Source organism: Flagellimonas taeanensis (assembly GCF_003584105.1).
Taxonomy (GTDB): Bacteria; Bacteroidota; Bacteroidia; order Flavobacteriales; family Flavobacteriaceae; genus Flagellimonas; species Flagellimonas taeanensis.
This window is the reverse complement of record NZ_QXFO01000011.1, coordinates 57,672-115,342: the sequence shown is the minus strand read 5'-3', so window position 1 is coordinate 115,342 and position 57,671 is coordinate 57,672. Positions and strand designations below refer to the sequence as shown.

Sequence of the window (57,671 nt, the reverse complement as noted above, 5' to 3'; positions counted from 1 at the left end):
GAATGCCGAAGGGATGTACATTATGCCTGGATTTGTGGATACCCATGCCCATATTGGTGGCACATCACAGGGAACCCCAGCCGAATATGTGTTCAAACTCTGGATGGGACATGGGGTAACAACCATTGCGGATCCAGCTTCCGGCAATGGGATAGATTGGACCTTGGAACATAAAAGAAAAAGTACAAAAAATGAAATAACGGCCCCAAGGATCATGGCCTATACCGCTTTTGGCAGCAAGCTTAACGGTGGTACAGGAAGGGAAGACATATCCTCACCGGAGCAGGCCGTGGAATGGGTACGCCTAAACGCAAAAAAAGGGGCAGATGGTATTAAATTTTTCGGTGCTGAGCCAGAAGTCATGGCCGCGGCCCTCAAAGAGAACAAAAATTTAGGTCTGCGCTCCAAAATGCACCATGCCCAGGTCTATGTGGGCAGATGGAACGTGCTCCACAGTGCCAGGGCCGGGCTTACTGCCATGGAGCACTGGTATGGTCTTCCCGAAGCTTTGTTCGATGACAGGACCGTCCAAGATTATTCCTTGGACTATAACTATCAAAACGAGCAAGATCGTTTTGGCGAGGCCGGACAATTATGGACACAGGCCGCCAAACCGTATTCCGACAAATGGAATGCCGTGATGAATGAACTGCTCGAATTGGACTTCACACTTTCGCCCACCATGGTCATCTATGAAGCCAACAGGGACCTCTCCCGCGCCAGACGCGCCGAATGGCACGAGGAATACACCTTACCAAGTCTTTGGGAATTTTACTCGCCAAGCCGCCAATCCCACGGATCGTACTGGCATTACTGGGGTACTGAGAGGGAAATTGATTGGAAAAAGAACTATGAGCTATGGATGACCTTCATCAACGAATACAAAAATCGTGGCGGGAGGGTTACAGTGGGTACAGATGCCGGGTTTATCTATGAACTCTATGGTTTTTCATACCCTCGTGAAATGGAACTCTTGAGAGAGGCCGGGTTCCATCCTTTGGAAATCATCAAGGCTGCCACGTTGAATGGTGCCGAGTCTTTGGGAATGGATGACAAAATCGGAACAATTGCCGTTGGTAAATTGGCTGATTTTGTGATTACGGAAGAAAATCCGTTGGTCAACCTTAAGACACTTTATGGAACAGGGGCCATCAAGCTGATGGAGGACAATACCATCCAAAGGGTAGGCGGCGTCAAATACACCATTAAGGATGGTATTATTTATGATGCCAAACAGCTTTTGGAAGATGTGAAAGAGATTGTGAGAAAAGAAAAGGAAAAGACCAATTACAAAATCTTACAACCAGGAATAAAGGGCTAAAATAGATTGTTGAAACATGAATTGTTTTTATAGTAAAATAGGTTAGTGTGCCCTTTTATGTATCGTGGCGAACCATACCATCGCCACGATACTTTCTTCATTTAGGATTGCCCAAACCAAGGCAAGTCAACTTAAAAATTTTAGGAATCTGTAGCACCCATTTTGGGTTTTGTCCTCCATGCTCGTGCGATAGGGCCAAATCCAAAGTCAATGGGATGTATGTAAATGCGCAATCATCATGTCGGACACTATAAATTTCAATAATACCGAAACCGCCTTTGGGACAAGGACAAAAAAAGAACTGTTGCGGGCAAAATTCCTTTTTGGGATGCTGGAATATGGCTGGCTTACCCGGATGGCAAAACCTCTGCTCAACATTGCTTTTAAAAGTAGGCTTCCTATAGACCCCATCATCAAAAAAACCATCTTTTCCCAATTCTGTGGTGGGGAAAGCCTAATGGAGTGCAAAACAAAGATAGATGCACTTTACAATGGCGGAGAGATCATGTCGATCTTGGACTATTCCGTGGAAGGCGCCGAAAATGAAGCAAGTTTTGACCAAACGCTGGAAACCTTGCTGAAAATCTGTGAGTTTTCAGAATTTCAGAAGCAGGTTCCCTTTTTGGTGTTCAAACCCTCTGGTTTAGGAAGCCTCGAACTTTTCGAAAAGGTATCGAACGGATCTCCATTGGATGATATTGAAATGGAAAAATGGAACAAAGTCAGGAACCGCTTTGAGATGATCTGTGAATCCGTAGCGAAGACAGAAAATCTCAAAATCATGGTCGATGCTGAGGAATCTTGGTGCCATACGGCCATTGACGGGCTTACCGAAGAAATGATGGTAAAGTACAATACCCAACGAACGGTCGTATTCACCACCGTACAACTCTATTTGAGTAAAAAAATCGATTATCTGAGAAAGTTGAAGGCCCTTGGGGAACAGCACCGCATTAAGATCGGTGTGAAATTGGTACGCGGTGCCTATATGGAAAAAGAACGGGACAGGGCCCTTGAGCATGGCTATGAAAGTCCGGTCTGCGAGGACAAATCCAGCACTGATCAAAATTTCAACAATGGGGGCAATTATGTCCTGGAAAACCTCGATGTGTTCGACCTCTTCCTGGGAACCCACAATGAGCTAAGCTGTCTTCAATTGGTGAAAAAACTCAAGGAAAGAAACATTTCCAATTCCGATGAACGCATTTGGTTCGGACAGCTCTATGGCATGAGCGACAATATCAGCTACAATCTGGCCGAGAGGGGTTATAATGTGGCAAAGTATGTTCCCTTTGGCCCTGTACGGGATGTGATGCCCTATCTGATCAGGCGTGCGGAGGAAAACTCCTCTGTTGGCTCCCAATCGTCAAGGGAAATGGAACTGATCAAAAAAGAGTTGCTCAGAAGAAAGAATTCACAATGATCCACACTTCCCCCCTAAAAAATAAGATGCCCAAAAAGCACTAAAATTTTGAATTTGTCAGGTTGATCGCAGTCGAAACCCATTGATCATCAACATAGTTTAGGTTCTCGACTGCGCTCGAACTGACAGATAATGAGCTTTTTGGACATTCTTGTTTTTATCATATATGATGGATCTTGTCAGAATACCTTTTCAAGGGCATTGCTCACCTTGGCCCATCCGGTTTCATTGGCACGCAGTTTGGACCTTTCCTGCTCTATGTGCACAAACCTTCCCGTGGTATTGGTGGCCGAAACACTGCAAGGATTGGGCGAACCATTGATATAACGCCCTTGGGTATTGTCAAATGCCGCATAGCGGGTCCAATTCACATCGATATGGGGTATTTTGAAAGTCAAACTGTTGTCTTCCTGTAATAGCGCATCCCTTAGCATGGCCACATAGTCTATTTGCGGGGTCTTGTTCGTCCCATTGCTCATGATCAAGGAAGGATCGGACGCTTCCTTGTCAAACCCATGCAATTGTACAAAAACGCTATTGGGCAGTGCATCGAACATCATTTCCGTGGTCTTTTGGAACATGGAATTCACATTGTGAGGTACATCCGACACTCGATATGCCTGATAATTGGTACTGCAGGCGCTTGTTGTCCCGGAGCAGGGTGCAGGTTCTTCCCTGTTACAACGGTGCGCTCCACTGATAAAAAGTGCTTTGGGCACATTCTGCCTAAAGACATAGGCCGCTTGGTAGCCTGTGTTCTGGTCATGGAGCACGTGTGGGGCCGCCAGTACAAGGTTCTCCCTTTTTGGGGTCTTGCTGAACACGAAGGTGCCCCAATAATTGGTCCTTATGGAAAATTCCTTCAGGACATAAAAGACTTGATTAGGACTGGAAAACGTATCCGTGAACTCCACTACCTGATAGTTGAGATAGACTGCCTGCTCAACGGCTTCCTGTATGTTGTCGTCCAAAAGCGCATCGATGATCAGTTCCCATTGTTTCAGGTCGTTTTCGGTCGGTACTTTGTAATTGTTGCCCGAAAAACCCGGTACATTATCCACAAAACCTCTCAAATAGGTCTCAATGTTCCCGGAATCGTATTGGAGCTCCGCTTCAAGTTTATCCATAGTGGATACATTCAAAGGCTCGCTCAACTCTGAGGAGTTACCGGCCGCATCATTGGCCTGGACCTGAAATGCGTACATTTTTCCGGGTTCCAAACCGGACAGCGCATAGGAAGTTTTGCCCGAACCCACCAAAAACTCGTTGTTCAGGTACAGGGAATAGTTCTTCACCTTGACATTGTCGGTGGCAGGTTCCCAATACAGGTATAGGGAATTCTGGGTCACCTCCTGGGCCACCAATCCTATGGGCTTGGATGGTGCTTGCACATCGGGTGCCGGTGTTTCCTCACCCTCGCTCCCTGACGAACAGGCTATAGCGGCGACCAACACAACGAGGGCCGCTGTTTTTTGTAGGTAGTTGTTGTAAGATTTGATTTTCATATTATTCCTTTTTTATTGTTCTTCCATTCAATTGTCCGTTATATGTTCCTTTTTCTACCGATATTTTTCCATTGATGATGCTATACTGCAAACCTTCGGAAAGTTGAAATGGGTCTTGGTAATCTGCTTTGTCGCCAAAGGTCTCGGGGTCAAAAATGATGACATCGGCATGGTACCCTTCCTGGATTGTCCCTCTTTGGGGGATTCCGAGGATGTCGGCGGTCCGTGAGGTACTTCCGTTGATGTAATCCGCCAAATTGATCACTCCGCTTTTTACATATTCCTTGTATTTGCGAGGAAACGTGCCATATTTTCTTGGGTGTCCCGTGTTGCCATCCGAACTGGTCACCACCCAATCCTGCTTCATGAAATTTTTGATGTCATAAGGTGCCATACTGAAAGAAGCGACCCGTGCATAGCCTTTGTCAAGGATTTCAAAAACAGCTTCGTTGGCATCCAATCCCATTTCTTGAGCTATCTCCTGAAGCGTCTTTCCTTCAAACTCCTTATGGTCTGCATTGACAATCAACAGATTTTCAGGGCCTCCCCGTTGTTCAATGTTCGCTTTTACCTCCTCCAAGATGTGGGGCTTCAACTTTACGTCCCCATATCGGGTGAACAGGGAATCCTTCCCCCCACTTTCTGCCCAGCGTGGCACAACGGCCGCTTTTAGGCCTGTGGCCGATGCTTCGTAGGGGTATTGATTGGCTGTTACCCTAACTCCTTTTTTCTGGGCTTCTTCAATAATTGTGATCAATGAATCACTCTGCTTCCAAACTTGTTTTCCCAGACATTTGATATGCGATATGTGTACGGGTAAATCCGCTTTTACACCTATCTCAATGGCTTCTTTCACGGCAGCCACCAAGCCAATGGAATAGGCTCCTTCGTCCCTTAGGTGGGTGTCATAGATCCCATGGTTCTGTCTCACAACCTTTGCCAAGGCAATCACTTCTTCTGTACTCGCATAACTTCCTGGCGCATAGAACAATCCCGTGGACATGCCTAGGGCCCCGGCATCCATTTCCTGCTGCACCAGTTCCATCATTTTCAGGATCTCTACATCGGTGGCTTCCCTATCACTCTGGCCCATCACTTTTTCCCTGATGGTACCCTGTCCCACCAAAAAAGCCACATTGGTGCCCACTCCGTTGCTTTTGTACATCTGTTCATATTCCGCCAAGGGATAATCACTACTACCATCATTGCCCACGACCACTGTGGTGACACCTTGGAACAAAAAAGGTTTGTTGTGGGATTCCTTAGGATCCTTCAGTTCCCTGTCGGCATGGGTATGGGGGTCAATAAATCCCGGTGATACGATCATCCCTTCTGCGTCAATGATCCTGTTCGCAGAAAAATCCATGTGTTTTCCGGTACCGACATATGCAATCTTGTCCCCAACCAACCCTAGGGTCAGCGCACTGGGAATGGAATCAACCCCATTGTACACTGTTCCGTTCTTGATGAGGATATCCACTTCCATCCTGTCCTTTTTACAGGAACCCAGACCTAAGAATAGGATCAAAAGAATGATAATCTTGTGTTTCATGGCTTTTGTAAATTTTTGATACCCATAAATCTACTCCATTTATGGGCCGCCCTTGGACTTTCTAATCTTCTTCGGGTTCGTAAACGATGATGTTGTCCAGGTCAAAGAATTCCGGCGTGGCCCCAGACTGTATCTGGATGACCAATTGATAGGACCGTATCCCCTTGATGAACCCACTATTGACCTCTTGCCACCTTCCTGCCAAAGTTTCCACATCATTATTGTATACGCTGATCAACTCCAACACATCATTGCCCTCATCAGTAGTAATATTGGCATAGGCATGGATCCCATCCAGTTCTTCCCAACTGGTATCCCCAAAGAAGACCTGAAAAGAAATGCCTGAATTGTTCTGGCCCTCGGGAACCTCAACAGTATCAAAGGTGATCCTGATGGCCCCATCCGCATCTTCGGAATGAAATCCCTGGACACCATCCGGATAGGATTCAAAGCTTTCCAATAAAGCAGTGACCCCTATTCGTTCTTCTGAAAATCCCAGACTGCTCTCACTGATATTGGTAATGGCGATGTACTCGGAATCGAACCCAAGTTCGTCATCCGCACCAGTGCCCTTGGCCACATAATCTACATATGGCGGGTTATCCCCATTGATGAGGTCCAACGTTTCGTCATTGGCACCATTCCTGACATAAACGGCATCATCGGGACCAACAGGTACTTCCTCAAAAGAGGTACCCCTTATTTTTCTGCCCGGCGGCTGGTAAAAGCTCATGGAAAACTCCATCGCATTGTGCTGCCCGGGATACTTCAACCGGTCGGTGGTGTCCCCACCTTGGTTGATGTTATTGAAATCAAAATCGGGGGAACGTCCATCAAAAACATCATCCGGGGTTGTAACCTTCGCAACAAAACTGATCCTATCCGAAAGACCGATATCATCCGCTGTCAAATTGAAAGCTTCCAGAATTTCTGCAATACTGAACTCCAAAGTAGCGGGAAAACTGCTCGTCTGGAACACATTCTCCACCACAACATTACCATACTTCATGGTCAGAGTGTACCCTATGGCATTCCCATTGGGGTCGGACAAGGTGGCACTAAAGACCTCAGTATCCAATTTCAAAATATTGAAGCTGAGGTCCGGTTCTTCCGTAAAAACAATATATCCCCCTCGGTCGGTGATGTTCTGAAATGTATTGAATTCGTTGGCACAGCCAAAAATCAATAGCAAAACGGTCAAAAACTTTATGCTTCTTCTCATGACAATCTCTTTTGTTATTTAATGAATCCCTCAGGATTGGTGTCCCAGAATACCCGTTCGGAATTCTGTTTCTGTTTGATGAATCGGTTAATTTGCACAGCATTGGAAGAATATGGAAAACTTCTGGGGAAGCTTGTGTCCCCATTGATGGGCTCCTGCATATTGGATGGGTACCCTGTCCTTCGGTAGGCATTATAGGCTTCAACGGAATTTCCATAAGCTGCCAAATAGTATTCGGTAATGATAATGTCCAACTTTTCCTCATCACTGGCAGCATTGCCATAATTGGTCATGACCTCTGCCACATAGGCATCCACATCGGCTTCCGTGGCCTCAAAATCAGAGCTGACATTACCAAATCCAAGCACCTTTTGCATGGAGTCCCTGATGGCTTCTTCCAGCAAAATTGCTGGGTCACCATTGGTCTCAAGGGTAAGGGCCGCCTCGGCCATCAGAAACTTTACAAAAGATGATGTGAGCAAAGGCAATATCCCTGCTCCTTCCAAATGGGTAGAGGTAGTGGATGCCCTAAGAAACTGGTCCTCATCAAAAGTACCGCCACCTGGATAGATACCATAGACGGCCCTTTTACTATTGTCCCCATATCCTGTTCGGCTCTCTCCATGGTCCAACCCCCTATAATAATCCCCCACGTAGCAGTAATCCACATTCGATTCGTTTTGGCAGGTGGAGTATGGTGGAATACTATAAGGGTCTTCATCGGCCTGACGGTACAGGTAGTAGCGAAGTCGGGGATCTGCCATGCTTTTGGAGTCCTTGAGCATATACATAAAGTAATTGCCCATATACTGGCCAATATCACTTACATAAGCCCTTTGAAAATAACGGTGCCTGCTTTCCGGTTCAATCACAGTCGAATAGATATATTGAAAATCTTCCGTTGGGGTATCGATCAAATCTCCTTCCATAAGCTTGTTGATCTCTGCTGCTACATTGGCGATGCCCAATTGTGAGCTGGCCAACTTCGTCTGCACCAATATTCGCAACTTAAGGGTGTTGGCAAACGCTTTCCATTTATCCTTGTCGCTATTGTAAAAAAGATCTGTTGAAAAATTGAAATTGGAAGCTTCAATATCCAATAGGGCCTGATCAATGTCCGCCAATACACTCCTATAGATATCATCCCCATCATCCAACCTTGGATTGGGATATTCGGATGGGTTGACGGCCTCCGTGTAGGGCATCTTGCCCACATAGTCCACCATGGTAACGCTGAGATAGCCCATGAGCAACTTGTTTATGGCGTTGTGAAACAGTAAACTTTCATCTTCCGCCGCAAGTTTCTCAATGGTCCGTGAATTGTTCAGGGCTTCAAAATAGCTTTCCCATTCCGCATCAAGAACATCCACGGACACCACATCCCTGTAATTATCGGTCAAGGCCTCGTAGCGCATTACATCATCGGTGTTCAGGATCATCAAGCCCATAAAATACTGGAACTGGTACTGAATCTCATTCAACAAATATTCGGGGTCGGCACTTTCGGGGGTAAGGAAATTTGGGTTTTCCTGCAAGTCAAAGTTTGAAATTTCACAGCCCAAAAAGAGCATGAAGGCCGATACCATAACTCCAACGCGTTTTATTGTTCTTTGCATTTTGATACTTTTTGATTCGTTAAAATGTTACCGATACTCCAAAAGCAAACCTCTTCGTGGAGGGCACCGTACTGTCCCCTTCCAGACCATCACTCTCTGGGTCATAGTTCACATATTTGGGAAAATTTGGGGCACGGTACCACAGGTTCCTGCCCGAAAGGGTAAAATCAATTCTTTGAAATGGAAGCCGTTCTCCCTTTTTTGGGCTAAGGGTATACCCCAGTGCAACTTCCCTCAAACGGAATATGGAGGTGTCCCACATGGCCAGATCGTTGGCGTTGTAATAATTGGAAAAACCGACCCTTCCGCTATTGAGTTGAATGGTGTTGGGAATCTGGTCGCCATTGGCATCCAGCAATAGCTCGCCCGTTTCATCATCGGCCAAATAACCAGGAATGATGAAGGAGCCTTCCCTATCCTCAGTCTCTTTGGCCACACCGCGTTGCAACATATTTGCCACACTACTGGAATAGATCTCCCCGCCATGAGTGTATTCCAACTGGGCAGATATTGAAAACTTCTTGATTCCTATAGTGTTGATGGTCGTCAACCGCCAATCGGGATTGGGATCTCCGATGACCTTGGTCTCCAGACCTATATCGCTGCTCGTGATCACTTCCCCCACCCGGGTTGACGAACCATTGCCACTGATCAGCAGGTTGCCATTTTCGTCCCGAAGGGCATAATCCCCTTTGATGACCCCAAAGGGTTGACCTTCCACTGCGAAGCGATCTTCTGTAATATTGATATCTGCCCGAGTGGGCGTGGTCTCCACCACAAGCGATTCATCCGCCGTAAAAATATTCCGGAGGTTCCAACGAAAATTTTTCCCTCTGAACATATCGATTCCCAAATCAACTTCCACCCCTTCGTTGTCTATCCTCCCCAAATTGATGTATTGATCGTCATAACCTGTAGAGGGGGCCAAGGGAGACTCCACGATCTGGTCCTTGGAGACCCGTATATAGGCAGACGCTTCCAAACTGACCCTGTTATGGAACAGCTTGGCCTCCATTCCCACCTCCACTTCCTTGTGAAGCTCTGGTTTGAGGTTCAAGTTGGCATATCGGGTGCTGTACCTGTTGGTGATCGGGTATGTTCCATCAGCCGCAGCAAAACGCAACGGATCTATGATCAAGGTACTCCTGGTCCTGTAGGGTGCCGGATAACCCGATGATGTAGCATAAGCATATCTGAATTTCAAATAATTGATTGTATTTCCCCCAAAGTTGAGGGCGGAAGTAGGAATGAATGAAAAGGATGCACCGGGGTAGAACAAAGAACGATTGTCCAGTTCCACCGTGCTACCCCAATCGTTCCTTCCTGAAAATGTGGCATACAGGTAATTCTTGTAGGCAAATTGAAGTTGGGCAAAGGCTCCGGCCAAATTCTCTTCTGTGTGGGTGTAGCTGGCCTCGGTTGTGGTAAAATTGCTCGGCCTCAAGAAGCCGTACACAATCTGTCCGTCAGAACTGGTGGAATTCCCGGTGTAGCGTGTCAACTGGGAGTTCATACCCAATTGGGCCTCTAGGTTGAAGTTTTTGAACAGGTCCTTATTATAGCCAAGCAAAGCTGTTTGGTTGATGATGACCTCCTTGCTGTCTCCAAGATTCAAATAGCCATTCCTAAAGCTATCGTCACTATATCCTCCCTTATTGGAGTAATCAAAACCCATGTAGGTCTCGCTGTCAAAACCCACACGATAGGTCAAGTTAAGGCTCTCTGCAATCTGATAGTCTGCGGCAACATTGCCAAAAACCCTTACCTTATCATCATAATTGCCCGAGTTATGCAGTATCCAAAGGGGGTTGGTATCATTCCTGTAGTATACGGATTCGCCCGTCAACGGATTCTGGTAGGGCAGTTCGGTTAGGTCGATCCACCGGGGAAGGTGATAGACCACACTAAAAATGCTTTCGTCATTGACGAGGTTCACCTTTCGGGTGGAATAGCCGATATTGGCCGACACATTAAGTTTATCGGTGAGTTGGGCCTTTCCTCCAACGCTCAAATTGAACCGCTTGAGGTCGTTATGGTCTATGATTCCTTGTTCATCCGCATAACCTGCGGAAAGGTTGAAACCTACCTTTTCTTTCGATGCCGCAAAAGTGAAGGAATGGGTGGTTCCGATACCCATCCTGAAAATGTTCCGCACATTGTCTGGTTTGGCCGCCATCTGTACGGTGGCCCCTTCAAATTCTGGGAAGATGCTTCCCAAAGCCGCATACGGATGGGCCACTTCCCCCAAAGTGGAGAAAGCAGGGCCAAAATTGGATACGATTGTGGGATCAAACTGGACCCCTTCCAATCCATTGGAATAGGTGTTCTGAAATTCAGGGAGTTGGGATACCGTATTGGAATAAACCGTTGTGGAATAGGAGGCGGTTGTCCGTACCTCCCCTGTTCGGGCCGATCCACTCTTGGTCTGTATCAGGATGACCCCGTTCCGCCCCTCGCTTCCATAGAGCACTGATGCATTGAAACCTTTTAAGATACTGATGCTTTCGATATCATTGGGGTCGATATCGCGTAGCAATCCGTTGAAGGGTACATTGTTCACCACAATGAGTGGGGCATTGGACCCTGTCAACGAGACATTTCCCCGTATCCTGATTTCCGAAGAGGAACCCGTTTGCCCATCCGCCGGAGTAATGCTCACCCCTGCAACCTTTCCTTGCAGGGCCCTGGCCATATCGGCTTCTGGCCGTTTTTCGACTTCATCCGGCCGTACATTGGCAATGGCATACCCCAAGGCCTTTTTCGACTTCTTTATCCCCTGTGCGGTGACCACCACTTCTTGGAGTACTTCGGCATTTTCTTCCAATGTGACGTTTACGACGGTCTGTTTCCCCACTTGGATTTCTTTGGTGAGATAGCCCACATAGCTGAACTGTAGCACATCCTGTCCATCCCGTAGTGTTATGGTATAGTTGCCATCAAAGTCCGTGGTAGTGCCCACCGTGGTCCCTTTCAGGATCACACTGGCCCCTGGGAGTGGCCCATTGGCATCTGTGACGGTACCGGTTATCTGCTTTTGTGCATATACCATTCCTCCAAAAAACAGCAGGATGCATAAACATATCATCTGGGTTTTGGCCATAATCAAGCTAGTTTAAGTTAGTATTAGAGCATAAGATTTTCATCATTTCCTGGGCGGATACCCTGCCTATGGTACTTATCCGGTTCCTTGGAGTGTTGTCCCCTATTTCGTAGGTGATTCCAACGGCCCCATGCCGTTTTAAAAACCAGCCTTTTGAAACTGGTTTGGTACTGTTTCCCGAAGATTCATTGACCTTGTAATGGGGTATGTTTTCCTCCAAAGCGGAGAACCAATCCTTTTCAAAATGGGGAAGTGTGCTGCCTTCTTGGGAGGTGTTGGTATAAAAAACATCTTTATGGGTGGAATGGAAATCCAACCCCAAAAGCAGTCTTGCTCCATCTTTTTTCAATTGCTCCTCTATAAATTCCACGGTTTGGTGGATTTCCGGTTGGCGGTACTTGGACCAATCCCTATTGGTATCCACCCCTCCTGCATTGTGGCGCCAATGGCCGAGGTCCACCCCGTCTGGGTTGAGGATGGGAAAGGCCAGCACTCGATGGGTATCCAAGAACGTATTGGACAATTCTGAATCGTCCAATACGGTTTCCAAAAAGGCCTTGAATGCAAAAAATCCGGTTACCTCCGGGGGATGTTGTCGCGTCAGCAAGACAATGATAGGCTTGCTCGTCTTCCCTCCCCTATATATATCCAAAACAGGAAGTTCCCTACCCATTTTAGAGGTTCCGTAAATGTATGGCCTCACATATCCCTTACCCGATGACAGGTCATGATACCAATCCTTCACCTGTTCCGAGGTTTGCAGTTCTTGGGCCGCGATGAGGGTCGGTTGCTCATCCAAGGATAGTTCAAGTGTGACCAAGGAATCCATAATGAAGATCTTTGTGGAATCCAATATTTCCCAATCTTTGGTCGGCTTCTTGACTTTAGGGGCATATCGGTGTGCATGGCCCTGTGGATATTCCAGGGATACATACATTTTTTTTGGGGTATTTGATGCTATTTTAAAAGCGTAGTAAGGACTGCTGTTAATGGGTTCATTCTCTGGCCTGATAATGGCCTTGAGGGTACTGTCGTTCAATTTTTCGACTCCGTTCAACCGGGCACCATCAAACGTATTGTCCACAAAAAGACCATGGTCTTCCTGGAAATAAACTTGCCTTTCCTGAAATGTGATCTGCTTGTCGGAGGTATCGACCGGGGTTTCAAAATCAACTGTCCGGACACCTGAGCAACTGATTATAAGTCCTACACAAAAAATGGAAATCGGCAAAGTTCTACTGATAGGATTTGGGACTTTCATTGTGAACTTTCTGTTAAAAACCAAAAAATTAAAGGATAAACTTCTACCTTCCGCCTACCAATTCTTATCAGATAGGGCATACCAATTATGCATTTCAATATTAAAGGCATTTTAATACGAAATGGCTTATGCTTGAATGTCAACCCTCAACCTCAAATTTATATAAGTCTATACGACGCGCTCAAGAAAGCCATCCTCACGAGGTCCTTGGAACCGGGTTCCAAGCTTCCTCCTTCTAGGATTTTGGCAAAAGATCTTGCCATTTCCCGCAGTACGGTACTGAAGGCCATCGATCTATTGCTCGTGGAACGTTACATCGAATCTGTCAAAGGTTCCGGTTACTACATACTGTCTCCCAAAGACAAAAAGTTGAGGCTCAATTTTACCTTAAAGGACAAAAAGGGGAGTTATCCGTCGCTTTCGGATAAAGGAAAAGCATTCTCACAGAACATGGATTGGTCCGGGGAAAGTGCTGAAAAAGGGGTTGCCTTTAGGCCTGGTCTCCCTCCTTTGGACATATTTCCAGTACAGTTGTGGAAAAAATTGATCGGGGATTACTGGAGGCATGTAACCCCATCGGAGCTCTCCTACTCCAATACGATCGGACTTCAGTGCCTACGGGAAAATCTGGCCAACTATCTGAGAGTGTACCGGGACATCGATTGTGACCCCGATCAGATCATTGTTACCTCGGGGTCGCTGCATTCCCTGTACCTTGTGTCCAATGTGCTGTTGGAAACCCATGACGAGGTGGTGGTGGAAAACCCGACCTATCCCATGGCGCATGCCCTTTTTAAAAGTCTGGGGGCCAAAATATGTGCCAGCGATGTGGACGACCAAGGCCTAAGCATCCAGAACATCTCGTGCCAATCACCCAAATTTGTCTATACCACTCCTTCCAGCCAGTACCCCACCGGCATAAAGATGAGCATGGAGCGGAGAAAGGAACTTTTGAAATGGGCCTCGGAAAAAGAAACCTTCATTGTGGAGGATGACTATAACCATGAATTCAGCAATTGGGAAAGACCCATTGGTTCCCTATTCGGGATGGACCAGCAGGAACGGGTGATATACCTTGGCACGTTCAACAAACTGATACACCCTTCCATGCGGCTCGGGTACATGATCGTTCCCCACTACTTGTTTGACGCGGTGGTCGCACTCTATCAACAATCGAGCAGGTTTGTGTCCAGACAGAACCAAAAGGCGATGAGCACCTTCATTGAAAAAGACCATCTGAACAAACACCTCAGGAACGTTATAGACATCTCCAACGAAAGAAAGGAGGTATTCATGCACCATTTCAGAAAGGTTTTGGGACGTTACTTTCATCTGGATACCTCAAATCCAGGGCTACACCTAATAGCTCATATCACCAAAGAAGGCCTGATCGATGTCCAGTTGGAAAAGATGCTTTTGGACCACAACATTCTGGTGCATGCCCTGAGCAAATATTATGTGCACCACAATGGGGAAAACGGATTGGTCATGGGTTTTTGCTGCGTCAACCCAAAACAGATCAAGGAAAGTATCAACAAAATGGAACGGGTCATTTCCCATCTTTTAGGTTGATGGACCAACTAATAAAAACAGCACTACCTGCTCAGGGAGTCCAATACCGACAATGCCTGTTTCAGCTCCGACTGAAGACGTACATTTTCTTGCAAATACTGTTCCTGTAGTAGTTCCATTTTTCGTTTAAATTCGTCCGCGGGTACATATTCGGGCTCTAGAAAGGTTTCCTTGAAAATGCTGATCACGGTGAAGAGAAAGCTCATGGCTATGGCAGAGATAAGGACCATGAGCAGTGTCTTTTCCTTTTTCAAGCTGGGTGCCTTGAACAGTTTGTTCTGCGTGTTGGACGGCTTTCGTGTGCTGGACAGCTGATCTAGGAACACATCCCACTTTTCCTCTTCCTTTACATACATGTCCATGAACCCGCCATCTTCCAAAAAATCTTCCGTGGAGGAAGTGGAGGCGAGCATAAAAATGTCCATGCCGTTGCCGCTCATCACATCCAATAGACTGGGGTCGTATTCCAGTATTTCCCGCACCAATCTTTCCACATACTGCAAACTGTAATTTGGACGGAGAAATTCATCGTAGAGCGTCTGTATCTCAAAATAATCACTACGGTCCAAGGCATATTCCAAAAAACGGTCTTTCAGTTCTGCCTTAAAAAATTCGCTCATGCTTCAGGAAAGAGGGTTAACGGTTCTTACTTTTTGGTTGTTGGTAAATTTACAATATGCAAACTCTTCCCATCTTTGATTTTTGTGATGGATCCATACTTTTTTTGACATTTCATCTTCTGCCATCAAAAGGGTCGTTTGCAACCATCATGCGACACAAAAAGGTAGGTTCAAAAAGGGATTGGGGGGAGGCTGGGAAGGACTACACGATCTCTGCGCTCAGCCCTGCTTCCAAAAGTTGGGTGCATTTGGGTTTCAGATAAGAATACTCCCCGGTCTTTACCGTGCATTTTCCGTTGTAGTGCACAATCAGGGAACACTGCTCGGCTTGTTCGGGCGTATGTTCGCACACGTTGATCAAGGTCTCTATGACATGGTCAAAGGTGTTGACATTGTCATTGAAAAGTACAATCTCGTTCTGGTTTACCGTCTCTTCCTCTAGAAGGACATCCTCAAGCTGTTTTTCCCTTGTGCCCATGTTCTGTGGAGTTTATGCTTTTCTAATTTACATATTTTGCTGAAATCCAGTTGTCCTTCTCCAATTTTTTTTCAAATTCCAAACCATGCGCCTTACATTTTGAAGAAATGGCATCCAAATCCTCCAAATAGAAGCCACTCAAAAAAAGATTGCCTCCTTTTCGGAGACATTGCGCATAGATCGGGATGTCTTCCAACAGAATGTTCCTGTTGATGTTGGCCAGGATGACATCGTATTTCCTTCCGTCCAACAGGGTACTGTCACCTTGAAAAACGGCAATATCTGCACAATCGTTCCTTTCCACATTCTCCTTGCTGTTCAAAAAGCACCATTCATCAATATCGATGGCATCCACGGGGCCTGCACCACGTTTCTTGGCAAGAATGGCCAATACCCCGGTGCCACAGCCCATGTCCAGAACAGATTTTCCTTCAAAATCGGCATCCAGGATATGTTGCAACATCATGTAGGTGGTTTGATGGTGTCCAGTACCAAAACTCATTTTAGGTTCGATGACAATATCGTATTCCACGGCCTCGGCCTCATGGAAAGGGGCCCGGACCATGCACCTATCCCCCACTTTGATGGGATGGAAATTCTTTTCCCATTCGGCGTTCCAATTTTTCTGTTCAATTTCCGTATGGGTCCATGAAATTTCGAAATCGGGATGCTGCAATATGAAAAAATCGTCCAAAAGACCTTCTTTCCATTCCGATTTGAGGATATAGGCCAACAATCCAGTCTCGTTTTCCACAAAACTCTCAAAACCCACTTCACCCAACTCGGCAATCAGGATATCGGTTGCCGGTTGAGCTGGGTTTACCTTAAAATCGTATTCAATATAAATCAACGCCATGCAGAAAAATTAGATGGCCTCGATGATGGCCACAAAGTCCGATGCCACCAATGATGCTCCTCCGATCAGTCCGCCATCCACATCGGGCTTGGAGAAAATCTCAGCGGCATTGCTTGGTTTCACACTGCCTCCATAAAGGATGGAGACCCCATCGGCCACGGCCGAACCAAAGGCATCCGAAATGGTCTTTCTGATGAAGGCATGCATTTCCTGTGCCTGTTCCGGGCTTGCCGTCTCCCCTGTTCCTATCGCCCAAACGGGTTCATAGGCCAGAATGATATTCTTCCATGCACTGGCATCCAAATTGAACAGGGCATTTTTCAATTGGCTTTCCACCAAAGCAAAATGCTTGTCCGCTTTTCTGTCCTCCAATTCTTCACCGAAACAGAAAATGACCTTCAATCCTTTATCCACGGCCGTCTTCACTTTCTTGGCCAAAAGCGCATCGTCTTCACCAAAATAGGCACGTCTTTCCGAATGGCCCAGAATAACGATATCCACATCGATGCCCAAGAGCATATCTGCAGAAATCTCCCCAGTGTAGGCACCGCTCTCCGCAAAATGCATGTTCTGCGCAGCCACTTTTATGGTAGATGATTGAAGTGCAGCATTTGCCGCTGCTAAGTTCACAAATGTAGGGGCCACGATCACTTCGGCTTTGGTATCCGGCAATTTGGCCGAAAGCTCGGTAAGCAAAGCTTCGGTCTCTTTGAGGTTATTGTTCATTTTCCAGTTGCCTGCCACAATTTTTGTTCTCATGTGTTGTATTATTATGTTACTCTGTTATTATGTTCAATGTTTATGGTTTCAAGTTTTTGGTTTTTGGTGCTTGATGTTCGGTATTTCCCTGATACGAATTGCCCCTCGATTTCAATAAACCCTAAAACTCAAGTTGATCAATATCGTTGTAATGCGCCTTTTGTTGGATAGTCCCTTTCTTGAGCACCAATAGGGCCGGGTTGGAACGCACAATGGTCTTCAAGGTCGTTTCATCGGTAAAGTAAAAATCGAATTCCAGACCGTATTGGCTCTTTATCCTGTTCGCCAAATCTGCACTGGAGGCCGACATCCCAATTACCCTGTATCCGCTTTCCTGGGCCTTTTTTGTCGCTTTTGCCACTTCCGCAAAGGCATCATAGTTGCTTTTGGCCAAGTCGTACGCAATCACCATGACCAGTTTTTCCTCGTTCAAAAGTTCGGCCGCAAAATCCTCCCCATCCTTTTCAATCGTAAAATCATGGACAGGCGGTTCATAGCCTTTTTGGATCATGGTCGTTTCCACATCGACGAATTCCCCATCCACCGAAGGGTAATCCCCATTGGTCACCACGATTTTATCCTCTCCTCCTATCTTGAAACGCCATGCGTATTCATAAATGGGTTCCGGAGCTCCTTCGGGAACCGTCATACCTTCCTCTATGTTCGCCCCTATCTTGTAGGGCCGAAAATCCACGGAAGGCAAGTGGTTCAGCACATGGTTGGCAAAGAGGATGCAGGCCACTAGGGCCACTCCCCCCACAATCCAATTGGTCTTGGTATTGAAAAGGGGGGTGATGTATTTTCTTCCGAAGAACAACACCAAGATCAACACCAACAGGATCACATCTTTGGTGAAGGATTCCCAGGGGGTCAACTTTACGGCATCGCCAAAACACCCGCAATCGGTCACCTTGTTGAAATAGGCAGAGTAAAAGGTGAGGAAGGTGAAGAACACGATCATCAACAAAAGGCTCCAAACCGTAAACTTGGGTTTAAAACCGATCAGCAACAACACACCCAAAATCACTTCCACGATGACCACAAAAATGGAAATGCCCAAGGCCATCGGCATCAGGAAAGGCAAGTTCAATACCCCGGTACTAAAATATTCTTCCAATTTGAACGAAAATCCCATAGGATCGTTCAGCTTGATCAAACCACTGATAATAAAGAGTATCCCAACGATGACCCTTGAAATCCAAACTAAATATTTCATATTATCTTATCATAAATTTCCAAAGTTCCATGTTGGTCTGACACGCCTGTCTGCCGCAGGCAGGAATTTCACTAATTTTCACCAATGCATCCTCAGCTATGGATAAAGTATGCGCTTGGCAATAACCCATCTTACTTTGTTCTTGTATCTTTTCTCTTAAATCCAAATACCTTCATCATGCTTTGTGATTTGGAATTTGTGATTTGAAATTTGTATCCCCATTAAGATGAATCAATGCAAACACAGCATAGTTGACCATATCCTGATAGTTGGCATCCACTCCCTCGCTCACCAAAGTGCTGCCTTTATTGTCCTCAATTTGCTTCACCCGGAGCACTTTCTGTAAAATCAAATCCGTCAATGAACTCACGCGCATGTCCCGCCATGCCTCACCATAATCGTGGTTTTTGTCTTCCATCAGTTTCTTGGTAATGGCCACCTCCTCATCATACAGTTCAATGGCCTCCTTTGCTGAAAGGTCGGGTTGCTCCACCACTCCCTTTTTGATCTGGATAAGCGCCATGAGGGAGTAATTGATGATCCCGATAAATTCGGACCGTTCATCCTCATCCACCTTCCGCACCGCGTTCTGCTGCAGGCTTCGGATGCGCTGTGCCTTTATAAAGATCTGATCGGTAAGGGATGGGAGCCGCAAAATCCGCCAAGCGGTACCATAATCTTGGGCCTTTTTCAGGAACAATTCTCTACAGGTATGTATCACTGCATCGTATTGTTGGGATGTCTGCTGCATGTATTGTTGCTAATTTGCGTAAATTTCGTCCAATTGTAATGCGGATGCCCAAAAAGTCGGTTTTCGTCAACCTGAACTTGATTCAGGTTCTCACAATATATTGTTTATCAACATGATGGGATTCTGAAATAAATTCAGAATGACGACTTTCAATATTTTTTGGGCAACCTCCTTGCCAAAGATAATGAAACCCAACAAAGCAGGTATTTTTTATGACCATAAACTGTAAAGGTGAGCTGATAGATTTGACCGTTCCCAAAGTGATGGGCATCCTTAACCTTACTCCTGATTCTTTTTTTGATGGGGGGAAATACAAAGATGGCCCTTCCATCCTGAAAAGGGTTGAGGAAATGCTTCGTGAGGGCGCCAATTTTATCGATATCGGGGCCTACAGTTCCAGGCCGGGTGCCGAACATGTTCCCGAAGATGAGGAACTGAAACGGATCATCCCCATTGTGGACCTGATCTTGGAACATTTCCCCAAAACGTTGATTTCCATTGACACGTTTAGGAGCAAGGTTGCCTCGGTAAGCATCGATCATGGTGCTGCCATGATCAACGACATTGCAGCGGGCAATCTGGACCCGGAAATGCTCCCAACGGTGGCCAAACATCAGGTGCCCTACATTATGATGCATATGAAGGGTACTCCCCAGTCCATGCAAAAAGAAGCTTCCTACAATGACCTCGTCAAAGACCTCCGAATGTATTTCTCCCAAAAAGTACAGCAGGCCACATCCTTGAAAATCAACGACATTATCATAGACCCAGGTTTTGGTTTTGCCAAGACCACGGGGCAGAACTACACCCTTCTGAGCCATCTGGACCAGTTCCAGACCTTTGGGCTGCCCATTCTGATCGGTCTGAGCCGAAAATCCATGATCTACAAGGTTTTGGAAAGCACGCCCCAAGAGGCACTGAACGGCACCACGGCCCTGCATACCATTGCCTTGCTGAAAGGGGCCAATATTATCAGGGCGCACGATGTAAAAGAGGCCGTGGAATGTATTAAACTTGTGGAAGCCTTAAAAGCGAACGCACTCTGATTTATGGTTCTTCTATTTTTGCTAATTTTACAAAAACACTGCGGTTGGATTTTCTAAATTTTCTCGATTTCAAGATTACGGATATTATCGACATTGTCCTTGTGGCCGCATTGCTCTACTACATCTATAAACTGGTCAAGGGCACCGTGGCAATCAATATTTTTATCGGTATTGTGATTGTTTGGGCCTTGTGGAAACTGACCGAGTTGCTCCAGATGAAAATGATCAGCAGTATGGTGGGCGGTTTTATGAACATTGGACTGATTGCACTCATCATCGTATTCCAACAAGAGATTCGCAAATTTTTGCTGATGGTGGGCTCCACCAATTTTGCGACCAAACGGAATTTCCTCAGGTATTTTAAGTTCCTCAAGCAGGAAACGATATCCACCACCACCAACGTGGAGGCCATCATTGGGGCCTGTGAGCGTATGGGCAGCACCAAAACGGGCGCCCTTATCGTCATTGAACGGAACAACTCCCTGGATTTTGTCAAATCGTCGGGGGATGCCATGAACATAATGGTCACCCAGCCCATTTTGGAGAGCATTTTCTTCAAGAACAGTCCTTTGCACGATGGGGCCATTGTGGTGCAGGACAATTTTATAACGGCCACAAGGGTGATCCTTCCCGTTTCCAACGATCGGAGCATTCCGCTCCGTTTTGGCCTGAGACACCGGGCCGCGGTCGGAATCACGGAGAAGACGGATGCCGTCTGTCTGGTGGTCAGTGAGGAAACGGGATCTATCTCCTATATCAAAAATGGTGAATTTGTTCCCTTCAAGGGGGCGGAAGAGCTCATCAAGCTCATCAAAAAGGACCTGGACTAAGCATGAAATGTAAAAACTGTGACGACAACCTGAGGACCGACTACCTCTACTGCCCCAATTGTGGAGGAAAAGTGATCCGCAACAGGATCACCATCAAAAATCTTTGGGTGGACATCATGGACAGGTATTTCAATTTGGACAATACCTTCATCAAAACCTTTGTACACCTTTTCACCAAACCTGAAAGCGTGATCGAGGGCTACCTACAGGGCCAACGGAGAAAATACCTGAACCCGATCAGTTATTTGGGGATTGCTATTACCCTTTCCGGGTTCATTGTTTATATGATGACCCGATCTTTGGGAAGCATGGATTTTGATTTTCTTGATATAGGGGCACAGACGGTCTATCAAGAAAAAATGATGGGTTTTATTTTGGATTTCCAAGCATTGATCTTCATCCTTTTCATTCCTTTAATGGCAATTGCTGGCTGGTTGTGCTTTGATGAGAAAAAATACAATTTTGCCGAGAGGACCACTATCTTTATGTACACATTGGCCCATTTCAGCCTGTTCAGCTTCATCCCTTCTCTCTTGGTCTTAGCATTTGTGCCACAATTTTATCTTTCCTATTCCTTGATTGGCTCATTGTCCATGTTGGTCTATGCCGGATATGTAGTGAAGCGGATTTCCTCATCAAAAGGCATAGCATTGGTGGCCCGAATCATATTGTTCTTTTTTTTGACAGGGATACTTTATTTTATGTTGTCCGCCTTGTTTCCCATAATCATGTTGCTCACTGGTGAGTTGACTTTGGAAGATTTTCGGCCCATAAAAGATTAAGCCACTTCCTCGGCCAAAAATTGTGCAGTATAGAGATCGTTGTAATACCCCCCATTTTTTAGGAGCTCTTGGTGCGTTCCGATCTCCACGATCTCACCCCCATCCATCACAATGATCTTGTCCGCCTTTTTGATGGTCGCCAAACGGTGCGCAATGATGATGGAAGTCCTTCCTTCCGTGATCTTGTCCGTGGCCCGTTGGATCAATTGCTCGGAATAGGTGTCCACAGAAGATGTGGCCTCATCCAAGATCAGGATACTGGGATTGCTCACATAGGCCCGCAAAAAGGCGATCAACTGTCGCTGGCCACTGGAAAGCATGGTTCCGCGCTCCTTCACATTGTATTGGTATCCGCCGGGTAGGCTCGATATAAACTCGTGCACCCCAATTTGCTTGGCAGCAGCCTCAATATGGGCAATGGTAACGTTCCCGTCCCGAAGCGAAATGTTGTTGGCAATGGTATCTGCAAAAAGGAAAACATCCTGCAACACAATGGCTATGTGCGACCTCAGGGACCGCAGTGTATAATCCCTTACATTGACCCCGTCCACCAATATCTGTCCGGAATCGATCTCATAAAAACGGTTGAGCAGGTTGATGATGGTAGATTTTCCGGCCCCAGTGGCACCAACAATGGCAACGGTCTCTCCTGCTTTCACTTGGAACGAGATTCCGTGGAGCACCTCTTCATCCTTGACATAGCTGAACCTTACATCCTTGAACTCAATATCTCCCCTGACATGTTCCCTTTCCTGTGTTCCTTCATCGGCAATGTGACTATTGGTGTCCAGTATCTGGAACACTCTATTGGCGGCCACCATCCCCATTTGAAGGGTATTGAACTTATCCGCAATCTGTCGCAGTGGACGGAAAAGAAGATCCATCAAGAAAAAGAAGGCAATTATGGCCCCTTTGTTGTCCAACCCAACATTCTGTATGTTCTGGATCAATCCAAAATAGACCACCAAACCGATGCCGATGGAGTTCGCAATTTCCGCAATGGGAAAAAATATGGAGTTGTACCACACGGTCTTCAACCAAGCATTTTGGTGTTTTTCGTTGATGACCCTGAATTTTTCCTTCTCGATCTCCTCCCTATTGAACAATTGGACAATCTTCATTCCTGCGATGCGTTCCTGTACAAAAGAATTAAGGTTGGCCACCTGCGCACGCACTTCCACAAAAGCCACTTTCATGGCTTGCTGGAACAGTCGCGTAGCAATAAGAATGATCGGCATAATGGCAAACACGATCAATGCCAATTTCCAATTGATGACCACCATGATGATGGCGGCGGACAACATTTTCAGGACATCGGCCACAATCATAAAAAATCCTTGGCTGAAAATCTCACCGATACGTTGCATATCCGCAACGGCCCTGGTGACCAAAACCCCGATGGACGAATTGTCAAAAAAGGTCATCTTAAAGCTGGTCATCTTTTCAAAAAGACTGATTCGGATGTCCCGGATGACCGATTCGCCCAACAAGTTCGCATAATAATTGAACAACAACTGGGTGGTCACCTGTCCAATCAAAAAAGTCAACATCAACAAAACATTGTTGAGCAGTTGCCCTGCATCCTTGCTTTCCAGTGATTGGTTGATGATATTTTTTACCAACAACGGTATTACAATGGCAAATGCAGCGGAAAGAATGGCCACAATGGCCACCAACCAAAAGATGCCCCTGTAGGGCCTAGTTCGCGAAAAAACACGCTTGAACAGTCGAAAATCAAACGCTTTTCCTACATCATCCTTTTTGCTCATCAAATAATTCTTTTGGATATAAAACCTTGGTCAAATATAAACCTTTTGCAGGGACGGAGACACCTGCCTCCCCCCTATCCTTGCTTGCCAATATGGCATCAATATCCCCGAGGGCCGTTTTTCCCATACCCACGTCCAATAGGGTACCCACAATGGCCCGGACCATGTTCCTCAAAAATCGGTCGGCCGTGATGGTAAATACCCACTTGTCCTCCTGGGCCTCCCAAACTGCATGGCGAACATCGCAATTGAACGTCCCCACATCGGTATTGGACTTGGAAAAACATTCAAAATCCGTATAGGCAAGCAGCTTCAGGGCCGCTTGGTTCATGACGTCCATATCCAAAGGATATGTCACGATGTGGGCAAGGTCAAAATAGAACGGATTCTTTTCCCGCACCAACCAATATTCATAAGAGCGCTCCACGGCATCAAACCGGGCATGGGCCTCGGTCACCATCCGATGGATGTCCTGGACCGCAATGTCCTCTGGAAGGAAGGCATTCAGGCGGTACACCAACTGTGCCGTATCTTCAATAAGGTCAAAATCAAAATGGGCGAACATTTCCTTGGCGTGCACTCCGGCATCGGTCCTTCCTGCCCCTACGACCTCTACTTTTTGCCGCAGAAGGGTGGACAGGGCTTTTTCCAATACCTCTTGCACGGTTATGGCATTGGGTTGGTTCTGCCATCCGTGGTATGCTTTCCCGAAATAGGAAAATTGGATAAAATATCTCAATGGAATCCCTTACTTTTAAGTCAATAAAGATAGTCCAAACCTTTCCAACACAAATCCCGCCTTCTTTTTTTAGCATATTTTTAGCGTTATGACCAAGATTTTATTGCTTTCCGACACCCATGGCCACATAGACAAGACCATTTTAAAATATGCTGCCCAGGCCGATGAAATCTGGCATGCCGGGGACATAGGCAACCTTGGGGTGATGGATGCCTTGATGGCCGTAAAGCCATTACGGGCCGTACATGGAAACATCGACGACCATATCATTCAAAAAGAATATCCGGAGAACAACAGGTTCATGTGTGAGGGTGTGGATGTCTGGATCACCCATATTGGGGGCTATCCCGGCAGCTACAATGTCAGGGTAAGGGATGAGATCAGACAGCATCCACCAAAACTTTTTATTTGTGGGCACTCCCACATCCTGAAGGTGATGTACGACAAAAAACTGGGGCTGCTCCACATGAACCCAGGTGCTTGTGGCAAACACGGGTTCCACCAGGTACGAACCATGCTACGGTTTGTGGTGGATGGGGATAAAATTTCGGATTTGGAAGTCATTGAATTGGGAAAAAGATAGGAAATGAGAACATATATACTTGCATTGATCTTGATTTTAACCTCTTGCAAGGAGAAACCCGCAGGAAAGTTGGACCAAAATTCACCCCTCGAAGCACAAAGTGTTGTTACCCTTCACATTTTGGGGACCGTACAAGATGGAGGGAGTCCGCATATTGGCTGCAAGAAATCGTGCTGTGCAGACTTGTTCAACAATCCTGACAGTGACCGCAAGGTGGTATCCTTGGGCCTTGTGGACCATGAAATCAACAAGAGTTATCTTTTTGAGGCCACACCGTACATCACCTCCCAAATGAAACTTTTAAAAGAGTTCTCTGGCAGCATCGATGAAACGCCTTCCGGTATTTTTATGACCCATGCACATATTGGACATTATTCCGGTCTCATGTATTTGGGAAGGGAAGCCTTGGGAGCCAAAGGAGTCCCCGTATATGCCATGCCCAAAATGCAGGCCTTTTTGGAAAGCAATGGGCCATGGGACCAATTGGTTGCCTTGGACAATATTGAAATCCGCCCATTAGAAAACGAAAGGCCAATTGCACTTTCCAAAAATATAGTGGTAACGCCGTTTATAGTACCGCATCGGGATGAATATTCCGAAACGGTCGGATTCAAAATTGCGGGACCCAATAAATCCGTTCTTTTTATCCCTGATATTGATAAGTGGTCCCGATGGGAAAAGGATATTGTTGCCGAAATCAAAAATGTGGACCTTGCTTTTTTAGATGCCACCTTTTTTGATGGGGATGAGATCAACACCCGTAATATAAGTGAAATTCCGCATCCTTTTGTTGTGGAAAGCATAAAGCTATTCCAGTCCTTGCCCGATGATGAAAGATCAAAAATCCATTTTATTCATTTCAACCATACCAATCCTCTTTTGATCAATAATAGCGGCCAACAACAGATAGTATTGGACAAAGGCTTCAACATTGCCACATTCAATCAAGGATTTGCACTTTAGACCATGAATTCAATATGCATCAAAAACAAAAATCCCGACCAAGAGGCCGGGATTCTTTCGCACTAATACTACTAAGATGTTAGGTTCAACGTAAGCGATCAACAGATTTTACAAGATCTTCATCCTTTTTGATAGCCCTGTTGGCCAGGACCAGAAAAACGATAGAAAATACAGGAATCAGCATCCCAATACCCTTCTCAGAAACCACAGCTTCTCCGGATAAGCTTAGCGATCGATAAACGAAAAATCCTAGTAAAAAAAGGTTCAATATGATGTTCAATCTGTTCACCACAAATTGATTTTGTCTTTTCTTGTACAGCAAAATGGCAATAACGGCCAAAACCGCTGAAGCATAAAAGGCCACACTCACCAAAATTTCATTTTGGGCATACACCTCTTTGCCCCCCACTTCGACCCAAAGGTTCAGAAAAAAGGGAAGCACGCCTGTAATCAGGGCCACTATCACCAAATAAAACGTCTGAATCCGTTGAATCATTGCAAAAATCGATTTCAAAACGCAAAAATAACTGTCTTTTTGATAAATAGACGCTTATTCTTAAAAAATAATTTGTATTATTGTGTCGTTATTAGCGAAGTACTTACCTAGGAAATCTTTCCTCCAGTAGCACCCAAATAACTTTTACTTCAATTTATTCAGATTAGACACGTTTAACTTATTCTATACTTAATGTTCGAGATTTCAGATCTAAAAGCTAAAAAGCTTCCTGAACTGCAAGAAATTGCAAAGGATCTTAATGTTCCTAAATTCAAAACCCTAAAAAAACTGGATCTTGTATATCAGATACTCGATGTCCAGGCATCCAACCCAAAAGCGGTGGTGGAGAACACTGCCGAACCCCAAGAAAGGCCTGCCCCCAAACCCAAACGTGAAAGGACTCCCAGACCCAAAATGGTAGAGCCAAAAGAACCCAAGGTAGAAACCGCTGAAAAAGCTCCTGAAACCGAAGCCAAGGATAGAAAGGATGACGCCAAGGCGCAGCCGCAAAAAAAGGAGAACAAACAGAACAATGCCCCAAAAGGGCAAGGTAATGCCAAAAGGACAAACCAACACCCGCAACAACACCAGAAGAATACCCACCACGAAAAACACGACAAAAAGAACAACAATTTTGACAAGGATCTCAAGAATAGGTACAAAGAGCCTGAATTTGAATTCGACAGCATCATTGAGAGTGAAGGTGTTCTGGACATCATGCAGGATGGTTATGGGTTCCTAAGATCTTCCGACTACAATTATCTATCATCCCCTGACGATATTTATGTTTCCCAATCACAGATCCGATTGTTCGGACTGAAATCCGGGGATACTGTTTTGGGGAACATCAGACCTCCAAAAGAAGGCGAAAAATATTTCCCTTTGATCAAGGTGAACAAAATCAACGGGCTTGACCCTCAAGTGGTCAGGGATAGGGTTTCCTTTGAACACTTGACCCCCTTGTTCCCCAAGGAAAAATTCAAATTGGCAGAAAAACAGAGCACCATTTCCACTAGGATCATGGACCTGTTCTCCCCTATTGGAAAAGGACAAAGGGGCATGATCGTATCCCAGCCCAAAACGGGTAAGACCATGTTGCTGAAGGACATCGCCAATGCCATTGCGGCCAACCACCCAGAGGTTTACCAAATCATCCTATTGATCGATGAAAGACCGGAAGAGGTTACCGATATGCAGCGTAACGTTCGCGGTGAAGTGGTCGCCTCTACTTTTGACAAAGAAGCTTCCGAACACGTAAAAGTGGCGAACATTGTTCTGGACAAAGCCAAAAGATTGGTGGAATGCGGCCATGATGTGGTGATCCTTTTGGATTCCATCACCCGATTGGCACGCGCCTACAACACCGTACAGCCCGCTTCCGGGAAGGTATTGAGTGGTGGTGTGGATGCCAATGCCTTGCACAAACCCAAACGTTTCTTCGGAGCCGCAAGGAACATTGAAAATGGGGGATCATTATCCATCATTGCAACGGCCCTTACTGAAACAGGATCTAAGATGGACGAGGTGATCTTTGAGGAATTCAAGGGTACCGGTAACATGGAACTTCAGTTGGATCGTAGGATTTCCAACCGAAGAATTTTCCCTGCCATTGACCTGATTTCTTCCTCGACCCGAAGGGATGACCTGCTGTTGGACGAGAACACCATCCAACGTATGTGGATCATGCGCAAGTATCTGGCGGACATGAACCCTGTGGAGGCCATGGAGTTTATGGAGCAGCGCATCAAACAGACCCGTAACAATGAGGAATTTTTACTCACAATGAACGAATAGAATTTTGTAAATGATTCAATTTCAATAAAATAAAAACCCTTCAAAATTTCTTGGAGGGTTTTTTATTTGATCAATTTGAAGAAAAGGCATATCTTTAAATTGGTTTCCTCAAAACTGAACCTTAAATACTTATTCAATGAAAAACAACAGAAAAACTGCCTTTGCTTTTTTAGCATCCATCCTGCTCTTGGCCAGCTCTTGCCAACAAGGGCCAAAAAAAGACGAAACCGACCCAGAAAAACCTGAAAAGCCTAGAGAAGAGCAGGTCTCCCCTCCAAGCGGGATCATTTCGCTGGTGGAATCCAAATCCCTCTACGACAATTACACCAAACACAGATTGGGCATGATACAACAATATGAAATGGAGCGAAAGCCGGACGAAAAGTTTGTGCCAGCCCGTTTCAGTGATTTTGACTACGCCACCATCAAACAGTACATCGCCTTCATTGAACAAGAGGCCAAAGAGGCCCAAGTGGACATCTCCTCGCTTCGGATCTACTTTGCGAGCTATCCGGACAAAGATCGTTTTCCCGATGGGGACAAAGTAGTCCACCCTAGGCAAAACTCCATCTTCATTGTGCCCACCATGAGAGTGGACAGCATGGATTATGGCTTCTATATTGGCGCCGATGGAAAGGCTAAATTGATCAAAAATGCCGTTGGGGAAACAGGTATCGGCTACAAATCCGATCAAGGGGAAAGGTCACAGGCCGGTTTTGTTCCCAGCCTATCCGCCACTGTAATTGATGAACAGAGCCTGAACTTGAACCATGGAAGTTCAGGACCTCCCCCGTATCCTGATGATTTCGATTAACCCAGTATGCCCAACGAGCTTTTCAAATATTTGATAGCACATTTCTACATCCCCCTTTATCTTCTTACATGGATAATTGCGGTGTATAGGTACAGAAGGTATTTTGACACCCCGTTGAAATACCTTCCCATGGTTATCATCTATACCTTTTTTACGGAGCTATTGGGCTATTTCATCAAATATTCGAATGAGTTTCAATTTTTTTCAGATGACCGTTTCGCATGGCATAACGTAATCATCTATAATGTGTATCAATTGGTGTTCTTTCTTTTCTTCTTTGAAGTGTATCGAAAGAACACCAAAAATGAATCGATAAAAAAGTGGATTTTCTATGCCAGTGTCTCATGTGTGGTCATATATGTGGTCAATGCCATTTTTTGTAACCCCCTGCACGACCAAATGACCTATGCCCATATCGCCGTCTCCTTGGTACTGATTGCCATCCTTGTACTGTATTTCAAGGAAAAAGCCAAAGAGGAGAACCCGCAACCACTAAAATATAACCTATTGTTTTGGGTAAGCATTGGATTATTGGCCTTCTATACCTTGTTCCCCATCATTTTGACCATGTACAAGCTCAATTTGGGCATTACAGTGAATGTATACCTGAGACCGATCCTGTTGAGTTCGATTGTTTTCCAATATGGCTGTTTCATCATTGGCCTTTTGGCGGGGAAGCGAAAAGCATTCAGGTGAAAGAACGTGGCACGAATCGCTGTGGGCGTTTTATTGCTTAAATTGGCTCCTCCAATAAAAGGGAACATAACAATCGATGATCGAGGAGCTCTATAATTTCTTTTCAAACCAATATTACATCCTTCTTTACCTCCTTGTTTGGCTGGTGGCCGTTTTTCGCTACAGATCGTACTTTGACACGCCCCTAAAGTATTTTCCCATCTATTTGATGTACACCTTCCTAACCGAGCTGCTGGGCTACTTTATTAGTCACCATGATGATTTTCAGTTTTTCTCCGATGATCGGTACAGCTGGCATAATGTGATCATCTACAATATCTATTCAGTCGTCACATTTTTATTTTTTTATTACATCTATTGGCGAATACTGAAGGGGGACAAACACAGAAACTGGGTACGATATGGTGCCTGCATCAGCATGTTGGCCTATGTGGTCAGCCTTTTCTTTCAAGACCCACTGCACATGAACTTGTACTATGCGGATTTGATTGCATCCATAATACTTTTGGTCAACATTGCCCTATACGCCAAAGAAAAAATGAGCGAAGGGACCCAGCTGCATTCCATGAAATACAATCTCATGTTCTGGATTACTCTGGGGTTGGCCGTTTTCCATGCTATTTTCCCCTTTTTGTTCCTGATAGCCTATGAAGCACCAAAAGTCTGGGCAGAATACCAATTACGTCAAGTATTGATCGTCCTGATTTTATTCATGTACGGAACCTTCATGCTGGGATTCCTGATTTCAAAAAGGAAGGCTTTCCGGTAAGGAATGAAAGCCCCATAAAACAAAAAACGCCCCCAAACATGGGAGCGCTTTGATAATATATTTTGACTTGGATCAAGCTTACATAGCAGCAACCTTGCCCATCAATTTGCTCTTCAAGTTTGAAGCCTTGTTGTTATGGATGATGTTACGCTTGGCCAACTTATCGATCATGCCGACCACAGTGGGCAACAAAGCCTCGGCAGCTTTCTTGTCCTCTTCATTGCGCAATTTCTTGATAGCATTACGCACGGTTTTGTGCTGATACCTGTTACGCAAACGTACCGCTTCGTTTCTTCTGATTCTCTTTAATGCTGACTTATGGTTTGCCATTATCTTAATTTATACTTTCTAAATTCTTTTTTGTAGCCCGTAGGGGAATCGAACCCCTGTTACCAGGATGAAAACCTGGCGTCCTAACCCCTAGACGAACGGGCCATTTTAAATGAAACCAAAGGCAAAAAACCCTTGCATTTCTCTATTCCATTGAACTTCGTAGCCCGTAGGGGAATCGAACCCCTGTTACCAGGATGAAAACCTGGCGTCCTAACCCCTAGACGAACGGGCCATTATGGTTACACAATTGCGGATGCAAAAATACAACTATTTTTAAGTCTTGCAACAGTAAATTTTATTTTTTGCCACCTGTTTAATAGGCCTTTGCAAACAACACCCGTTGCTCAGAAGGTTTCCCTGTCACCATGCACTTCCCTTCTTCCTTTTGGGCACCCAATGGAATGCAGCGGATGGTGGCCTTGGTCTCCTCCTTGATCTTGTCCTCGGTCTCGGCGGTACCGTCCCAATGGGCAGATACGAACCCTCCTTTTTCCTCGATCACTTTTTTGAAATCCTCATAAGTATCCACTTCGGTGATGTGTTTCTTTCTGAAATCCAAAGCTTTGTTGTAAATATTCTCTTGGATGTCCTCAAGCAGTGAAGCTACTTTCTCCACAATCTCTTCCGCCTTCACGGTTTCTTTGGTCAAAGTATCCCTTCGGGCCACTTCATAGGTTCCGTTCTCCAAATCACGCTGGCCAACGGCCAAACGGATAGGAACGCCCTTGAGCTCATATTCATTGAACTTGAAACCGGGTTTATGGGTATCCCTTTTGTCATATTTTACGGAAATCCCTTTGGAACGCAGTTCCTTGACCAAGGGTTCCACTTTTTCCGAAATGGCATCCAATTGATCAAGCCCTTTATAAATGGGCACAATCACCACTTGAATGGGGGCCAATTTTGGCGGCAATACCAATCCGTTATCATCACCATGGGTCATTACCAAAGCACCCATCAATCGAGTGGAAACGCCCCAAGAAGTGGCCCAAACATATTCTTGGTTTCCTTCTTTCGTGGCAAATTTCACATCAAATGCCTTGGCAAAGTTTTGTCCCAAAAAGTGTGAGGTACCTGCCTGAAGAGCCTTCCCATCCTGCATCAATGCCTCAATACAATAGGTTTCCTCCGCTCCGGCAAAGCGCTCGCTCTCGGTCTTGGTCCCTTTGATCACCGGAACACCCATATAGCTTTCAGCAAACTCGGCATAAATGTGCATCATCTGTTCTGCTTCTTCCAAGGCTTCTTCCTTGGTGGCGTGGGCCGTATGCCCTTCTTGCCATAAAAATTCAGCAGTTCTTAAAAACAGACGTGTGCGCATTTCCCAACGGACCACATTGGCCCATTGGTTCACCAAAATGGGCAGGTCTCTGTAGGACTGCACCCATCTCCTGTAGGTATCCCAGATGATGGTTTCCGAGGTAGGACGGACAATGAGCTCTTCCTCCAATTTGGCATCCTCGTCCACAACAATACCACTGCCATCCTCTGCATTCTTCAGCCTGTAGTGTGTCACAACGGCGCATTCCTTGGCAAAGCCTTCCACGTGGCTGGCTTCCTTGCTCAAATAGGATTTGGGGATGAACAATGGAAAATAGGCATTCTCATGGCCCGTTTCCTTGAACATCTTGTCCAGTTGCGCCTGCATCTTCTCCCATATCGCATAGCCATAGGGTTTTATCACCATACAGCCCCTAACTCCTGAATTCTCAGCCAAATCCGACTTTACAACAAGTTCATTATACCATTTGGAATAATCCTCGGCCCGGCTTGTCAAATTTTTACCCATCTATTGTAGTTTGGCACAAAACTTGTGATTTTATTAATAAAATAATTCGGTAAAACTAATTATTTTTAATATGTTCAACAATAAAAATTGCGTCATGTCAAAGTCTTTACCCCACAACAAATTCCATATTTTCGCCATACCCATAGTGGGCGCCCTCTTAGCGGTCTCTTGTGGCTCTTACCAACAAGCATCCTATTATGATGATGGCATCTATTCCAGTGGTGACCGAGTGGTCCGTGTTGAGAAGAAAAATGCAGATGCCGTCCGGATGGAACAGCAGGAGAGCAATGTCTATGGGGATTATTTTGGACAAAAAGCGAGCGAGTACGAAGAAATTTTGGACGGCGAGATTTTTACCGATATTGACAGCTACTCCAGTCAAATGGTAAATGACACCATTCCTTATGGGGAACAAACAGATTATTTTGCCTATAACAATACCTATAACGGAAATCCAGGTTGGGGAGACAACCCATCCAATGTCACCATTAATGTGTATGACAATAGCTGGGGCTGGGGAGGCATATATTGGGGGTGGAACGATCCTTTCTGGGGCTACGGCTGGAACTACCCTTACTACGGTTGGGGATGGGGTTGGAACAGACCATGGAGATATAACAATTGGGGCTGGGCCGGTTACTATGGCTGGGGCTACCCCTACAGTGGTTGGGGATATGCCGGTTATTATGGCTGGGGTGGATATTATGGCCACTGGAACAGGCCCTATTACTACAACAATTATCGTAGAAACTACGCCTACATGACCGGCAGAAGAGGATATAACAGCAGTTATATTCCCGGCACCACCCTTCGAGGAAGGTCCAACCTTGCTTCAAGGACCAGCGGCACCAGAACCTATAGTGGCCGCTCCAATGCAGGCAGGACTTCAAGAAGCTACAGCAACGGCACCACTGCCAGAAGATCTGTCAGTGCGGATGCGATTGCAAGAAACAGGGATTACAGGACCAGCAGGAGCACACGCTCCAATCCAAGTTATAGTGGGACTTCCAGGACTTACCGTTCGTATGGAACCTCTCCCTCGACGAGGAGTAACAGCACATACAATCGAAGCAATTCGGCCACCAGGAGTTCATCTCCAAGTTATAGGAGTTCCGGTAGCAGTAGAAGCTATCAATCCTCAGGAAGATCTACACCAAGCAGCAGTAGCTACAATAGATCATCTTCTGGAGCATCCAGAAGTTCCGGCAGTTACAGGAGCAGTAGTAGCAGTTCAAGGAGTTCGGGAAGCTATAGAAGTTCTGGGGGCAGTTCTTCAAGAAGCTCTGGCGGTGCTAGCAGGTCTTCAGGGTCATCCCGTTCCGGCGGTAGAGGTGGAAGGTCATAAATTCCAAAACAGTATCATTTAAACTAAATCAAGGGAAATGAAAAGAATCTCAACTTTCATCATGGTATTGGCATGCACTTTTGCAAGCGCGCAGACCATAGACGATGTAGTTCGGTATAGTACTGAAAACATACAGGGAACCGCGCGGTTCCAAGCCATGGGCGGTGCCTTTGGCGCCTTGGGTGGAGATCTGTCCTCCCTTAACGTAAACCCTGCAGGGTCGGCAGTCTTCAACTATAGCGAGGTAGGCATCACAGGGTCCAACTATCACAGCAACAATGATGTACGCTACGGAAACAGCCTCAGAAACACCAAGGACAATTCTCTGAATCTGAACCAAGTCGGCGGGGTTTTTGTGTTCAATTCCACGAACAGCCCATGGAAAAAAATAGCGTTGGCCTTCAACTATGACATGGTCCAGAATTTTGACAATGAAATTTTTGCCGCTGGAAGTTCCACCTCGGGCATCGACAATTACTTTTTGAACTTTGCCCAAGGTCAGCCTTTGGGACCGCTACGGGTCCAACAAGGAGAATTTATTGAAGAAGCCTACCTTGATATTGGCGCCAATCTTGGCTATGCCGCACAACAGGCTTTTCTTGGTTTTCAGGCAGGGCTCATCGAACCCACCGTGGACGATGATGCCAACACCGATTATTTTTCCAATGCGGAATACGGTAGTTTGAACCAAAGCTATTTGAGGACCACTTCGGGCTACAATAGCAAGTTTACGCTGAACTTTGCCACGCAATACGAGGAAAACCTCTATCTAGGAGCCACGGTGAACTTCCACAATGTGCTCTATGACAGGGTCACTTATTTTGATGAGGATGGATATGACCAGGCATCCCCTGTCCAGTTCACCTCTTTTGACAACTTTCTGCACACCGAGGGCTACGGCTTTTCCTTCAGTCTTGGCGCCATTGCTAAATTGAACGAAAGCGTACGTGTGGGTGGTAGCTACCAATCCCCCACATGGTACAGACTGACCGATGATACTTCCCAACGCATCAATTCCTCATTGGCCGTATCGGATATCAATTTCATCAATTTTGGCATCGTGAACCTATATGATGAATACAAGATCAGGACCCCTGAAAAATATACAGGAAGTGTGGCCATTGTGTTTGGACAAGATGGACTCATCAGTTTTGATTATGGCTACCAAGACATGTCCAAAGCAGAGCTCGGACCCACCTCGGATCCCAACTTTGCCGCAGAGAACGATTTTATTTCCACCGAATTGGGCGCCGTGAATTCCTTTAGGCTGGGCGGCGAATACCGAATAGAACGCGTGAGCTTGAGGGCCGGTTACCGATTTGAGGAAAGCCCTTATGAGAACACGGACTTTGTGGGCGACCTCAATGGATTCTCGGCCGGTATCGGTTATGATTTTGGTGGAAGCAGGTTGGATCTGGCCTATAGCCGTTCCGAACAGGATGTGAACACCTATCTTTTTGACAGCGGCATCGACAATGCGGCCATGGTCAACAGGATCAATACCAATATTTCATTGGGCTATACCATGAAATTCTAAAAAATAAAATTGAAAAAACAGATAAAAGGTCGGACACAATCCGGCCTTTTTTTATCGCACCAAAGAAAAATGCCTTCGCACAGAACGTGCCACCAATACCCCCTCATCGTCACGGTCATAGTCCAATCGGAACCAATAATCCGAAGAAGGCAGATCCCTGCCATTGAAGGTGCCATCCCATCCCGTGTTGAGGTCCATCTGTTTCAAGAGTTTACCATAACGGTCAAAGATATATACAACAGCATTGTTTAGTTGCTCAATCCCATACACATTCCAGTTGTCATGCACACTATCCCCATTGGGTGTGAAGAACTTCGGATAGCCCACCACCAAAAACTGATAGGCATCTGAAGTGCCACAGCCATTTTTATCGTTGATGACCACTTCGTTCATCCCAGGAGGGACATCGTAAAAAATAGGATCGTCCTGATATTCACCACCATTCAAGGAATATTCGTAGTTGCCATCGCCCAAGGGCACAATTTCCACATTGTAGGGGTCGGTCTGGTCGCTGTGGACCAAATCGTCTATGACCACCACCTCATCCAACTCTGGAGTGCCATAAAACGTAATCAGGATATCGTCGGTAATGGTTGTTCCAAAAGTAGACTGAATGGTCACTCTATATCGTCCCGAGTTCGGACTGGATACGGTCAACTCGGTCTGGTCCGCCCCTGAGGCCAATACCGTTTCATAGGTTCCGTCATCATCGGCATCCAGCTCCCAAACGATGTTGGAGATACTGGGACCCACAGGAGAATTCAGTGCACTCAGCACAATATCCGGGTCGCCCTCGCAGGCCACGATGTCCAAGCCCAAAAACTCATCCCGAAGGGTACAGTCCAAAGCGGAATCCTGATCAGCATCCACAGAACTGCCCGTAAAGGTCAGGATAAAGGATTCCGGATCTTCGTCAAAGTTGGTGTTGTAATTGTTGATGTAGAGGTAATAGATTTCCCCAGCGGTCACATTCAGCCATTCATCATAGGTGTTCTGGCTCTGTTTCACAAAAGGCGCACCTACCCTTCCATCCACTGGGTTCACCCCTATCCCGGTAAAACCGGTATCATTGTATTCGTAATTACAGCGTATGGGTTGGGCGGAACCATTTCCCACAATGGTACAGTAATTCTCTCCCGAAGTTTCGTCGAAAGGACCATAGAGTGCAAAATCCCATTCTGCAGTAATTGGACTTCCCGGGTTCACTGGAAGTGCTTCAATATCAAAACCTATTTGCCCATCGGTACCGGCCCTGAACACATACCAGCCCGTATTGTTCTCAATATTGGCGGAACTGACACTGCCCTTTTCCAGACAGCCTGTTTGCGTAATGACCTCGGGGTCAAAATCATCAATATCCCCACTACCGTCCGTGGTGCCCATGATCGGGGCATCTGCACAGACAGGTATGGCCGTTCTGCAATCAGGTGAATTCTGCGCACTGGCTGCCAAAGAGAAAAGGAGTACACAGCATGCAGCGCTAAATAGGGCTCTCATAGAATCGTGGGGCTATTGGTTATTCTATTTCCACCACTATAACTCCACAAAACGCGTTTTTAGTATGTGATTATCGAAAAAATCTGCCGTTAATCGATGAAATCGACCAGTCGGTTATCTTCTTAGGGAGAAATGGCTCTGGAGGTATTTGGCGTAGGTGCGGTTACCTGCATTATCCACGTAGGACAGTTTGAACCAATAATCGGTGGAAGGCAACGGTTTTCCATTAAAACTACCATCCCATCCTGAATCGAACTCGTTCATCTGCTTGATGAGCTTGCCGTATCGGTCATAAATGGTGACTATGGGGGAATTCAACGTGGAAAGTCCTTCTATCTGCCAGGTTTCATTGAGCACATCGCCGTTAGGTGAAAATATGGCCAAAAAGCCGACCACCACAATTTCTTCCTGCACCTCGCCACAGCCATAGGGGTCTCGCATGGTCACCGTATGCACGCCCGGAGCGACGCCTTGGAAGACATTGCTGGACTGAAATTCACCACCATCCATGCTGAATTCATACTCTCCTTGGTTTTCTGTGTGGATGGTTACCGTATTGTTCGTGCTCATATCCTCTTTTTCAACACTGGAGATGACAGGCATTGTGGATATGGAAACCACCACACTCCGGCTTGCTTCACAGGAAGTGCCGTTGGAAACATTGGTGACTGTCAACGTGTATTCCCCAGCTTGGGAGACCATGATGCTGGGCGTCTGTTGTCCCGTACTCCATAGATAGGTATAATTTGGATTGGCCGTAGTCTCCCCTATTTCTACGCTCCCAACAGCCTCACAGATGACCATTTCCTCTGGAAAAGTGAGCTCTGGGGTCTCCACGGCCTCCAACACAAAACTTTCAGAAGCATCATAGCAATTCGGATTGGCCAAAGAAGTGGTACGGACATAGATGGTTTCCTGTCCCGGACCCTTTTCATATTGTTTTTGCAATGGATTAGTCCCTGCATCGGCATCCATTTGCGAGCTATGGTAACTGACCATAAATTCGTTTGAAGCCGCCGAACCAAGAGCCTCTGTATCCTTATTCGAAAGATCGTACACCATTCCCGTTGACTGACAAAAGATCTCATCGGCCAAAGGCTGCGTCACCGGAACCTCATTGAAACCTACCTGAACATCGCTCACAATGCTGCCGCTGGCTGTAGTGACCACAACACGATACTGCCCTGAATTCAGCACTTGGTAGGTGGGCATTGCCGCACCCGAAATGGGTTGGTACCCGTTTCCCAAATCAACATACCATTCGTAAGCCATCGCACCAGTCGTTGTGGCATCCAATAGCACATTGTCATTCTCACAAGCTGCTATGGGTGGCCCCAAAAGATTGTCGATAATGGTACAGTCCAGAGCGTCATTGGGATGGCTTATCCAAATGCTCCCTGTGAACTGTATGGAAAAACCAGAGTTCACATTGCTGAAATTATTGATGAAAAGATAGTAGTCCTCACCGGCCTCCACTTGAAGCCATTCCTCATAATGCACAGAATCCGAAATACCCGTTGGGTCTTCCCCCACTCCAATAAAACTGGCAGCCTCGCTATTGTCGAAAAAATTGCAGCGCACCGGTTCTCCCAAATTGGAACAGTCCGATGACCGATAGAGTGCAAAATCCCAATCCTCGCCATTGTCATGTCCAATATTGAAGCCCAATTGCCCCGAAGCGGCCGTGCGAAACCTGTACCATGCCGAATTGGATTCTATGGACCCTGTTGTGGTACGCTCCAAACACCCACTGGTTGCCGCACCATTGAAATCATCGGTCCCATAGCCATTCGTCCCTCCATTGATCGGTGTGTTGTTACAAATAGGGACTGCACTGACACATTCTTGCGAAACCTGTGAATGCACCAATGGGCAAAAAAAGAAGACAATAAAGGTTCTTATGATGGATTTGACCATAAAAGACTGTAGGTTTGGACGTTATAAAAGTAGTATGGCCAGTGCCTTAACAATAATTTATGTTGTCAAACCATCGGTACCAGATGTTAAATCATTCATTAATGTTATCTTTGCTGTCTTGAAGAAACAGCAAGGAAACAAGCCGCAACCACTAGGCTGGTGCAGACCATCCGAAATTTCCTACGGCGTACACTATCCGACCTGTTTGTTCTATTAAAGATGATCAGATGAAACTAGAGCAGGCTTTGGAAGAACAATATGAAGAAAGGGGCAACGATCACGTTGGTTCTTCCTCGGACACCCCAATGCGAAAGGACGCCTTTGTATTGAGTGATGAGGAAAAAATAGAGCGTATCCAAAAAAATGTCAGGGAAATCATGTTGACCCTTGGCCTTGACTTGGACGATGACAGCCTAAAAGGCACACCCAAAAGAGTGGCCAAAATGTACGTGAAGGAAATCTTTGGTGGGCTCCACCCAGACAGAAGACCTACATCTTCCACCTTTGACAACAAATATAAATATGGTGAAATGTTGGTCGAGAAGAACATTGTGGTCTATTCCACCTGCGAGCACCACTTGCTGCCCATTGTGGGCCGTGCGCACATTGCCTATATCTCCAATGGAACCGTGGTCGGTCTTTCCAAGATGAACCGTATCGTGGATTATTATGCCAAGAGGCCACAGGTCCAGGAACGATTGAACATTCAGATCGTAAAGGAAATGCAGAAGGTTCTGGGTACCGAAGATGTGGCCTGCGTCATCGATGCCAAACACCTCTGCGTCAATTCAAGGGGGATCCGCGACATCGAAAGCAGCACGGTCACTGCGGAATATGGCGGCAAGTTCAAGGATGAGGCCGTAAGAAGGGAGTTTTTGGATTACATCAACCTAGATACCGAGTTTTAACCCTACGTTTTCAATGCAACTTTACAAGGACCAAAACCTTAGAGTACACAATTCGCTTTCAGGAAAAAAAGAACTCTTTCAACCCATAAATGAAGGACATATAGGCATGTATGTCTGTGGCCCCACGGTATACAGCAATGTACACCTTGGAAACTGCCGCACTTTCATGTCCTTTGATATGATCTTTAGGTATTTCAAGCATTTGGGCTTTAAAGTGCGCTATGTCCGTAACATCACCGATGCCGGACATTTGGAGAACGATGCGGACGAAGGTGAAGACAAGATTGCCAAAAAGGCAAAATTGGAACAGATAGAACCCATGGAAGTGGTGCAACGCTATACCGTCGATTTCCATAATACCTTACAAAAATTCAACCTGTTGCCTCCTAGCATAGAACCTACGGCAACGGGGCATATCATTGAGCAGATCGAGATCATCAAGGACATCCTCGAGAAAGGATTGGCCTATGAAGTGAACGGTTCCGTCTATTTTGATGTGGTCAAATTCAATGAGGACCACGAATATGGCAAGCTCAGCGGAAGGAAGCTTGAGGACATGATTGCCAATACCCGCGAACTGACCGCACAGGACGAGAAAAAAAATCCGCAGGATTTTGCCTTGTGGAAAAAAGCAGAACCCCAACACATCATGCGTTGGCCCTCACCTTGGGGTGACGGTTTCCCTGGCTGGCACTTGGAATGCACGGCCATGAGCACCAAATATTTGGGAGAAACCTTTGACATCCACGGAGGCGGAATGGACCTGAAATTCCCCCATCACGAGTGCGAGATCGCACAAGCGGAGGCCAGTACCGGAAAATCACCGGTAAAATATTGGATGCACGCCAACATGTTGACCCTCAATGGAAAGAAAATGTCCAAATCCACTGGGAACAACATCTACCCTTCGGAGATTTTCAGCGGGGACAACAACATTTTGAGCAAAATCTACTCCCCTGCCGTTGTGCGCTTTTTTATGATGCAAGCCCACTATACCAGTATTTTGGACCTTAGTGACGAAGCCCTTTTGGCATCCGAAAAAGGCTATCATCGCCTAATGGAGGCCATGACAAGCCTTAAGGACCTTAAAACGGGTGCAACATCGGATTTCGATGTGGCTGCATGGAAGCAAAAGTGCTATGACGCCATGAACGATGACTTTAACACCCCCATCCTTATTGCAAACCTGTTCGATGCCGTCAAGCATATCAATCTCATCAAAGATGACCAAGAAACCATCAGCAGCGAGGACAAGGAACTCTTGGAGATGACCTTGAACGCCTTTGTATATGATGTTTTGGGCATAGAGAACCAAGCCTTGACCAAGGATGATTCCAAGGCGCTGACCGGGGTCATGGAATTATTGATCCAAATCAGGAACGATGCCAGGGCCAACAAGGATTTTGCCACTTCGGACAAGATACGGGACGAGCTCACCGCTTTGGGCATTCAACTCAAGGATGGCAAGGACGGTACTTCGTTCAGTATCAACTAAGCTAATCCACAAACTTGGATTGATACTCCCCAGGTGACGAATTGATTTTCCGTTTGAAGAGCCGGTTAAAATAAGATCGGTTCTCAAAACCACATTCCAGATAAATCTCTTTGATTTTTCTGTGGGGATCCTGTAGCAGGTGAACAGCCAGTTTTATGCGTTCGTTGTTGATGTAGTCTATGGGTGTCACCCCCAATTCATCCTTAAAGGTCTTATGAAAATGGGATTCGCTCATGCATGCCTTTTTGCTCAAATCGCCCACAGAAATAGGTTCATGTAGATGTGCGGCAATATATTCCAACGCATAGGCCAAGCGATTGTTCGAGCTCAATCTGGAAGCATTCTCCGCATAGGTTTCCCTGGCATTGCCCTGCAAGATGCGTATGATGAGCTCTTGCAGCATGTTGTCCACAAAAAAGTCCTTGGATGGATGGTTTTCGGTAAAAAGGTACAGCAATCGCTGGATGATACCATAAATACTGGCATCGTTTGTAAAGTGATAGTTGTAGTCCATCAATGCCCATTCCGAACCATCGTGCTTGGGCATCCCCTCGTTCATCAACGTGATGACCTTGTTAATTTTTTCTTCGGATATGGCCATGGCCAAACAGCGGGTAGGGTTCTCATGGTCAGCTTCAGGAAAATCAATGCACATGACCTCATTGGAGGGCAAGATCAAAGATTCTCCCGGCAAAAAATCAAAGGCCTTTTTGTCACGCAAGTGCATCACCTTTTTTCCAATGAGCATGGACGCAAGTACAGGTTGATCGAACTGCAACATTACCCGCTCCGCTTGAAGATGGGTCTCGAACACGTGCATGGCGGCATTGTTCAAGGTGTACGAAGTCTGGTTCTCCACCAAATGTTCCAATTTGCGTTCTTTATAAAACTTCTCAGAAAGTTGCATGTCGATATGTATCCCTTAAAATATTACACAAAAACTTATTAAATATAAAAAATATACTCCTGAATATTGTTAAAAATATAAAAACAAAGAGGATTGGTCACACTAATAATAGAATACGTCAGATGCTTGGGACACAAAATCAATACTTTTAAAATCAGACACTTGGACAGTCCATCGTCCAGCACAAAAAATAAACTTTAACAACTAAAAGTATCTATTATGAGCAATGTACAGACAACGGAGCGCAACGTTCTGGAAAAACCCAAGTTCAAGGACCAGTATGAGAATTACATTGGTGGAAAATGGACACCCCCTACCAATGGGGAATATTTTGACAATATCTCCCCTGTGGATGGTAATGCATTTACAAAAATCGCCCGATCATCCGCAGAGGATATTGAAAAAGCCATTGATGCCGCCTGGGCCGCCGCACCACAATGGAACAATTCATCGGTCACTTACCGAAGTAACCTCCTACTGAAGATTGCAGATAGAATGGAACAAAACCTAGAGGTGCTGGCCCGTGCCGAAACTTGGGACAACGGCAAGCCCTTGAGGGAAACCCGTGCGGCCGACCTACCCTTGGCCATTGACCATTTTAGGTATTTTGCCGGTGTGATCAGGGCCGAGGAAGGTTCGGTGAGCGAGCTGGACTCCAACACGGTTTCCATGAACATCCTGGAACCACTTGGCGTGGTGGGCCAGATTATTCCATGGAACTTTCCCTTGTTGATGGCCGCTTGGAAAATAGCCCCTGCCCTTGCAGCTGGGAACTGCGTGGTACTGAAACCGGCAGAACAGACCCCTGTGGGCATTTTGGTGTTCATGGAACTGATCGAGGATATTCTTCCGGCCGGTGTGCTGAACATTGTGAACGGATTTGGAATAGAAGCAGGAAAACCCTTGGCCTCAAATCCTAGGATCAACAAAATAGCCTTTACCGGAGAGACCACCACAGGCCAATTGATCATGCAGTATGCCTCCAAGAACATCATTCCGGTGACCTTGGAATTGGGCGGCAAATCCCCCAATATTTTCTTTGAGAGCATCATGGACGCCGATGACGAATTCTTTGACAAGTGTCTGGAAGGTGCCGTTATGTTTGCCTTGAACCAAGGAGAGGTCTGCACCTGTCCATCCAGAATCTTGGTACAGGAAAGCATTTTTGACAAATTCATCGAACGGGTGGTGGAACGCACCAAGGCCATTAAACTGGGTCACCCCTTGGACCCCGACACCATGATGGGCGCACAGGCTTCCAACGACCAGTATGAGAAAATCCTCAATTACATCCAAATAGGAAAAGAAGAGGGATGCGAAGTATTGACTGGGGGCGAGGCCGCCTACAATGAAGGGCTGGAAGGTGGATACTACATCCAACCCACCATTTTGAAGGGAAACAACAAAATGAGGGTCTTCCAAGAAGAAATTTTTGGTCCCGTGGTATGCGTAACCACTTTTAAGGATGAGGCAGAGGCCTTGGAAATCGCCAATGATACCCTGTATGGATTGGGTGCCGGGGTCTGGACGCGCGACATGCACCAAGCCTATAAGATCTCAAGGCAGGTACAGGCCGGAAGGGTCTGGGTGAACTGTTACCACGCCTACCCCGCACATGCCCCCTTCGGAGGTTACAAAAAATCGGGTATCGGTAGGGAAACGCACAAGATGATGCTGAACCACTACCGTCAGACCAAGAACATGCTCATCTCCTACGACAAGAGCAAATTGGGTTTTTTCTAAAATGGACAAGGCAATAAAACGGGTCCTTGTTACCGATCGTGCCGAAAAAATCATCGATCAACTCAGGGAACGCCATGGCGAATTGATGTTCCACCAAAGCGGTGGATGCTGCGACGGTTCCTCGCCCATGTGTTTCCCAAAGGGCGAACTAATGCTCAATGAGACCGATATTTGGTTGGGCAACATCCATGGGTGCGATTTTTTCATTAGCAAAGATCAGTTTGAATACTGGAAACACACCCAATTGACGGTGGACATTACGACCGGAAGAGGCTCCAGTTTCAGTTTGGAAATTCCTTTGGGACTGCGTTTTGTGATAAAATCCCGATTATATACGGATGAGGAAACGGAACATTTGGTACCCGTACATCCTGCATCCGAGGAAGTTTGATGAAAGCCCCGACTTTGTCGGGGCTTTTTTTTACCTTGCAGTTTCTCAATGCAACGAATGAAACACATCTTGATCGCGCCGTTCATTCTATTGGTAAAATTTTACCAGAATTTCATTTCTCCCATGTTCCCTGCCACTTGTCGCTACTCCCCTACCTGTTCGCAATACACCTTGGAGGCCTTGAAAAAACATGGTCTGTTCAAAGGCGGATGGCTCTCCATGAAACGTATAGCCAGCTGCAATCCATGGGGCGGGAGCGGATACGACCCAGTTCCCTAACATGCACCCAAAGAAGGTATCCAAATCGTTCCAAAAAGGTTATCTGTAGCCAAAAATTACTTAAACATGGGCATCAACCACCCAAAGTGGTTATATTAGTCCAAAATTTAACTCGATGTATTTCCTCGGAATCAATTGGAACCCGGAAGGCACCCTTTTTAAACTGGGCTTTGTTCAAATAAAATACTACAACCTGCTTTGGATCGCGGCCTTTGTCGTGGGCTGGTTCATCATGAAGAAAATATTCCAGAACGAAAAGAAGTCCATGGAAAAACTGGATTCCCTGTTCATCTACACGGTGGTTTCCATTATGTTGGGCGCACGCTTGGGACACGTCTTTTTTTATGACTGGGACTACTACAAGGACCATTTGGTGGAAATTCTTTTGCCCATCAGGGAAAGTGCGAACAGCTCACTGTTCGGCATCATAAACGGCTATGAGTTTACCGGGTTTACCGGATTGGCCAGCCATGGGGCCACCATCGCCGCCATCATTGGGGTGTGGCTCTTCTGCAGAAAATGGGAGGACATCCGAATGCTCTGGATGCTGGACCGTTTGGTGATCCCTTCGGCCATTGGTGCCTGTTTCGTGCGTCTGGGCAATTTTTTCAACTCAGAGATCAATGGAAAAGTGGTCCACAAATCCTATTTCTTGGCCACACGCTTTATAAGGGATTCCGATGACATGCCTGCCTACAAAGCAATGGCGATCACCAAAGAAGCCACAGAAAATGCCGCATATAAGGCCATAGAGCACAACCCGGAATTTGCGGGCATCCTACAGACCATACCTTATCGCCATCCTGCACAATTGTACGAGGCCATTTGCTACTTTTTTGTCTTTCTCTTTCTACAGATGATCTATTGGAAAACGGATAAAAAAGAGAAGCAAGGTTATATTTTTGGATTGTTCATGGTACTCTTGTTCACCGTCCGATTTTTCGTGGAGTTCTTTAAAAAGAGCCAAGGCGGTTTTGAAGAATCATTGGGCCTTCTCTCCACAGGACAATGGCTGAGCATCCCCATGATTGCCATCGGGTTCTATTTTATGTACAGACCATCACCAATCATCTATAGGGATTAGCAACATGAAACGTATCGGCCTATTTTTATCCGTTCTGACCTTTTTCATGGCCTCCTGCAAGTCCGAGACCAAGCAGGCCCTGAAAACCGAGACCGTATCATTCACCAAGGAAGGGGAACTGTCCATTCTTGCCACCGAAACGGATTCCCTGAAAACAAGTTTTGACATCGAGATCGCCGAATCTGAGTACGAGACTCAAACCGGGCTCATGTACCGTCAGTCCATGGAAGAGAGCCAAGGCATGTTGTTCATCTTCCCCAATGTCTCCTCCCGTTCCTTTTACATGAAGAACACCGAGTTTCCCTTGGACATCATCTATATTGATGAAGGACTGAAAATCGTTAACTTCCAAAAGAACGCCAAACCCTACGATGAAAGCAGCCTGCCCTCCAACGTACCCGCCAAATATGTCCTTGAGATAAATGCGGGACTGTCCGATAAGATGGGGCTACAGGTTGGGGACAGTATTGCCTTTACCCGAAAATAATGCCCAAATATCTTTTAGAAAACGAGGAATCGGAACGATTGCTGTTCAGAAGGTTGCAACCCTCAGACTTTGAGGAATGGTTGCCGTTCTATCACGATCCCAAATCCACACAATATTGGGAAGGATTGCCTTCCAATTCAGAGGAAGCCTGCAAAGTCCAATTTGATAGGGTCTTTGAGCGGTATGATAACGATTTGGGCGGCATGAATGCCCTTACCTTGAAAAATTCCGGACAGTTGGTGGGCATCTGTGGACTTTTGGTCCAAATTGTGGACGGTATGGAAGAACTGGAAATCGGATATTCCATATTGCCCAAGTTCTGGCTACAAGGCTATGCGTTTGAAGCGGCACAAAAATGCAAGCATTTTGCCTTTCAAGAGGGGTTTTCAGAATCTTTGATCTCCATCATCCATGTGGACAATGTACCCTCCCAAAAAGTGGCCTTGAAAAATGGTATGTTCCTGGACAAAACCACCACCTATAAGGACAATCCCGTCCATATTTTTAGGGTAAACCAAGGATAATCGTAATTTTGGGGATTTATTTCCGAACTACATGCATCAACCCAAAAGCTACGCCATTCTTACCAATAACACGTCCCAAACGTGCAGTATCATTGACAAGTTATTGGTCAATATGCCGATTCCAGCACTGCAGCAACTGCAAGATTTGAAGGGGCTTCTTTTTTCTCGGTCAGAGATCGATCGTTTTATGGATGAAGAAGAGCGCCACGATATCAAGATCTTGACCAAGGAAACCCAGCAATCCCTCAAGACCATGAGCAGCGGGGAACAGAAGAAGGCACTCTTGCGGTATCTGCTCCAGCAGGAACCTGATTTTTTGGTCCTGGTGAACCCTTTCGACAATCTGGACGTGGCCACCCAGGCACAGTTGAAGGAACAGCTTTGCGATATTGCTTCCTCCAAAATAGTGGTGCAATTGGTCAGCCGATTGGAGGACATTTTGCCCGTGACCACAGATTTTTTCAAACTTGATGGGGAACAATTGTATCCTTACGAAACAGCAAAGGCATTTTGGGAGGAAAACCAAGGACAAGCCATCACATTCAGTGGTAACATCCCTCAACCCCTCCAGGCTTTGGAGGCGACCGGTACAGAATTGGTCAAATTTGAAAAGGTCTCGGTCAGTTTTGACGGGCGACAGGTATTGGACCAAATCGATTGGACCATAAAACGAGGGGAATTCTGGCAATTGATAGGCCCCAACGGAAGTGGGAAGAGCACCTTACTCTCTATGATCACCGGGGACAGCCATAAAGCCTACGGTCAGGACCTGACGCTATTCGGACAAAAGAAAGGAAGTGGGGAAAGTGTTTGGGACCTGAAGAAGAAAATAGGTTACTTTACCCCTGCGGTCACGGACAAATTTCAAGGTTACCATAGCCTGGAACATATGATTATCTCCGGTCTGCACGACTCCATTGGTCTTTATGTCATCCCAACGGACACCGAAAAGCGTTTGGCCCATGAATGGTTGAAACTTTTGGGGCTATACGATAAAAGAGCGAATCATTTTCGCGACCTTTCCGCTGGTGAGAAAAGATTGATCATGATGGCCAGGGCCATGATCAAACACCCTCCCCTACTTATTTTGGACGAACCTACCGCAGGCCTGGATGACCCTAGTGCGGCCCTGTTTGTCGACTTGGTGAACAAGATTGCATCAGAAAGCGATACGGCCATTATTTTTGTTTCCCATAGAAAAGAACCCGGTCTGCATCCCCAATTCAATTATATTTTGAATGTAAGGGACACAGGCTCCATAGGCAGGGTTGGACTTCCTTAGAAAACCATGCAAGGACAAAAAAGGGCCGCTCTAAGAGCGGCCCTTTTTGATATTCATCTAAAAACTTAAACTAAGCAGCTGTGGCAGCTGCAATTTTTTTCTTGAGGGTATCGAACATGATCGGCGTTGCGATGAATACCGAAGAATAGGTACCCACTACCACACCAATGATCATTGCAAACATAAATCCTCGCAAGCTCTCCCCACCAAAGATGAAGATGGCCAACAACACGATCAATGTGGTCAATGAGGTGTTCAAGGTACGGCTCAAGGTGCTGTTCAAGGCATCATTGATATTCTCTCCGCCTTTGAAACCTTTGATGCTGGTTATTTCACGAATACGGTCGAACACGACCACGGTATCGTTCAAGGAATACCCAATCACCGTCAAAATGGCCGCAATGAAGGCTTGGTCAATCTCCATATTGAAAGGCATGAGTTTTCCGGTAAGGGAGAATATTCCCAATACGATCATCACATCATGGAAAACCGCAACAACGGCTCCCAACGAGAATTGCCATTTCCTGAATCGCAATAGGATGTACAGGAACACGACCGCCAATGAGCCCAAAATGGCCAAGAAGGCATTCTTCTTAATATCATCGGCAATGGTAGGCCCTACTTTTACCGATTGTAGAATTCCTATTGATTTTTCCGAAGCCCCAATGGTAAAGTCTTCAAAAGAAGTACCATCTGGAAGGTATTTTTGCAATGTAGTGTACAGTTTTGTCTGAATTTCGGTATCCACTTCCACACCTTCCTCATCTACTTTATAAGGTGTGGTGACCTTTATCTGGTTGGCATCACCAAACGTTTTCACATTGGTTCCACTACCGAATACCGTATTGAGTTCAGAAGCGATTTCCGAAGGGTTCACAGCTTTCTCAAAACGTATCTGATAGGAACGGCCACCAATAAAATCAACCCCTTGCTGGAGGCCAGTGGTGAATAGGGAAAATACAGAAACTACCACCAAGATTCCAGATAGGATATAGGCAAACTTACGCTTGGCCAAGAAATCGATGTTCATGTTGGTGAACAGGTTCTTCGTAATCCCTGTGGCAAAATCCAATCGTCTGCCTTTCTTGGCAGAATATGCATCGATCATCAATCGGGTCACAAATATCGCCGTGAACAATGAAGTAACGATACCTATCAACAAGGTAGTGGCAAATCCCTTGATGGGCCCTGAACCGAAAATGAAAAGGATGATCGCTGTAAGTCCTGTTGTAATGTTGGCATCCAAAATAGAGGACAATGCATTTCCGAAACCATCAGCAATCGCTTGCGCCTTGCCCTTGCCTTTTGCCAGCTCTTCCTTGATCCTTTCAAAGATAAGTACGTTGGCATCCACCGACATACCTATGGTCAACACGATACCGGCAATACCTGGAAGGGTCAATACAGCACCCAAACTGGTCAACACCCCAAAAATGAGCAAGATGTTGAAAATAAGGGCGATATCAGCAAAAACTCCTGCTTTTCCGTAATAGAAAATCATCCATAGCAACACAAAGGCCATGGCAATCATAAAGGATATGAATCCGCTGTCAATAGCTTCCTGGCCCAAAGATGGCCCTACCACTTCCGATTGGATGATGTCCGCAGAAGCCGGAAGTTTACCCGCACGGAGCACATTGGCAATATCCTTGGTCTCGTTTACGGTGAATGTTCCGGTAATCTCGGAACGGCCACCTGATATAGGTCCTGAAGAAACGCCAGGGGCAGTATATACTTTATTGTCCAACACAATGGCTATACCGGTCTGGTTATTGTAAGCATCTCCGGTAAGTGCTTCCCATTCCTTGGCGCCGCGGGTGTTCATGGTCATGCTCACCGCGGGCTTATTGAACTGGTCAAAAGTATCTTGTGCATCCGAAACCACATCCCCGCTGATCCTGGGCACACCGTCCCTGTTGGATTTAAGTGCGTATAGATCCACTACTTCCACATCTTGGGCAGGTCTTTCCCAAAGGAACTTGGTAAACTGTATATCATTGGGCAACAACCTCTTGATCTCGGGCATTCTCAGATACTTCCCTATCTCAGCAGTGTCCGATACCATGGCCCTTGCAATGGCATGGCTGCCTGGGTTGGCGGGAATCAATTTGCCCAAAATCGGGTTGGCCTGAGGAGCCGTGTCCAAAGAGTCTTGGGAAACATCTGAAAGTAAGGAATCAATCTCGGATTCTGGCTTGTTCACCTCTTCTTTGGCTTGCTCAGGTTTTAGGATTTCCTTCAATCGCTCGTTGGCGTTCACCAAAAAGGTTCCCAAACTTGGATTGCTTTGGGGGTAGGTTTCCCAGAACTCCAACTGTGCCGTACTGGAAAGTAGTTCCTGTGCACGGGCAATGTCCCTAGCACCGGGCAGCTCCACCAAGATACGTCCGGAGTTCCCTTCTCTTTGGATGTTGGGTTGAGTTACACCGAAACCATCGATACGCTCACGGAGTACTTCAAATGCAGAAACTATGGACTCGTCTATCTTTCTTCGGATGATGGGCTTTACCTCTTCATCACTCATTTGGAAATTGACATCATCACTAAGTCCTTTGTTGGCAAAGATATCGGGGGAGGCCAATTTGGTTTCGCCCTTGATCTTGTCAAATGCATCAAAAAATAGTTCCAAATAGGTTTTGTCACTATTGGTTGATGCTACATCGGCATCGGCCAACGCCTTGTTGAAAACGGGATTCTTGGTATTGTTCGCCAAACCTTTCAAAATGTCCTTCACGGAAATCTGTAGGGTAACGTTGATACCGCCCTTAAGGTCAAGACCTTTGTTCAACTCTTTTTTCTTGGCATCCTCATAGCTGGTAAAACCCAAAACAGAGTTGTCACTGATAGAGTCCAGATACGATGCCTCTAAAGCTTCACGCTTTGCCACATAATCTTCCTCAGCTTCCGAAATTCGGCTAACGGCATGATTTTCAGCATCCTTCTCCAACTTACTTGTGATGAAGGTAAAGGATAGCTGATAGATGCTCACCAAGCCAAAAAGGATCGCGAAAAGCCTTACAAGTCCTTTATTTTGCATTGATTATTAAATTTTTAGATGTTTTCTTAAACAGCGTGCAAATATATCATTTCCGATAAGATTTGACAATAGAAATTGATCGAATTGCAAATACGCCTGGGCATTGGTTGGTAAAAACAAAATTGTCATTCCGAATGCGATACGGTTCCCCAAACCGTTCCATGGGCCGTTCAAATCCGAAATGACAATCTTTTGGTCAATTTGATGGGATTATACTTGGAGTAATCCGTTGGTCTTTTTAACGCCTTCGGCACTTTCCTGCATTTTGGCCTTCTCGGCATCGGAAAGTTCGATTTCAACAATCTGCTCTATTCCGTCCTTGCCCAAGATCACAGGCACACCGATACAGATGTCGGAAAGACCATATTCCCCGTCTAGCATAGTGGAACATGGGAACATTTTCTTTTGGTCACAGGCAATGGCCTGTACCATTGACGAAACCGCTGCTCCAGGGGCATACCAGGCACTGGTACCCAAAAGCTTGGTCAACGTGGCGCCACCTACCTTGGTCTCTTCCACCACCCATTCCATTTTCTCCTCGGAAAGGAACTCGGAAACTTTTACACTGTTCCTGGTTGCATGACCAATAAGGGGAACCATGCCCACATCGCTGTGGCCACCGATTACCATACCGTCAACATCGGAGATAGGGGCTCCAAGGGCCTCGGCCAATCTGTATTTGAAACGGGCGCTGTCCAAAGCACCTCCCATACCAATGATTTTGTTCTTTGGTAGGCCAGTGGCTTTGTGTACCAAATAGGTCATCGTGTCCATAGGATTGCTCACCACGATGATAGTTGCGTTGGGCGAATGCTCCAGAAGGTTTGTCGCTACCGTTTTAACGATTCCGGCATTGATCCCGATAAGTTCCTCACGGGTCATTCCCGGCTTGCGGGGAATCCCTGAAGTGATAACCGCCACATCACTATTGGCCGTTTTACCATAATCGTTGGTGCTGCCGGTAATCTTGGTATCAAAACCCATTAGGGAGGCGGTCTGCATCAGATCCATCGCCTTTCCTTCGGCATATCCTTCCTTGATATCCAACACGACCACTTCCGAGGCAAAATTTTTCATTGCTATGTACTCTGCACAGCTAGCTCCCACTGCGCCTGCTCCAACTACGGTAACTTTCATTTGTATAAGTTTAAATTTTAACGCTCAAAAATAAGGCATTTCACTTAGAAAAAAGCTGACTTACACCAGTTTTAATGTGTTGATTTTGCAAATGTCCCCGAATATTCGACCATAAAAATGTTAAGAAAACGCACCGTTCATCGAAGAAATCCCTTTTTCTTCATTTTTTGAAACTACAAGTGCAATAGTTTCCTACAAAATTACGTTCTCAAAGTCCCAAAATCAATGTAACCTACTGACCTATGAAAAAGCTCTTTTCATTGTTGTCCATCATAGGCATTATTGCCTTGAGCAACTGTAGCCAAGTTCCAGAAAACAATGACCCTATTTTGGGCATTTGGGCCAAAACAGGATCTTCCACCATAGAAGGCAAGGGTACCGAGACTACCCGGGAAGAATGGATCTTCAACGATGTTTATCTGGGGAGATATCAGAGCTACTCCAATTCAAAACTAGTTTTTTACACCGATTTTAAATGGTCCTTTGAGAATGGGACCTACACCATAATATATGGCGATCCACAGGTGACCGATGTTACGGTCAGCCTGATGAAAGCCCAAGATCCTGAAATTTTAGCCCTAGGGAACGGCTCGGTCTTCGCCACTAGGGAATAAGCCGAAGACCAACATATATGAAAATAGTGGGCCCCGACAAATGTCGGGGCCCACTTTATTTTGGTTGGTCGGTTGGTGATACTATCTAAACCCAAAGTTCAGACCAAAGGTAAAGGTGCTGAACTCAGCGAAATTATATTCTGCATTGATCCTAAAAAACCCCAGCTTCAACTTGGTGCCCAAATTGGCATTGACCCCACTCGCCTTTTTGGAAACGGAAAATGGGTCCACCACTGTTTCAGAGAAAAATGGTCCATTGGCCTGATAGGTCCCCAATACATCGATATCCGATTTACCCGTGATATAGCCTAGACCTCCGTAAAAGTTGATCACCGGAATGCTTCGGGTGGAGACCACGGCACTGAAATTCCATGTTTTGAACGATGCTTCGATACGCTGATCGCTGCCATCAATGATGTCCGAATCCGTGAAATCATACTCTCCATCGAGATTGGTATAGCCAATGACCGCCGAAATGGCCACGGGCAATAGTTTATCGGCCGGAAGCAACTTGGTGAAATCGTATTGGACACCGGCACCAAACAATCCCAATTTGACATTATCATCATCAAATTTCATCTTGGGCAAGAAACGGGCTTTCACTTCCAATCCCTTGATCAGCCCCACACTTCCCTGAAGATACCCCGATGGAACGAAATTGATGTTTTCGGAAGCCAATCCCGAAGGGAGTTCAAAGGTGCTACTGAACAGGGTGGTTTCATCCTCTACAAAAACCTCAACGCCCTCAATGTCACCAAGAGCCGTCGAAACCAAGCGTGGCTGACCTGGATTTTGCACAAAGTCCAGATTTTCATATTCTGCAGGATCAAGCAGAAAGGCCTTTTTGTCATCCTTGTTCTTGAACCCCGTCATGTTTCCCACGATGGATATCTCGAAACCGCCCAAGGGTTTGGAATCTGCACTATTGTACCATCCTGTAGAGATCGTGTAGATGGCTGCCTCGGAAACAGGTGCCAAATAAGCGTTGGCAAAACGTTCCGCATCGTTGACCCCGGAAACGAAAATGTCGTTCAAATCTTGGGCTTTGCCGAAAGTTGCCCCTAGCAGAGCTGCGAGCAGTATGATTTTCTTCATTTTGTAAAATTTTTCCTAAAACTAAAAAACTCGCCTTGTTGGGGCGAGTTTTTGTTGTGAAACAATCGTTATCTATGCATCTATGTTGGCATAGACGGCATTTTTCTCAATGAATTCCCTCCTTGGCGGTACCTCATCCCCCATCAACATGGAGAAGATACGGTCCGATTCGGTGGCGTTGTCTATGCTCACTTGTCGAAGGGTCCTGAACTCTGGGTTCATCGTGGTATCCCACAATTGTTCCGCGTTCATTTCACCAAGACCTTTGTAGCGTTGGATACCAGCTCCACCGTTCATGGAGGCTACTATCTCATCACGTTCCTTGTCGTTCCAAGCATAGCGTTTCTTAGATCCTTTCTTCACCAAATATAATGGCGGAGTGGCGATGTACACGTGTCCTGCCTCTATCAACTCCCGCATGTACCGGAAGAAGAAGGTAAGGATCAAGGTTTCAATGTGGCTACCATCCACGTCGGCATCACACATGATGACCACTTTGTGGTAACGGAGCTTGTCCAAGTTCAGCGCCTTGCTGTCCTCTTCGGTGCCAATGGTGACCCCCAATGCCGTGTAAATATTCTTGATCTCTTCATTTTCAAAGACTTTGTGCTGCATGGCCTTTTCCACATTGAGGATTTTTCCTCGTAGTGGCAGGATAGCCTGAAAATTCCTATCCCGTCCTTGCTTGGCCGTACCTCCCGCAGAATCTCCCTCAACCAGGAACACTTCACATTTGGTCGGGTCCTGCTCGGAACAATCCGAAAGTTTTCCTGGCAATCCGCCAACACTCATCGGGTTTTTACGCTGAACCATTTCACGGGCCTTGGCGGCAGCATGTCTGGCCTGTGCGGCCAATTTTACCTTTTCCACGATCTGTTTGGCATCCTCGGGGTGTTCCTCCAAATAGTCCGTCAACATTTCGGAAACGGCCTGACTCACAGCACTGGTCACCTCACGGTTGCCCAGCTTGGTCTTGGTCTGGCCTTCGAACTGGGGTTCGGCCACTTTTACGGAAACAATGGCAGTAAGCCCTTCACGGAAATCATCCCCTGAAATTTCAAACTTTAGTTTGTCCAACATCCCAGAATTGTCGGCATATTTTTTCAAGGTGGTGGTCAACCCCCTTCTGAACCCCGAAAGGTGCGTACCTCCTTCGTGGGTATTGATATTGTTCACATAGGAATGGAGGTTTTCGGTGTAGCCTGTGTTGTACACCATGGCCACTTCCACAGGTATGCCATTCTTCTCCCCTTCCATGGAGATGACGCTTTGTGTGAGGGGTTCCCGATTTCCATCCAAAAATTTAATGAATTCCTTCAATCCTTCTTCGGAATGAAAGGTTTCGGAAACGAACTCCCCTTTGTCGTCCTTGTTTCGTTTATCGGTAAGCGTAATGGTGATGCCTTTGTTCAGATACGACAGCTCCCGCATTCTGTTTGCCAAAGTCTCATAATTGTATTCTGTGGTCTGGGTAAAAATGGTGTCATCAGGAATAAAGGTAACCACGGTACCCCTTTCATCACTTTCCCCAATGCTCTTTACGGGATAGAGCGTCTTGCCCTTCTCGTATTCCTGTTCCCAGATTTTTCCGTCCCTATGTACAGTCGCTTTTAGATGATTGGAAAGTGCGTTGACCACAGAAACTCCCACACCGTGAAGTCCCCCGGAAACTTTATAGGAATCTTTGTCAAACTTCCCTCCAGCCCCAATCTTGGTCATAACCACTTCAAGAGCAGAAACTCCTTCTTTTTTGTGCAGATCGACAGGGATACCCCTACCATTGTCCTTAACGGTTATGGAGTTATCTTCATTAATGACCACATCAATCGCATCGCAATAGCCGGCCATAGCCTCATCGATGGAGTTGTCCACCACTTCATATACCAAATGGTGCAACCCCCTGACCCCTACATCACCAATATACATGGAAGGTCTCATACGTACGTGCTCCATGCCCTCCAGGGCCTGGATACTATCCGCCGAGTATTGTTTCTTGTTCGCTTCTTCGCTCATATATTATTCGTATTTGCCTTGAAATTTTCAAATCCTACAAATATAAGGAATAGCCAGTGGAATTAGGCCATAGAGGGACAATGAACCCCCTAAGTTATCAACAAAATCTGTGGAAAACGGAAGCCTGTACAAATGTTCGGGAACACACATCTGCCACCAACGAAAAACCCCTTGTCCAAGGGGTTTTTCTGACTAATTGAAAATGAAATAAAACAGCATCTTCCTACTTCATATCGTTGGTTGGTTATTATCGGTTGGGTTATTTCACATAAGCATCGGTGTGCACTTTGGCAACGGCCCTTCCTGAAGGATCGTTCATGTTTTTAAAGGCTTCGTCCCACTCCAAGGCTATCCTGGTACTACAGGCCACCGAAGGTTCCTGCGGAACGCTCAATGCAGCTGCATCCGAAGGGAAATGCCCCTCAAAAATGGAACGATAGTAATATTCCTCCTTGGTCGTAGGCGTCTGTATCGGGAACTTGAAATGGGCGTTCTGCAACTGCTCATCGGTCACTTCTTCCTGTACCATGGACTTCAAGGTATCTATCCAGCTGTACCCTACTCCATCGGAAAACTGCTCCTTTTGTCTCCAGACCACACTTTCGGGAAGATAGGATTCAAATGCTTTTCGCACCACCCATTTTTCCATACGCTCCCCATTGATCATCTTATCCTTTGGGTTGATTCGCATCGCCACATCCATAAATTCCTTGTCCAAAAATGGGACCCTGCCCTCTATTCCCCATGCCGCCAACGATTTGTTGGCCCTAAGGCAATCGTACATGTGGAGTTTGTCCAACTTACGTACGGTCTCTTCATGGAAATCCTTTGGACTTGGTGCCTTGTGAAAATACAAGTATCCTCCGAAAAGCTCGTCCGCTCCTTCCCCGGAAAGTACCATTTTGATACCCATCGACTTGATGACCCTTGCCATCAAATACATCGGCGTGCTCGCCCTAATGGTGGTGATATCATAGGTCTCGAGGTTATAGATGACATCTTTTATGGCATCTAATCCTTCTTGAATGGTGAATTTTATCTCGTGGTGGATGGTCCCAATGTGCTTGGCCACTTTCTGGGCAGCGGCTAAATCTGGTGAACCCTCCAACCCCACTGAAAAGGAATGCAGTTGAGGCCACCAGGCATCGGCGGTATCACCGGATTCAATCCTTTTTTGGGAATATCTTTTGGCGATGGCCGAGGTCACGGAAGAGTCCAATCCACCGGAGAGCAACACCCCATAGGGCACATCGGACATCAACTGACGGTGTACTGCGGCTTCCAAAGCCACCTTTATCTCTTCAATACTGGTCTCGTTTTCCTTGACGGCATCGTACTCCATCCAATCCCTTTGGTACCATCTCTTGAACTCCCCGTCCGAGCTGTGCAAATAGTGCCCGGGAGGGAAAAGCTGAATTTTGGAACAGGTGCCTTCCAAGGCCTTCAATTCGGAGGCCACATAGAAAGTCCCGTTCTTGTCCCAACCAATGTACAATGGAATGATCCCCATATGATCACGGGCGATGAAATATTCGTCCTTCTCACTATCGTATATGGCAAAGCCAAAGATTCCGTTCATTTCATCTATGAAACCCGTACCCTTTTCTTGATAAAGGGCCAAAATGACCTCACAGTCGGATTGGGTCTTGAACTCGTATTTCCCTTCAAACTGTTTTCTCAGTTCTTGGTGGTTATAGATTTCGCCATTGGCGGCCAGCACAAGT

Annotated in this window: 49 protein-coding genes and 2 tRNA genes (2 of these 51 cut by a window edge); 24 read left to right on the top strand and 27 right to left on the bottom strand. The window is 46.1% G+C overall.

Annotated features, from left to right (window positions below; all coding sequences use genetic code 11):
• Positions 1-1,321, top strand: partial view of an amidohydrolase family protein gene (locus D2V93_RS05280; protein ID WP_119618697.1) — the 3' portion only. Its footprint begins 287 nt before the window's first position; 1,321 of the gene's 1,608 nt are visible here — the last part of the coding sequence; the start codon falls outside the window, past its left edge; the stop codon is at positions 1,319-1,321.
• A 238-nt stretch (positions 1,322-1,559) separates the two neighbouring features.
• Positions 1,560-2,744 (top strand): proline dehydrogenase family protein, encoded by a 1,185-nt coding sequence (locus tag D2V93_RS05275; protein ID WP_119618696.1) that lies wholly within the window; start codon positions 1,560-1,562, stop codon positions 2,742-2,744.
• 179 nt (positions 2,745-2,923) lie between these two features.
• On the opposite strand, the gene D2V93_RS05270 is transcribed toward D2V93_RS05275, so the two are convergent.
• The 6 genes from D2V93_RS05270 to D2V93_RS05245 all read right to left on the bottom strand — a co-directional run bounded on the left by D2V93_RS05270 (position 2,924) and on the right by D2V93_RS05245 (position 13,000).
• Entirely contained in the window at positions 2,924-4,249 is a 1,326-nt protein-coding gene (locus D2V93_RS05270) for a fibronectin type III domain-containing protein (protein WP_119618695.1), read from the bottom strand.
• 1 nt (position 4,250) lies between these two features.
• Positions 4,251-5,801: an N-acyl-D-amino-acid deacylase family protein gene (locus D2V93_RS05265; protein ID WP_119618694.1), complete on the bottom strand. Its 1,551-nt coding sequence runs from the start codon at positions 5,799-5,801 to the stop codon at positions 4,251-4,253.
• A 61-nt stretch (positions 5,802-5,862) separates the two neighbouring features.
• Positions 5,863-7,023 (bottom strand): hypothetical protein, encoded by a 1,161-nt coding sequence (locus tag D2V93_RS05260; protein WP_119618693.1) that lies wholly within the window; start codon positions 7,021-7,023, stop codon positions 5,863-5,865.
• A gap of 14 nt (positions 7,024-7,037) precedes the next feature.
• Complete coding sequence (locus tag D2V93_RS05255) at positions 7,038-8,639, bottom strand: SusD/RagB family nutrient-binding outer membrane lipoprotein (protein WP_119618692.1); 1,602 nt, start codon at positions 8,637-8,639, stop codon at positions 7,038-7,040.
• 19 nt (positions 8,640-8,658) lie between these two features.
• Positions 8,659-11,724 carry a SusC/RagA family TonB-linked outer membrane protein gene (locus D2V93_RS05250; RefSeq protein ID WP_182849946.1) on the bottom strand — a complete coding sequence of 1,022 codons (3,066 nt, stop codon included), beginning with the start codon at positions 11,722-11,724 and terminating at the stop codon, positions 8,659-8,661.
• A 22-nt stretch (positions 11,725-11,746) separates the two neighbouring features.
• On the bottom strand, positions 11,747-13,000 hold the full coding sequence (locus D2V93_RS05245; protein WP_119618690.1) for a M14 family metallopeptidase: 1,254 nt from the start codon (positions 12,998-13,000) through the stop codon (positions 11,747-11,749).
• 87 nt (positions 13,001-13,087) lie between these two features.
• On the opposite strand from D2V93_RS05245, the gene pdxR reads away from it, so the two are divergent.
• Positions 13,088-14,572 carry a MocR-like pyridoxine biosynthesis transcription factor PdxR gene (pdxR, locus tag D2V93_RS05240; RefSeq protein ID WP_119618689.1) on the top strand — a complete coding sequence of 495 codons (1,485 nt, stop codon included), beginning with the start codon at positions 13,088-13,090 and terminating at the stop codon, positions 14,570-14,572.
• A 23-nt stretch (positions 14,573-14,595) separates the two neighbouring features.
• Here the strand turns inward: pdxR and D2V93_RS05235 are convergent, their stop codons facing one another.
• The 6 genes from D2V93_RS05235 to D2V93_RS05210 all read right to left on the bottom strand — a co-directional run bounded on the left by D2V93_RS05235 (position 14,596) and on the right by D2V93_RS05210 (position 19,252).
• Positions 14,596-15,192 (bottom strand): hypothetical protein, encoded by a 597-nt coding sequence (locus D2V93_RS05235; protein ID WP_119618688.1) that lies wholly within the window; start codon positions 15,190-15,192, stop codon positions 14,596-14,598.
• A 202-nt stretch (positions 15,193-15,394) separates the two neighbouring features.
• Entirely contained in the window at positions 15,395-15,670 is a 276-nt protein-coding gene (locus tag D2V93_RS05230; protein ID WP_072877158.1) for an ATP-dependent Clp protease adaptor ClpS, read from the bottom strand.
• 22 nt (positions 15,671-15,692) lie between these two features.
• Positions 15,693-16,526, bottom strand: coding sequence for a 50S ribosomal protein L11 methyltransferase (gene prmA / locus D2V93_RS05225; RefSeq protein WP_119618687.1), 834 nt, complete (start codon positions 16,524-16,526; stop codon positions 15,693-15,695).
• 9 nt (positions 16,527-16,535) lie between these two features.
• Positions 16,536-17,285, bottom strand: a complete 750-nt coding sequence (tpiA, locus tag D2V93_RS05220; protein ID WP_119618686.1) for a triose-phosphate isomerase — start codon at positions 17,283-17,285, stop codon at positions 16,536-16,538.
• Positions 17,286-17,406: 121 nt separating this feature from the next.
• On the bottom strand, positions 17,407-18,501 hold the full coding sequence (locus D2V93_RS05215) for a BT_3928 family protein (protein ID WP_119618685.1): 1,095 nt from the start codon (positions 18,499-18,501) through the stop codon (positions 17,407-17,409).
• Positions 18,502-18,676: 175 nt separating this feature from the next.
• On the bottom strand, positions 18,677-19,252 hold the full coding sequence (locus D2V93_RS05210; protein ID WP_119618684.1) for a DUF1599 domain-containing protein: 576 nt from the start codon (positions 19,250-19,252) through the stop codon (positions 18,677-18,679).
• Positions 19,253-19,464: 212 nt separating this feature from the next.
• Between D2V93_RS05210 and folP the strand changes: the two genes are divergently transcribed.
• From folP to D2V93_RS05195, 3 genes are read left to right on the top strand one after another with little or no spacing between them, the layout of a single operon-like run.
• A complete protein-coding gene (folP, locus tag D2V93_RS05205; RefSeq protein WP_119618683.1) occupies positions 19,465-20,298 on the top strand; it encodes a dihydropteroate synthase in 834 nt (277 codons plus the stop codon).
• 44 nt (positions 20,299-20,342) lie between these two features.
• Entirely contained in the window at positions 20,343-21,128 is a 786-nt protein-coding gene (gene cdaA / locus D2V93_RS05200; protein WP_119618682.1) for a diadenylate cyclase CdaA, read from the top strand.
• A 2-nt stretch (positions 21,129-21,130) separates the two neighbouring features.
• The gene (locus D2V93_RS05195; RefSeq protein ID WP_119618681.1) at positions 21,131-21,910 is read left to right on the top strand and encodes a DUF3667 domain-containing protein; all 780 of its coding nucleotides are present in this window, start codon (positions 21,131-21,133) and stop codon (positions 21,908-21,910) included.
• Here the strand turns inward: D2V93_RS05195 and D2V93_RS05190 are convergent.
• Both D2V93_RS05190 and truA read right to left on the bottom strand, forming a co-directional pair.
• Entirely contained in the window at positions 21,907-23,679 is a 1,773-nt protein-coding gene (locus tag D2V93_RS05190) for an ABC transporter ATP-binding protein (protein ID WP_119618680.1), read from the bottom strand. The genes D2V93_RS05195 and D2V93_RS05190 overlap by 4 nt on opposite strands.
• The gene (gene truA, locus D2V93_RS05185; protein ID WP_119618679.1) at positions 23,663-24,418 is read right to left on the bottom strand and encodes a tRNA pseudouridine(38-40) synthase TruA; all 756 of its coding nucleotides are present in this window, start codon (positions 24,416-24,418) and stop codon (positions 23,663-23,665) included. The genes D2V93_RS05190 and truA overlap by 17 nt, the downstream gene beginning before the upstream one ends.
• Before the next feature lie 88 nt (positions 24,419-24,506).
• Between truA and D2V93_RS05180 the strand changes: the two genes are divergently transcribed.
• Together D2V93_RS05180 and D2V93_RS05175 are read left to right on the top strand one after the other, a co-directional pair.
• Positions 24,507-25,001, top strand: a complete 495-nt coding sequence (locus tag D2V93_RS05180; protein WP_072877135.1) for a metallophosphoesterase family protein — start codon at positions 24,507-24,509, stop codon at positions 24,999-25,001.
• A gap of 3 nt (positions 25,002-25,004) precedes the next feature.
• Positions 25,005-25,964 (top strand): MBL fold metallo-hydrolase, encoded by a 960-nt coding sequence (locus tag D2V93_RS05175; protein WP_119618678.1) that lies wholly within the window; start codon positions 25,005-25,007, stop codon positions 25,962-25,964.
• An 85-nt stretch (positions 25,965-26,049) separates the two neighbouring features.
• Here D2V93_RS05175 and D2V93_RS05170 read toward each other — a convergent pair whose 3' ends face one another.
• Positions 26,050-26,460 carry a DUF4293 domain-containing protein gene (locus tag D2V93_RS05170; protein ID WP_119618677.1) on the bottom strand — a complete coding sequence of 137 codons (411 nt, stop codon included), beginning with the start codon at positions 26,458-26,460 and terminating at the stop codon, positions 26,050-26,052.
• 192 nt (positions 26,461-26,652) lie between these two features.
• On the opposite strand from D2V93_RS05170, the gene rho reads away from it, so the two are divergent.
• From rho to D2V93_RS05150, 4 genes are all read left to right on the top strand, one after another.
• Entirely contained in the window at positions 26,653-28,254 is a 1,602-nt protein-coding gene (rho, locus tag D2V93_RS05165) for a transcription termination factor Rho (protein WP_119618676.1), read from the top strand.
• 136 nt (positions 28,255-28,390) lie between these two features.
• Positions 28,391-29,068 carry a hypothetical protein gene (locus D2V93_RS05160; protein WP_119618675.1) on the top strand — a complete coding sequence of 226 codons (678 nt, stop codon included), beginning with the start codon at positions 28,391-28,393 and terminating at the stop codon, positions 29,066-29,068.
• 6 nt (positions 29,069-29,074) lie between these two features.
• Positions 29,075-29,764 carry a hypothetical protein gene (locus tag D2V93_RS05155; protein ID WP_119618674.1) on the top strand — a complete coding sequence of 230 codons (690 nt, stop codon included), beginning with the start codon at positions 29,075-29,077 and terminating at the stop codon, positions 29,762-29,764.
• A 76-nt stretch (positions 29,765-29,840) separates the two neighbouring features.
• A complete protein-coding gene (locus tag D2V93_RS05150; protein ID WP_119618673.1) occupies positions 29,841-30,533 on the top strand; it encodes a hypothetical protein in 693 nt (230 codons plus the stop codon).
• Positions 30,534-30,611: 78 nt separating this feature from the next.
• On the opposite strand, the gene rpsT is transcribed toward D2V93_RS05150, so the two are convergent.
• From rpsT to proS, 4 genes are all read right to left on the bottom strand, one after another.
• Positions 30,612-30,863, bottom strand: coding sequence for a 30S ribosomal protein S20 (rpsT, locus tag D2V93_RS05145; RefSeq protein ID WP_072877118.1), 252 nt, complete (start codon positions 30,861-30,863; stop codon positions 30,612-30,614).
• A gap of 33 nt (positions 30,864-30,896) precedes the next feature.
• Positions 30,897-30,968 (bottom strand) — tRNA-Glu (locus D2V93_RS05140).
• Positions 30,969-31,026: 58 nt separating this feature from the next.
• Positions 31,027-31,098, bottom strand: a tRNA-Glu gene (locus D2V93_RS05135).
• An 81-nt stretch (positions 31,099-31,179) separates the two neighbouring features.
• Entirely contained in the window at positions 31,180-32,655 is a 1,476-nt protein-coding gene (gene proS, locus D2V93_RS05130; protein ID WP_119618672.1) for a proline--tRNA ligase, read from the bottom strand.
• Between the two features lie 94 nt (positions 32,656-32,749).
• On the opposite strand from proS, the gene D2V93_RS05125 reads away from it, so the two are divergent.
• Both D2V93_RS05125 and D2V93_RS05120 read left to right on the top strand, forming a co-directional pair.
• Positions 32,750-34,000, top strand: a complete 1,251-nt coding sequence (locus tag D2V93_RS05125) for a hypothetical protein (RefSeq protein WP_245978096.1) — start codon at positions 32,750-32,752, stop codon at positions 33,998-34,000.
• 37 nt (positions 34,001-34,037) lie between these two features.
• Positions 34,038-35,537 carry an outer membrane protein transport protein gene (locus tag D2V93_RS05120; protein ID WP_119618671.1) on the top strand — a complete coding sequence of 500 codons (1,500 nt, stop codon included), beginning with the start codon at positions 34,038-34,040 and terminating at the stop codon, positions 35,535-35,537.
• Between the two features lie 51 nt (positions 35,538-35,588).
• Here D2V93_RS05120 and D2V93_RS05115 read toward each other — a convergent pair whose 3' ends face one another.
• Both D2V93_RS05115 and D2V93_RS05110 read right to left on the bottom strand, forming a co-directional pair.
• Positions 35,589-37,034, bottom strand: a complete 1,446-nt coding sequence (locus D2V93_RS05115) for a T9SS type B sorting domain-containing protein (RefSeq protein ID WP_119618670.1) — start codon at positions 37,032-37,034, stop codon at positions 35,589-35,591.
• Between the two features lie 114 nt (positions 37,035-37,148).
• On the bottom strand, positions 37,149-38,951 hold the full coding sequence (locus D2V93_RS05110) for a T9SS type B sorting domain-containing protein (RefSeq protein WP_119618669.1): 1,803 nt from the start codon (positions 38,949-38,951) through the stop codon (positions 37,149-37,151).
• A gap of 227 nt (positions 38,952-39,178) precedes the next feature.
• On the opposite strand from D2V93_RS05110, the gene folE reads away from it, so the two are divergent.
• Together folE and cysS are read left to right on the top strand one after the other, a co-directional pair.
• Positions 39,179-39,859 (top strand): GTP cyclohydrolase I FolE, encoded by a 681-nt coding sequence (gene folE / locus D2V93_RS05105; protein WP_072877101.1) that lies wholly within the window; start codon positions 39,179-39,181, stop codon positions 39,857-39,859.
• Positions 39,860-39,872: 13 nt separating this feature from the next.
• Positions 39,873-41,354 (top strand): cysteine--tRNA ligase, encoded by a 1,482-nt coding sequence (gene cysS / locus D2V93_RS05100; protein ID WP_119618668.1) that lies wholly within the window; start codon positions 39,873-39,875, stop codon positions 41,352-41,354.
• Position 41,355: 1 nt separating this feature from the next.
• On the opposite strand, the gene D2V93_RS05095 is transcribed toward cysS, so the two are convergent.
• Positions 41,356-42,261 carry an AraC family transcriptional regulator gene (locus D2V93_RS05095; RefSeq protein ID WP_072877097.1) on the bottom strand — a complete coding sequence of 302 codons (906 nt, stop codon included), beginning with the start codon at positions 42,259-42,261 and terminating at the stop codon, positions 41,356-41,358.
• A 219-nt stretch (positions 42,262-42,480) separates the two neighbouring features.
• Here D2V93_RS05095 and exaC point away from each other — a divergent pair, with 219 nt between their 5' ends.
• From exaC to D2V93_RS05060, 7 genes are all read left to right on the top strand, one after another.
• On the top strand, positions 42,481-44,004 hold the full coding sequence (exaC, locus tag D2V93_RS05090) for an acetaldehyde dehydrogenase ExaC (RefSeq protein ID WP_119618667.1): 1,524 nt from the start codon (positions 42,481-42,483) through the stop codon (positions 44,002-44,004).
• 1 nt (position 44,005) lies between these two features.
• The gene (locus D2V93_RS05085; protein WP_119618666.1) at positions 44,006-44,395 is read left to right on the top strand and encodes a DUF779 domain-containing protein; all 390 of its coding nucleotides are present in this window, start codon (positions 44,006-44,008) and stop codon (positions 44,393-44,395) included.
• Between the two features lie 57 nt (positions 44,396-44,452).
• Positions 44,453-44,674, top strand: coding sequence for a membrane protein insertion efficiency factor YidD (yidD, locus tag D2V93_RS05080; RefSeq protein ID WP_072877091.1), 222 nt, complete (start codon positions 44,453-44,455; stop codon positions 44,672-44,674).
• Positions 44,675-44,789: 115 nt separating this feature from the next.
• Positions 44,790-45,758 carry a prolipoprotein diacylglyceryl transferase gene (gene lgt / locus D2V93_RS05075; RefSeq protein ID WP_119618665.1) on the top strand — a complete coding sequence of 323 codons (969 nt, stop codon included), beginning with the start codon at positions 44,790-44,792 and terminating at the stop codon, positions 45,756-45,758.
• 4 nt (positions 45,759-45,762) lie between these two features.
• Positions 45,763-46,245: a DUF192 domain-containing protein gene (locus tag D2V93_RS05070; RefSeq protein ID WP_119618664.1), complete on the top strand. Its 483-nt coding sequence runs from the start codon at positions 45,763-45,765 to the stop codon at positions 46,243-46,245.
• On the top strand, positions 46,245-46,769 hold the full coding sequence (locus D2V93_RS05065; protein WP_119618663.1) for a GNAT family N-acetyltransferase: 525 nt from the start codon (positions 46,245-46,247) through the stop codon (positions 46,767-46,769). The genes D2V93_RS05070 and D2V93_RS05065 overlap by 1 nt, the downstream gene beginning before the upstream one ends.
• Before the next feature lie 31 nt (positions 46,770-46,800).
• On the top strand, positions 46,801-48,051 hold the full coding sequence (locus D2V93_RS05060) for an ATP-binding cassette domain-containing protein (RefSeq protein ID WP_119618662.1): 1,251 nt from the start codon (positions 46,801-46,803) through the stop codon (positions 48,049-48,051).
• Positions 48,052-48,121: 70 nt separating this feature from the next.
• Here the strand turns inward: D2V93_RS05060 and secDF are convergent, their stop codons facing one another.
• Positions 48,122-51,088 carry a protein translocase subunit SecDF gene (gene secDF, locus D2V93_RS05055; protein WP_119618661.1) on the bottom strand — a complete coding sequence of 989 codons (2,967 nt, stop codon included), beginning with the start codon at positions 51,086-51,088 and terminating at the stop codon, positions 48,122-48,124.
• 210 nt (positions 51,089-51,298) lie between these two features.
• On the bottom strand, positions 51,299-52,225 hold the full coding sequence (gene mdh, locus D2V93_RS05050; protein WP_072877077.1) for a malate dehydrogenase: 927 nt from the start codon (positions 52,223-52,225) through the stop codon (positions 51,299-51,301).
• Between the two features lie 242 nt (positions 52,226-52,467).
• Between mdh and D2V93_RS05045 the strand changes: the two genes are divergently transcribed.
• On the top strand, positions 52,468-52,839 hold the full coding sequence (locus D2V93_RS05045; protein ID WP_147377368.1) for a hypothetical protein: 372 nt from the start codon (positions 52,468-52,470) through the stop codon (positions 52,837-52,839).
• Between the two features lie 81 nt (positions 52,840-52,920).
• On the opposite strand, the gene D2V93_RS05040 is transcribed toward D2V93_RS05045, so the two are convergent.
• The 3 genes from D2V93_RS05040 to asnB all read right to left on the bottom strand — a co-directional run.
• Positions 52,921-53,934, bottom strand: coding sequence for a DUF6588 family protein (locus D2V93_RS05040; RefSeq protein WP_119618659.1), 1,014 nt, complete (start codon positions 53,932-53,934; stop codon positions 52,921-52,923).
• A gap of 72 nt (positions 53,935-54,006) precedes the next feature.
• The gene (gene gyrB / locus D2V93_RS05035) at positions 54,007-55,947 is read right to left on the bottom strand and encodes a DNA topoisomerase (ATP-hydrolyzing) subunit B (RefSeq protein WP_119618658.1); all 1,941 of its coding nucleotides are present in this window, start codon (positions 55,945-55,947) and stop codon (positions 54,007-54,009) included.
• Positions 55,948-56,206: 259 nt separating this feature from the next.
• A protein-coding gene (gene asnB / locus D2V93_RS05030; protein WP_119618657.1) for an asparagine synthase B crosses the window boundary here: on the bottom strand, positions 56,207-57,671 show its 3' portion. Its footprint extends 206 nt past the window's final position; only the last 1,465 of its 1,671 coding nucleotides appear in the window; the start codon falls outside the window, past its right edge; the stop codon is at positions 56,207-56,209.

Coding starts and splice junctions, on each gene's coding strand:
- D2V93_RS05275 (WP_119618696.1), top strand. CDS start 1,560: ATGTCGGACACTATAAATTTCAATAATACCGAAACCGCCTTTGGGACA.
- D2V93_RS05270 (WP_119618695.1), bottom strand. CDS start 4,249: ATGAAAATCAAATCTTACAACAACTACCTACAAAAAACAGCGGCCCTC.
- D2V93_RS05265 (WP_119618694.1), bottom strand. CDS start 5,801: ATGAAACACAAGATTATCATTCTTTTGATCCTATTCTTAGGTCTGGGT.
- D2V93_RS05260 (WP_119618693.1), bottom strand. CDS start 7,023: ATGAGAAGAAGCATAAAGTTTTTGACCGTTTTGCTATTGATTTTTGGC.
- D2V93_RS05255 (WP_119618692.1), bottom strand. CDS start 8,639: ATGCAAAGAACAATAAAACGCGTTGGAGTTATGGTATCGGCCTTCATG.
- D2V93_RS05250 (WP_182849946.1), bottom strand. CDS start 11,724: ATGATATGTTTATGCATCCTGCTGTTTTTTGGAGGAATGGTATATGCA.
- D2V93_RS05245 (WP_119618690.1), bottom strand. CDS start 13,000: ATGAAAGTCCCAAATCCTATCAGTAGAACTTTGCCGATTTCCATTTTT.
- pdxR (WP_119618689.1), top strand. CDS start 13,088: ATGCATTTCAATATTAAAGGCATTTTAATACGAAATGGCTTATGCTTG.
- D2V93_RS05235 (WP_119618688.1), bottom strand. CDS start 15,192: ATGAGCGAATTTTTTAAGGCAGAACTGAAAGACCGTTTTTTGGAATAT.
- D2V93_RS05230 (WP_072877158.1), bottom strand. CDS start 15,670: ATGGGCACAAGGGAAAAACAGCTTGAGGATGTCCTTCTAGAGGAAGAG.
- prmA (WP_119618687.1), bottom strand. CDS start 16,526: ATGGCGTTGATTTATATTGAATACGATTTTAAGGTAAACCCAGCTCAA.
- tpiA (WP_119618686.1), bottom strand. CDS start 17,285: ATGAGAACAAAAATTGTGGCAGGCAACTGGAAAATGAACAATAACCTC.
- D2V93_RS05215 (WP_119618685.1), bottom strand. CDS start 18,501: ATGAAATATTTAGTTTGGATTTCAAGGGTCATCGTTGGGATACTCTTT.
- D2V93_RS05210 (WP_119618684.1), bottom strand. CDS start 19,252: ATGCAGCAGACATCCCAACAATACGATGCAGTGATACATACCTGTAGA.
- folP (WP_119618683.1), top strand. CDS start 19,465: ATGACCATAAACTGTAAAGGTGAGCTGATAGATTTGACCGTTCCCAAA.
- D2V93_RS05195 (WP_119618681.1), top strand. CDS start 21,131: ATGAAATGTAAAAACTGTGACGACAACCTGAGGACCGACTACCTCTAC.
- D2V93_RS05190 (WP_119618680.1), bottom strand. CDS start 23,679: ATGAGCAAAAAGGATGATGTAGGAAAAGCGTTTGATTTTCGACTGTTC.
- D2V93_RS05180 (WP_072877135.1), top strand. CDS start 24,507: ATGACCAAGATTTTATTGCTTTCCGACACCCATGGCCACATAGACAAG.
- D2V93_RS05175 (WP_119618678.1), top strand. CDS start 25,005: ATGAGAACATATATACTTGCATTGATCTTGATTTTAACCTCTTGCAAG.
- D2V93_RS05170 (WP_119618677.1), bottom strand. CDS start 26,460: ATGATTCAACGGATTCAGACGTTTTATTTGGTGATAGTGGCCCTGATT.
- rho (WP_119618676.1), top strand. CDS start 26,653: ATGTTCGAGATTTCAGATCTAAAAGCTAAAAAGCTTCCTGAACTGCAA.
- D2V93_RS05160 (WP_119618675.1), top strand. CDS start 28,391: ATGAAAAACAACAGAAAAACTGCCTTTGCTTTTTTAGCATCCATCCTG.
- D2V93_RS05155 (WP_119618674.1), top strand. CDS start 29,075: ATGCCCAACGAGCTTTTCAAATATTTGATAGCACATTTCTACATCCCC.
- D2V93_RS05150 (WP_119618673.1), top strand. CDS start 29,841: ATGATCGAGGAGCTCTATAATTTCTTTTCAAACCAATATTACATCCTT.
- rpsT (WP_072877118.1), bottom strand. CDS start 30,863: ATGGCAAACCATAAGTCAGCATTAAAGAGAATCAGAAGAAACGAAGCG.
- proS (WP_119618672.1), bottom strand. CDS start 32,655: ATGGGTAAAAATTTGACAAGCCGGGCCGAGGATTATTCCAAATGGTAT.
- D2V93_RS05125 (WP_245978096.1), top strand. CDS start 32,750: ATGTCAAAGTCTTTACCCCACAACAAATTCCATATTTTCGCCATACCC.
- D2V93_RS05120 (WP_119618671.1), top strand. CDS start 34,038: ATGAAAAGAATCTCAACTTTCATCATGGTATTGGCATGCACTTTTGCA.
- D2V93_RS05115 (WP_119618670.1), bottom strand. CDS start 37,034: ATGAGAGCCCTATTTAGCGCTGCATGCTGTGTACTCCTTTTCTCTTTG.
- D2V93_RS05110 (WP_119618669.1), bottom strand. CDS start 38,951: ATGGTCAAATCCATCATAAGAACCTTTATTGTCTTCTTTTTTTGCCCA.
- folE (WP_072877101.1), top strand. CDS start 39,179: ATGAAACTAGAGCAGGCTTTGGAAGAACAATATGAAGAAAGGGGCAAC.
- cysS (WP_119618668.1), top strand. CDS start 39,873: ATGCAACTTTACAAGGACCAAAACCTTAGAGTACACAATTCGCTTTCA.
- D2V93_RS05095 (WP_072877097.1), bottom strand. CDS start 42,261: ATGCAACTTTCTGAGAAGTTTTATAAAGAACGCAAATTGGAACATTTG.
- exaC (WP_119618667.1), top strand. CDS start 42,481: ATGAGCAATGTACAGACAACGGAGCGCAACGTTCTGGAAAAACCCAAG.
- D2V93_RS05085 (WP_119618666.1), top strand. CDS start 44,006: ATGGACAAGGCAATAAAACGGGTCCTTGTTACCGATCGTGCCGAAAAA.
- yidD (WP_072877091.1), top strand. CDS start 44,453: ATGAAACACATCTTGATCGCGCCGTTCATTCTATTGGTAAAATTTTAC.
- lgt (WP_119618665.1), top strand. CDS start 44,790: ATGTATTTCCTCGGAATCAATTGGAACCCGGAAGGCACCCTTTTTAAA.
- D2V93_RS05070 (WP_119618664.1), top strand. CDS start 45,763: ATGAAACGTATCGGCCTATTTTTATCCGTTCTGACCTTTTTCATGGCC.
- D2V93_RS05065 (WP_119618663.1), top strand. CDS start 46,245: ATGCCCAAATATCTTTTAGAAAACGAGGAATCGGAACGATTGCTGTTC.
- D2V93_RS05060 (WP_119618662.1), top strand. CDS start 46,801: ATGCATCAACCCAAAAGCTACGCCATTCTTACCAATAACACGTCCCAA.
- secDF (WP_119618661.1), bottom strand. CDS start 51,088: ATGCAAAATAAAGGACTTGTAAGGCTTTTCGCGATCCTTTTTGGCTTG.
- mdh (WP_072877077.1), bottom strand. CDS start 52,225: ATGAAAGTTACCGTAGTTGGAGCAGGCGCAGTGGGAGCTAGCTGTGCA.
- D2V93_RS05045 (WP_147377368.1), top strand. CDS start 52,468: ATGAAAAAGCTCTTTTCATTGTTGTCCATCATAGGCATTATTGCCTTG.
- D2V93_RS05040 (WP_119618659.1), bottom strand. CDS start 53,934: ATGAAGAAAATCATACTGCTCGCAGCTCTGCTAGGGGCAACTTTCGGC.
- gyrB (WP_119618658.1), bottom strand. CDS start 55,947: ATGAGCGAAGAAGCGAACAAGAAACAATACTCGGCGGATAGTATCCAG.